This is a genomic window from Pseudomonas sp. (assembly GCF_048269965.1).
Lineage (GTDB): Bacteria > Pseudomonadota > Gammaproteobacteria > Pseudomonadales > Pseudomonadaceae > Aquipseudomonas.
The window spans coordinates 168,376-222,233 of record NZ_JBLWTV010000003.1; the positions used below are offsets into that span (position 1 = coordinate 168,376).

The window sequence follows — 53,858 nt, forward strand, 5'->3', positions numbered from 1 at the left end:
AAGCTGGCGACATTGCTCGACTGCCCATTCCTGGGCCCCTACCAGCCCGGTACCTCAGTCTCCGGCCGCCACTACTTCCTGCCCGAAGACACCTTGGTCGGTGATGTCGCGGCCCTGGGCATCGAGGGGCCGGAAGATTTCTTCGGCGGTCAGGTCGAGCACGCCTTTCTTGCCACCAAGGCGATCAGTCATCCCGCTCTCGATGCCCCGCGCCATGTGCCGACGGGATGGTCAGAGGGTTTCGCGCTGCAGACAGATAGCGTCACCCTGCAAGGTTTCAGTGTCTTTGACCTGGAAGATGCCGCCGAGGCTGGACAACGCTTGCTGCGCGACGGCCCGATACGCCTGAAGCCAGTGGATGGCACCGGCGGCCGAGGCCAGCAGGTGGTGCGCTCTCATCCTGAGCTGGAGCACGCGCTGGCGGCGTTCGATGAGCAAGGCGTTGGCCAGCAGGGCCTGGTGCTCGAGGAAGACCTGCAGCAGCCCAGCACTTACAGCGTCGGCCAGATACAGGTGGCTGGCGTCACGCTGAGTTACCACGGTACCCAACAGCTTACCGACGACAGCCACGGCCACCCGGTCTATGGCGGCTCGCGACTGACCCTGGTGCGCGGCGACTATCTGGCCTTGATGACCCTCGATCTGCCGCGCGCCGTGCGCCTGGCCGTACAGCAGGCGCGCATCTTCGAACTGGCGGCGCTGCACGTCTACCCCTCCATCCAGGCGTCGCGTCGCAACTACGACGTGGCGCAGGGCCTGAATGCGCGTGGGCAGTCATGCAGTGGCGTGCTGGAGCAATCCTGGCGCGTCGGCGGGGCCAGCGCGGCGGAAATCTTCGCCCTGGAAGCGTTCATCAAGAACCCGCAGCTGCAAACGCTGCAGGCCTCGACCCATGAATACTATCGGGATGTCCCCCCGCCACCTGACTCCATCTGTCTGTACCAGGGCCAGGACAGCGAAGACGGCCCACTGACCAAATACGTCAAGCTGGGGCCGTCATGAGCGCCAGCAGCCAGAGTCTGGATATTCTGGTGGGTGACCAGCACATCGCCGGCACTCTGCTGACCCCACCGCACAAAGTCCCCGGCGTACTTTTCGTGCACGGCTGGGGCGGCAGCCAGCAACGTGACCTGGCGCGGGCGCGTGGTATCGCCGGGCTGGGCTGCGTGTGCCTGACATTCGATCTGCGTGGGCACGAACGTAACGTCGAAGCGCAGGAACGCGTATCGCGCGAAGACAACCTGGCCGACATTCTGGTCGCCTACGACCTGCTGGCCGCGCACGAAGCGGTCGACCCCGAATGCATCGCGGTGATCGGCACCAGCTATGGCGGCTACCTCGCCACCCTGCTCAGCGTACGGCGCCCGGTACGCTGGCTGGCCCTGCGGGTACCGGCACTCTACTGGGACGAGCAATGGCAGTTGCCCAAGCGCCAGCTGGACGTTACACGCCTGCGTGCCTATCGCCGCACGCCATTGCGCGCGCAGGACAATCTGGCGCTGGGCGCCTGCGCCGAATTTCGCGGCGACGTGCTGCTGGTGGAATCCGAGCATGACGACTTCGTCCCGCACACCACGCTGATGAGCTACCGCAATGCCTTCGACAAGGCGCACTCACTGACCCATCGCACCATGGCCGGTGCCGACCACGGGCTCAGTGAGGACCGCCATCAGCAAGCCTATACGCGCATCCTGATCGATTGGGTCAGCGAGATGGTGGTGGGCGCACGGGTCGGCGACTACCCGCATCATCTGGTGCGCTATTCCTGAACCGCCGTGCTCTGCTCGCGGCGCGGTTCCCCCTGGGCATTCGCCCATTCACAACTGCAACAGGAGACATCGATGAAGATAAGCAAGCTTATGACCCGCAACGTCCGCACCCTCGAGCCCGAGCGCAGCATTCGCGAGGCCGCCACGCTGATGGCCGATATCGACAGCGGTGCGCTGCTGATCAACGAAGGCGACCGCCTGATCGGCATGATCACCGACCGCGACATTGCCCTGCGTGCCGTTGCCGCCGGCCTGGATGGCAGCACCCCGGTGCGTCAGGTGATGAGCAGCAACGTGCGCTATTGCTTCGACGACGAGGACGTCGAGCATGTGGCTGCCAACATGGCCGATATCCAGGTACGCCGGCTGCCGGTGCTCAACCGCGAGAAGCGCCTGGTGGGTGTGGTTTCGCTGGGCAATATCGCCTCCGGCCACAGCCGGATGGCCAACGACACCGTGCTGCGTGGGGTGACCTCCGCTCACTGATGAAAACCTTCCTGGGAGGGGCTTTGACCGCGACTGGCGGCCAAGACCCTCCCATCTCTTCCACTGGCGCTTCAGCGCCGACGCCTATTGCACAGGCCGCAGAATCAGCGTGCCCAACGGCGGCAACTGCAGATTCAGCGAAGCGCACTGGCCGTGAGCGGCCATCTGCTCGCTGTGCAACTCCCCCTGCGTGCCGGCGTCCGAGCCGCTCCAGCGGCTCTCATCGGTATTGAGCAGCACCTGCCACGCGCCCGCGTGCGGCACGCCGATCCGGTAGCCGTCGAGCACCTGCGGGGTGAAGTTGTGCACCACCAGCAACGGCGCACTGCCCTCGCCGCCCCTGCGCAGCCAGGCGAATACGCTGTTGCGCGCATCATCGCCTACCAACCACTGGAAACCGCTGTCCTGGTCATCGAGGCGGTGCAACGCCGGCTCTTCGCGGTACAGACGATTCAGCTCGCGTACCAGCGCCTGGGCAGCGGCATGCTCGGGGTACTGCAGCAGGTACCAGTCCAGTTGCTGGTCGTGGTTCCACTCGCGCCACTGGCCGAATTCACAGCCCATGAACAGCAGCTTCTTGCCCGGGTGACTCCACATCAGGGCGAGGAACAGGCGCAGGTTGGCGAATTGCTGCCAGCGATCGCCGGGCATGCGCCCGAGCAGCGAGCGTTTGCCGTGCACCACCTCGTCATGGGAGATCGGCAGGATGAAACGCTCGGAAAAGGCGTAATGCAGGCCGAAGGTGATCTGCTGGTGATGGTGCAGGCGGTACACAGGGTCCTGCTGGATGTAACTCAGGCTGTCGTTCATCCAGCCCATGTTCCACTTGTGGCTGAAGCCCAGGCCGCCCTGCTGCACCGGGCGACTGACGCCAGGCCAGGCAGTGGATTCCTCGGCGATCATCAGCGCGCCGGGCACTTCGCTGCGCACCACCTCGTTGAGGTGCTGGAGAAATTCGATGGCCTCCAGGTTCTCGCGCCCGCCGTGGCGGTTGGGGATCCACTGCCCGGCTTCGCGCGAGTAGTCGCGGTAGAGCATCGACGCCACTGCATCCACGCGCAGGCCATCGATATGGAACTCGCGCAGCCAGTACAGCGCGCTGGCCAGCATGAAGCCGTGCACTTCGGTGCGGCCGAGGTTGTAGATGCAGGTGTTCCAGTCCGGGTGGAAGCCCTCGAACGGGTGCGCATACTCGTACAGCGCGGTACCGTCGAACTCGGCCAGGCCGTGGGCATCGTTGGGGAAATGCCCCGGCACCCAGTCGAGGATCACGCCGATGCCTGCGCGGTGGCAGCGGTCGACGAAAGCAGCGAAGCGCTGCGGGCTGCCGAAGCGTGCGGTGGGCGCAAACATCGACAACGGCTGGTAGCCCCAGGAGCCGCCGAACGGATGCTCCATGATCGGCATCAGCTCGATATGGGTGAACCCGAGGTCCTGTACGTAGGGAATCAGCCTTTCGGCCAGTTCGTCCCAGTCAGATGCTCGATCGTCCTGCCATTGCCAGGAGCCGGCGTGCAGTTCGTAGATCGCCAGCGGCGCCTGCGATGCATGGCGTTGCGCGCGCGCGCTCAGCCACTGCTGGTCCTTCCAGGCGAATGCCTCGCCCTGCGGCACCTTTGAGGCGGTAGCCGGCGGCGTCTCGGTGGCTTGCGCCATGGGGTCTGCGCGCAGCGGCAACACGCCGTGCGGGCCGAGAAGCTCATACTTGTAGCATTCGCCCGAGCGCAGACGCGGGATGAACAGCTCCCACACGCCCGCCGGGTAGCGCAGGCGCATGGGGTGACGGCGGCCGTCCCAGCTGTTGAAGTTGCCCACCACCGAAACCCGCCGCGCATTGGGCGCCCATACGGCGAAACGCACGCCAGGCACGCCTTCATGTTCCACTGGTGCGGAGCCCAGGCAGCGCCACAGCTCGCGGTGGTTGCCTTCGGCGAACAGATAGAGGTCGGTGTCACCCAGCAGCGGGCCGAAGGCATAGGGATCTTCCATCTCCTGCACGCTGCCCGGCCAGTGGATACGCAGGCAGTAGCGCTGCGCCTGGGGCAGCTGCAGTTCGAACAGGCCGTCCGGGTCGCTGCAGCGCATGCGTCCCAGCGGCGTACCATCGCTGGCCAACAGGTCCACGGCATCGGCACCCGGCAGCCAGACCCGCACCAGCGTCTCGTCGCCCTGGGCATGCGGGCCGAGAAAACTGAACGGATCGCCATCCTCGGCACGGCGCAGGCGTTCCAATCGGGTCGGGTTCACGTTCGCACTCCTGGCAATCGATGAGCGAGATCCACCAGCCCCTGCAACGGGACATCGATCCAGTCAGGGCGGTGGCCGCTCTCGTAGACGATTTCATAGACAGCCTTTTCCAGGCAGAACAGGTCGACGGCTGCGCCCTCGCCGTCACGTTCGTGCCATTCGTGGGGCAAGCCGTTGGCGGCCAGACGATAAGCATCGAGAAAGGCACTGCACGATTGCTCGCGATAGCGCGACAGCACGCCGCGCACCACCTGCTGGGCATTCACCGCGCCTTCCACGCCGCCGGCATTGCGCTGCGCCACGGCGGCTGCGTAGTCGAAGGAGCGCAGCATGCCGGCGACGTCCTTGAGCGGGCTGTGGCGTTGACGGCGTTCCTGCAGCGAGCGGTTGGGCTCGCCTTCGAAGTCGATGATGTAGGCATCGCCCTGCACCACCAGCACCTGACCCAGGTGCAGGTCGCCATGCACGCGAATGCGCAGGCCACCTGCGGCCTGCGTTGCCAGGCGGGTGATGGCTTCCAGCAGGGATCCTTCCCTGGCCAGCAGCCAGTCGGCCTGTTCGGCAGTCGCCGGGCTCAGGGCGTCACGCTGGCGAGTCAGAGCCTGCAAGGCTTCGTGCAGCTGCGCAGTGATTGACTCGGCCCAACGGGCACTGTCGCGCTCGGCGCTGAGCTGATAGCCAAAGTCCGGATTCTCTACCGGCCGCGCCAGTACCGCGTGCATCTCGCCGATGCGTTTGCCGAGCACGCCAGCGAACTGTTGCAGTTCGCCCGTTGCATCGACATCAGGATCGGCGGTGCCACCGGCCAGTTCATCGCGGATGGCGCGGTCGAGGGTGTTGAGCGTCCACTGCCAGGCGTCGCCCTGGTTGTCCAGGTAACGCTGCACCACCATCAGGGTATGGGGCTGGCCCTGCTCATCGACCCGCACCACCTCGCCAAGAAACGGCGCCACGTTGGTGTAACCGTGATCGGTCAGGAAACGACCCATTTCCACCTCCGGGTGAATGCCGGGAAAACCGCGGCGCAACAGCTTGAGCAGCAGTTGCTCGCCGATCAGCGCCGAGCTGTTGGACTGCTCGGCCGAAAGCAGCTTGAAGTCGTTCTGATCGATAGCGTCGAGTGCCAGCAGCGCCGCCTCGGCGCGAAACTGCAACTCGCCGCCAGCGCTGCGCAGCAGCGCCTGCTCGCGCAGCAGGCGCACTACCTGCTGGCTGAACTGCGGCAGGCTGAAGGCATCGGTCAACAGCTCCACATGACGCCCCCGGCGCAGCCGGGCCAACGCCAGTTGTTGCGGCAGATCGTTGCCTTCGGCGCGCTCGGGCACCGCAGCCAGCGGCAGGCGGTAATGCTCGACGCCTGCCGCACTCCTCACCTCTACCTCGGCCAGCAGCGGCGCATTGGCACCATCGGCAAGCGGCACCACGTACAGCAGGCTGACGCTGCCGGCCGCTCGCTGTTCGCCCGCGAACCAGCGGCGCTTGGGCAGATAGAGCGGCAGCGACTCGCGCTCCAGGGTCTGCCGCGCGCGCCCGTCCATCACCTCGCCCAGGGCGCGGCTCAGCACCAGGGTCTGCAGCTCCGGCATGCGCTCCACCGGCTTGAGGTGCCAGCTGGGCATCTGCGAGGCGTCGGCCAAGTAGAACCAGTAGAAGCCGTAAGGCGGCAAGGTCAGCAGGTAAGTGAGCTGGCCAATGGGCGGGAACGAGGCACCACCGATCATCTCCACCGGCACCCGGTCGCGGTAGTCGGCCAGTTCCAGCTCGACGGCCTGGGCCGCGCTGGACAGGTTGGCCACGCAGAGGATCTGCTGCTCGGCGCCATCCTCGCTTCGATGCAGACGCAGGTAGGCCAGGATGCGCCGGTTGCTCGGCGTCAGCATCGTCAGCGCGCCACGGCCGAAGGCCTTGTGCTGGTTGCGGATGGCGAGCATGCGCCGCGTCCAGTTGAGCAGCGAATGCGGGTCGCGCGCCTGTGCCTCGACATTGATGCTCTGGTAGCCGTACAGCGAATCCATGATCGGCGGCAGCACCAGGCTGGCCGGGTCGGCACGGGAGAAGCCGCCGTTGCGGTCCACCGACCACTGCATCGGTGTGCGCACACCGTCGCGGTCGCCGAGGTAGATGTTGTCACCCATGCCGATCTCATCGCCGTAATACAGGGTCGGCGTGCCGGGCATCGACAGCAGCAGGCTGTTGAGCAGCTCGATACGTCGGCGGTCGCGCCCCACCAGGGGCGCCAGGCGCCGGCGGATGCCGAGGTTGATCCGAGCGCGGCTGTCGGCGGCGTAATAGTTCCACAGATAATCGCGCTCGTCGTCGGTGACCATTTCCAGGGTCAGCTCATCGTGGTTGCGCAGGAAGATCGCCCACTGGCAGTTGGGCGGAATCTCCGGCGTCTGGCGCAGGATGTCGGTAATCGGAAAGCGGTCTTCCTGGGCGATGGCCATGTACATGCGCGGCATCAGCGGGAAGTGGAAGGCCATGTGGCATTCGTCGTCTTCACCGAAGTACGGCCGGGTATCCTCCGGCCACTGGTTGGCCTCGGCCAGCAGCAGACGATCCGGGTAGCGCGCATCCAGTTCGGCGCGGATGCGCTTGAGCACGGCGTGGGTCTCTGGCAGGTTTTCGCTGTTGGTGCCGTCGCGCTCGATCAGATATGGGATCGCGTCCAGGCGCAGGCCGTCGACGCCCATGTCGAGCCAGAAGCGCATCACCCCGAGCACGGCGTCGAGCACCTTGGGGTTGTCGAAGTTGAGGTCCGGCTGGTGCGAGTAGAAGCGGTGCCAGAAGTACTGAGCGGCCACGGCGTCCCAGGTCCAGTTGGACTTCTCGCTGTCGATGAAGATGATCCGCGTGCCGGCGTACTTCTCGTCGCTGTCGGACCACACGTAATAGTCGCGCGCCCTGGAGCCCTTTTTCGCATGGCGCGCACGCTGGAACCAGGGGTGCTGATCGGAGGTGTGGTTGATCACCAGCTCGGTGATCACGCGCAGGCCACGCCGGTGCGCCTCGGCAATGAAGCGCCGGGCGTCGGCCAAGCTGCCGTAGTCGGGATGGACGTCGTTGTACTTGGCAATGTCATAGCCGTCGTCGCGCCGGGGCGACGGGTAGAACGGCAGCAGCCAGAGGGTGTTCACGCCGAGCTCGGCGATGTAGTCGAGCTTGTCGATCAGGCCCTGGAAGTCACCGATGCCGTCGTTGTTGGCGTCGAAGAACGACTTCACGTGGACCTGATAGATCACCGCGTCCTTGTACCACTGCGGGTCGTTGAGGAAGGTCTTGCCGGCGCTGCGCTTGGCCATGGTGCTACTCCGTTGTTCAGCGGACGGTCTGGATTCGCCAGATGCCGAATGGCAAGTGCCAGGGTTCGATGCGCATCCACTGCACCTTGCCGTGCCAGGTCCAGCGGTGGCCGGTCATCAGGTCTTCACCGGCCAGGTCGGCATCGTCGGGCAGGCCCAGCTCCCACAGCGGCAGCTCGAAGTGCGCTTCCTGGGCGTGGTGCGGATCGAGGCTGACGGCGACCAGGATGAAGTTGCTCAGATCCGCGGTGCGCTTGCCGAAGTAGAGGATGGTGTCGTTCCACGCCCTGTAGGCCTGGAAGCCCAGATGGCTCTGCAGTGCCGGGTTGTCGCGGCGAATCTGGTTGAGCCGGGTGATCTCGGCGTTGATATGGCCAGGCGCCTGGTAGTCGCGCGGGCGCAACTGGTACTTTTCCGAATCGAAATACTCCTCCTTGCCTGGCACCGGTTCGGCCTCACACAGCTCGAAGCCCGAATACATGCCCCAGAGCCCGGAGCCCATGGTCGCCAGCGCGGCGCGAATGAGAAAGCCGGGCCTGCCGCTGCGCTGCAGGAAGTAGGGGTTGATGTCCGGGGTGTTGACGAAGAAGTTCGGCCGGTAGCAGTCGCGCCAGGGCGCCTGGTTCAGTTCGGTCAGGTAGGCCTGCAACTCGGCCTTGGTATTGCGCCAGGTGAAGTAGGTGTAGCTCTGGCTGAAGCCGAGCTTGCCCAGACGCGCCATCATTGCCGGGCGGGTGAAGGCCTCGGCAAGGAAGATCACCTCGGGGTGGCGTTCACGTACATCGGCAATCAGCCATTCCCAGAAAGGCATCGGCTTGGTGTGCGGATTATCGACGCGAAACAGCGTCACGCCCTGCTCCACCCAGCCCAGCACCACGTCGCGCAACGCCAGCCAGAGGTCGGGCATGGCCGCTTCGGCATAGAACTCGAGGTTGACGATGTCCTCGTACTTCTTCGGCGGGTTCTCGGCGTGGCGGATGCTGCCGTCCGGGCGCCAGCTGAACCAGCCGGGGTGCTGCTTGAGCCAGGGGTGATCGGGCGAGCACTGCACGGCAAAATCCAGCGCCACTTCCAGGCCATGCTCGCGCGCGACGCGCACCAGTTGGCGAAAATCCTCGGGGCTGCCCAGCTGCGGGTGCACGGCGTCGTGGCCGCCCTCCTCGCTGCCGATCGCATAGGGGCTGCCGGGGTCGTCCGGGCCGGCCGTGAGGCTGTTGTTCGGCCCCTTGCGGTGAGCCCGGCCGATGGGATGTATGGGTGGGAAATACAGCACGTCGAAGCCCATCCGGGCGATCTCCGGGATGCGCGCATGCACGTCGGCGAAGGTGCCGTGGCGCTGCACGTCGCCCAGTGAGCGGGGAAACAGCTCGTACCAGCTGGCAAATTCGGCCAGGGCGCGCTCGACGTCCAACGGGTAGTTCGGCGTGCGCAGCAGATGCGGGCGATATTCGGCGCGGCGCATCAGTTCGTTGACGGAGGGGTCTATCAGCACGGCCTCGCGTTCGGCCTGCGATTGTGAAGCCTCCATGCGCTCGATCAGCGCTGTCAGCTCGGCGTGCAAATCCTCTGGCGCCTGCGCGGCAATGCGCCTGACCAGCTGCGCGCCTTCCTGCAGTTCAAGCCCAACCGCCATGCCCGCGCCGAGCTTCTTCACCAGCTCCTGGCGGAAACTGGCATAGAGGTCCAGCCAGGCTTCGATGGCGAATTCGCCGCGGCCCTCCTGGTCGATGCGCAACGTGGCGCTCCAGTGGTCATTGCCCAGCGCCTGCATGGGTGCGCGCTGCCAGGTGGCCTCGCCGTTGGCGCGCCACAACAGGTCGGCGGCCAGTTGCTCGTGACCATCGCTGAAGATCACGGCGCTGACCGACAACGGCCGGCCACACAGGCATTTGCTGGCGAAGCGACCGTTCTCGATGATCGGCTGTAGCGCTTCGATGGCAAGCCGAGGCTGGGCGATGGCGTGTCTCAGGGTCTGGTCGGCATGCTGCGGGGACGGCATCTTTCCTGGCTCCTCTACGCCTGGCAGACGTGTTCGAAGGGGTGGCGGGCAGACCGGCGACAACGCTCAAGACGCTGTGCCTGTCAGAAATTCCGAGGCTCAGGCGGCGGGAAAAGTTCAGGCAGTTTTTCCCGTTCAAGGGACTATCGATCGTCGTCCTTTTTTTCAGCGCTCTGGTCATCGGGCTTGGTTCTCGTACCTGGATCGACCAGCAGCGGCATCAGGTGCAGCACCACCAGCACTATCACCGTGGACAACACGGCGCTGGCCTCGCGACCGAGCCCGACCGCCACGCCGATGGCGGCCGAGGCCCACAGTCCGGCGGCGGTGGTCAGGCCCTTGACGTCGGAAATGTTCTGCCCCTTGAGGATGGTGCCGGCGCCAAGAAAACCGACACCCGCGGCGATGCCCTGGATTACCCGGCTCATGGCATCGGCTTCGGCGCCGTCCTGCTCCAGCGCCATGACGAAGATCGCGGCGCCGAGGCAGACCAGCATGTGCGTGCGCATCCCGGCGGCCTTGCCCATCACCTCGCGCTCGTAGCCAAGCAGGCCGCCGAGCAACATGGCCAGAACCAGGCGCAGCGTCGCGCGGGTGATGTGCTCCACCTGGCCAAGGTCGGAAAACTCCTGCACCAGGGTGGAGAGGATTCGCTCGAGTATGTCCATCTTCGTTCAATCTCCAGGGATGCTTTGCATCTGAGCGAAGCCGGCGCGCAGAGGTTCGGATCATCGTCGCCGCCGGTTATCCGAAACAGGGAACCTGTGCCCCGCCGTGCATTCACTCCCTTTAGGCATCACAACCAATCGGGAGAAGGCTCATGCCCCGTGGCAGCAAAGACAAATACAGCGCCAAGCAGAAGCGCAAGGCCGAGCACATCGAAGACAGCTACAGGGAGCGCGGCGTACCCCAGGACGAGGCCGAGGCGCGTGCCTGGGCCACCGTCAACAAGCAGTCCGGCGGCGGCGAGAAGGCCGGCGGCTCCGGGCAGAAGACCAGCGCGGCCAGCAAGCAGGCCGCACGCGAGTCCTCGGCGCGGCGTGCAGCCGCTACACGCGAAGGGACACCGCGGCCCGGTCAGCGCCTGGACGCGATGAACAAGACCGAGCTGATGGAGCTGGCGCGCAAGCGGGATATCGCTGGACGGTCGCGCATGCGCAAGGAGGAGTTACTGCAGGCGCTGCGCCAATCCTAAGTGGCCTGTTCGCGTTCACGTGCCGCGCGCTCGCCGCAATCGCAGCCGGCGCTCCGGCACTGGACCATGCCCTTGGGATGGCGCTGCATGCAGGCCTCGCAGCAATACAGCAGATCGTCGCCCGCGACTTCGTGCACCCACTCACGGGACTCGACCGGGCAATCGCAATGCGGGCAGGCGCAGGTTCTGGCGTTCATGGCTCGCGCTCCTCGTCGGTGGGTACGACCTCGTCGGTCCAGGGCTTGCCGTCGAGGGGGGCCGAGCGCGCCAGCTCCGCTTCGTCGAGGCCGAAGCCGCCACCGACCTGAGTTTCGTCGACCACGCTGAGTTCCTCGTCGTTGGCACCCTCGCCACCAGGTTCAAGCGGCGAGCGTGCACCACGGTCATCGATCAGGGTGTCCGGGCTCAGATCGTCGAGGCTGACGTTGTCCTCGTGCTCGCTTTCGCCAAGCGTCGCGGCGCCGGTCAGGCCGATCTCCTCCTCGGGGCTGGACGACGGCCGCGCGGCATGCTGCAACGAGGACTCGCCCGTACCAGGACGGTCGTCATTGCTGAAGTCCAGCGCCTGCTCATCGATTGGTTTCGGGGTGGGACCTGGAGTTGTGTCTTTCATGTTATGCCTCCTTCGAACGATATGGGCCACGCATGGCGACGGCGCACATGCGCCATCGCCCTTACGTTCGGCTCAAGGCGAGATCGGATCGCTGGCCGGGAAAGTTTCCTCGACGGCATGATCCAGCTTGTTCTCCTGGCGCCCTTTCAAGCTGTCCATTTCCTTCTGCAGGCGAGGCAGTGCGGCACGCAGTTCGGCCACGCGCTGGCGCAGGCACTCCAGTTCGGTCTTGGGGTCGCTGACCAGCCCCTTGAGCACGCAGTGCCCGCTCAGCCCGCGTTGCAGCAGCGCGGCGCCGCCAAGGGCCTTGAGCACACCCGAGGTGCCGCCCTGGCAGACGCCGGCGACGATGGCAGTGGCGCCCGTGGCGAGCGAGACAGCGCGTTCAACACGATGGACGTTCTGGGTCAGTGGCATGGCGTTTCCTCCTGATGGTTCATGACGAATGCCGATTGCGGCGCCCGTGAGATTTAGAAAGCCTCGCAGGCGCCAAAGGTTCAGAGAATCGGGCCAGCGGCATGCGATGACTGATGATGATTTGCGGGTTCAGGTCGCCGCGCTGGCTAGGTTCCAGCAGCCTGGCTAGCAGCGGATGGACGTGGGTCTGGCCCGTCCTGAAGGTCAGCCCCTTGTCGCCGGCACACACGCTCGGCGCGCCGCCGTGCAGGTAGCTGCCGTGATCGCTCAAGGCATGCATGAAGCTGCTCCGGGACAAGGCATGTCCCTGTTCCGAAATCGCAGCCAGGCAGATGTTCAGGCTATTTGCCGAACGTCCTGCAGGGCCGTCTGCTGCATCAGCGTATCGACCACTTCGCATACGGCGGCGCACTGCTTGGCGCCGCCGCTGCGGGCACGCCGATAGAGGCCAAGCTGCGCTTCGGCGCTGCCGCCGATGCGCGCCAGCTTGCGCGCGTGGGTCATGATCCAGCGGTCCTCGGGCGCAATCTGCTCGGCTATGCAGACCAGTACCTGGTCCAGCCACGCCGCGAACGGCAAGGTGCTCTGGCCGCGCGGTTCGATGAACAGCCCGCGCAGGCCGCGGCGCTTGGCGCGCCAGCGATTCTCCAGGGTGAGAATGCGGGTCAGCGGGTCGTCGAACCAGTCATGGTGCGGGGCATCCAGCGCGTGGCCGAGCATGGCGCGGAACAGCCCGGCGATGCACAGGGCATCGTCCAGGTGCGGGCATGCATCGGCGATACGTAGCTCCAGAGTGGGAAAGCGCAATGACGGGCGAATGTTCCACCACAGATTGACAGCCGAGCCGATGCAGTCGGTAGCGGTCATCACCTTGAGGTAACGCTGGTATTCGGCGTCATCGCGAAAGTGATCGGGAATGCCCATGCGCGGCCATTCATCACAGACGGCCTGGCGATAGCTCATCAGACCACTGGGCCGGCCGTCCCAGAATGGCGAGGACGCACTCAGCCCCAGCAACAGCGGCAGCCAGGGCGTCAGCCGGTTCATCAGGCGAATGCGGTCGATGCGTTCCGGCACCCCGACATGCACATGCAGGCCGGCCAGCACGCTGCGGCTGGCGACGATGCGGTAATCGTCGAAGATCGCCCGGTAGCGCGCCATGTCGGTCGCCTGCACGCTGCGCCATTGCCCCAGCGGATGGGTACCGGCGGCGAGGATGCCGCAGCCGAACTCGCTGGCCAGTTCGGCCATGGTGCGGCGCGCCTGCCCGAGAAAGTCGCGCGCCTCGTCGAGGCCGTGCAACACCGGGGTCACCACCTCGAACTGCGCGGCGAACATCTCGCGCGTCACCCGCTGGCCCAGTGCACGACGGCTGGATATGGCGAAGGCCTCGACCTCGTGCTGCGCCACGCAGCGGCTTGCCAGGTCAGTCAGAAAGTACTCTTCCTCGATGCCAAACGTGCTCGTGGCCATGACCCACCTACTCCCAGGACTCCTGCAATTGAGGGCGTGCCGGCGACTTGGGTTCAATCTGTTTGCGGCAGCGCCGGGCGCGGCGAATTTAGGTGGAATCTTTGTTCAGACGAGGCCCTCCTAAACAGAACACGGCCCCGTTCTCAAGGAGACTTGCCCCATGTCGATCGCCAGTTTCATCGACACGCCTGCCGCGCAATGCATTTCCTTCGCTCATGCCGCCGGCCCCTGGCAAAGCCTCTATCGCCAGTTGCTGGACGCCCCCGAACCGGGTCATCCGCAAGCACGGGAGTTCATCCAGCAGTGCCTGCAGGAGGTCGCGCAACTGCCCTGCGAACTGCCGGCCAGCCCCTATGAACTGGCAGCCTGGTCGCTGCGCCAGCATCAACGGGTGAGCGCCGATTACGCCAGCTATCTCGAAGGGCGCCGCTCGGGTCAGGGGCGCCGTTTCTTCCCGCGCAAGGCGCATGCGCTGTATTTTCTCCGCGCGCTAGCGCCAACCAAGCTGGTGGACGGCGCCTGGCTCTACGGCACCCTGCCCCACTGGCGTGATCACCGCGTGTATCCCCTGGTGCGGACCTACCTTGAAGAACTGGGCGACGGGGTGCCGGCGCAGAATCATGTGCTGCTGTATCGCCAACTGCTGGCCAGCCAGGGCTGTGACGACGCGCTGGAAGTGCAAGACGCGCTCTATCGCCAGGGCGCGATCCAGCTGGCCCTGGGCTTGCTGGTGGACGAGTTTCTGCCCGAAGTCATCGGTTACAACCTCGGCTACGAACAATTGCCGCTGCACCTGCTGATCAGCGCCTTCGAGCTCAATGAGCTGGACATCGACCCCTATTACTTCCAGCTGCACGTGACCATCGACAATGGCTCCAGCGGCCACGCCGCCAAGGCCGTACGAAGCGTGCTGGACAACCTGCCACGGGTCGGCGACGCGCAGGCCTTCTACGAGCGGGTGACGCGCGGTTATCTGCTCAACGAACTGGGTACCGGGTCCACCGCCGTGATCGACAGCTTCGAGCTGGAGCATCAGGTGCTGCAGATGCTCGAACGCAAGCGCAAGGTGGCCAGCCAGGTGCATTCGGATTACTGCCGCATCGAAGGGCGCACGGTGAACCAGTGGCTGGGCAGCGCCGGTGACGTGGCGGGCTTTCTCGAGGCGATGCAGCGCAACGGCTGGATAAGACGCGACAAAGACCCGGCCGACAGTCGTTTCTGGCGTCTGGTGCAAGGTCAGGGCGCGGCCATGTTCGGTGTCTTCAGCCCCTACGAGCGCCAGTTGCTGCACGACTGGATCGCCGGAGACTGGCAACAGCCCGAGCAGCGCTCGCCATTTCGCGTGCGTCGCATGAGCCAGGCCGCCATGCCGTCCTGCGCTAGTACGCAACCTGGCGAGCTGGACCGCGAGCGCCGCCACATGCTCCGCCAGCTGCAGGGCATGGATGCCTACCGGCGCGAGTGCCGCCTGATCGAACTGCAATCGCCGGCGCACCACTGGAGCAGTGCCGGCCTGGCCGCTACCCGCACCTTCACGGCGCTGATGCGACAGCCGCGCTGACCCTGGAGCCCGCATATGTTCGAACAAACCTTCGATGCCCCACAAACCCTTGCGCTGATGCGCCTGGGCACCTTGCTACGGGCGCGTGGCTACCATTTCGTCACCCCCACTCCACTCACCCACCAGCGGGTCAATCAGCGCCCGGGCCATGCGCAAGCGAAGGACTTGCGTGACGTGTTCGGCTGGAGCCAGCCCTTCGCCGACGGGACGCTGGATGAGGAAATCATCGCGGCTATGCGTGAAGCACAGGTGCTGCAGCCCCATGCTCGAGGCTGGATCAGCCGGGTGCGTTTCTCCAGCCTGGGCGACGAACTCTACGTGCACTCGCGCTTTCCTACCGAGGAAAGCGACGCAGTGTTCTTCGGTCCCGATACCTATCGCTTCACCCGTCTGCTGCGCGATTACCTGGCGCACGCCACTCAACCGTTGCGGCGCATCGCCGATATCGGTTGCGGTGCCGGCCCAGGTGCGATCAGCGCAGCGCAGCAGCGCCCAGGGGCCGAGGTGATGGCGCTGGACATCAATCCCAACGCCTTGGCCCTGACTGCAGTGAATGCGCGCCTGGCGGGCATCTACAACCTGCGCGTGCAGAGCAGCGACCTGCTGCGGGACGTGCCTGGCCAGTTCGATCTGATCATCGCCAACCCGCCCTATATGCTCGATCCGCAACAACGCACCTATCGCCATGGCGGCGGCAAGAACGGCGCCGGATTGTCCCTGGCGATCTTCGATACGGCAATGGAGCGACTGGCGCCTGGCGGCACCCTGCTGCTTTATACAGGCGTGGCGATCTTCAACGGCGAAGACCCCTTGCTCAATGCCATTCGCCTGTCGCTGCGCGACGTCGGCTGGGACTGGAACTACCAGGAGATCGATCCGGATGTGTTCGGCGAGGAGTTGCAGAAACCCGAATACGCGAACGCCGAGCGTATCGCTTGCGTGGCGTTGCGCCTGACCTATCTGCCCAATCTGCGCCAGCGCTAGACCGGTGCCCGCCTCGCGCAAGCACCGGCCCGGCGATGCTCAGGCCGCCTTGGCATGGGCATCGCTCTTGAGCGACTTGCGCAGCACTTCCATCGACTCCCCCAGTTGCTCCAGTTGCTGTCTGCTCAGCAGCTTGCGGGCCTGCGGGAACATATCGCGCTCCTCTTCCTCGATATGGTGTTCGAGCAGTTCCTTGAGCACCTTGACCCGGCCGGCGAACTCGACCGTCGACGGCGGTGTTTGCTTGATGTCGGGCAGCACCAGCGCTTCTACGGCACGGTGCTCTTCCTTGGCCTCGACCGCCAGCACGGACTCGTCCTTGCTGCCGGCACGCCTGAAGGCCGGATAAAAGATCTGTTCTTCGAGCTCGGTGTGAATTTTCAGTTCCTGCTCGATCTTGAGCAGCAGCTTCTTGCGCGTCTGCACCGCTCGCTCGGTGGTGTCCTCGAGCTTGCTCAGCAGGTCTTTGACGGTTTCGTGATCCTTCTTCAGCAGTTCGATGGCATTCATCCTGTTGCTCTCCTCAGGTCTACCGATCTCATCATCAACGAGACCTGGGCCCTGCTAGCAGCGAGCCCAGGCCTGAGCATCACGAGTCGCGGGCGCCGTGGCTTTTCTGGCCGCCCTTGCGCCCGGCCTCGATTGCTCTCTGGCGGTCATTGGCGAAGTTGCCGCCGCTGTTCTTGCCACCTTTGCGGCCGGCTTCGGATGCCTTTTCACGATCGTTTGCGAAGTTACCCGGATTTTTGTTGGTCGCCATTGCTGGTACCTCCTGATAGTTATTCGCGAGGCGTTATTGCCTCTGCATAATTTCAGGCAGGCGCTTCGCCGACTCGTTCAGGCTTTTTTGATCAGTCACTGACCAGGCAACCGCCGTTTACAGGCAGCATCGGGTCGCCCTTCCAGAGCGTGACCGAGGGGGGATCCTGCTCGCCTGCGGCTGCAGGTGCGCCGATGTGGCGTTGGTCAGATGGCAGCGGGGAAATATGGGGGCGGAAGGTCTGCTGCTGCCGAGCCTCGTCGAGTGCCTCGAGGTTATGCTCGGGATGCTGTTCGCCGGCGTTGTCGGCCAGCACTACACGTGCATATCAGGCGACGGCCGTTTCGTTGCTCAAGAAAGAAAGGAGGCCCATGGCGGGCCTCCCCCAGGCTACGCGGTCAATCAAGCACGGCCTCCACCGTGGCTGTTCTGGCCACCTTTACGGCCGGCCTCGGAAGCTTTCTCACGGTCATTGGCGAAATTACCACCGCTGTTCTGACCGCCTTTCTTGCCCGCTTCGGAAGCTTTCTCACGATCGTTGGCGAAGTTACCGGGGTTCTTGTTGCTCATGTCGTTTCTCCTCAGTGATGGGCAGAATTGCCCTTGCCCTGTTTTGGAGAAAACACCCTGCTCGGACGTTCAGCCTTTTTCTCCGCCTCGCTCGGCAATCGCTGACGAGCGGTCATGCTCCTTTCTCATCAGGTCTCTGGATAATGGAGATCTTGCCATTGCGTTCGATGATCGCGTAGCGAATCTGATCCAGTCGCTCCAGCCCACTCGCGCGCGCCGACTCCATGACGTCATCGAGCGTCAGACGTGCCTTAGAAAAAAATCCCACGCCGTTCAGTACGGGCGCCTGGCGCCCTCCGTCCGTCGGGTTGGGCGACCGGCCGTGGCAGTCCCTGTTTGCACAGAGCTGCCCGGCCGTTCAGGCACATGGACGTTCGGCTCATCGGCGGCGGCATCATGAGCTCCACCCTGGCGGTATGGCTCAAGGAACTGGAACCGCAGTGGTCGATGGAGATCGATCGCGCGCCTGAACGCGGTCGCCGAAGAACGCAGCAACGGCTGGAAAAACGCCGGAGGGCGATCGCCGTACGTCGGTTCTGAGGCCAGGACTGCACTTTATTTGCTGTGCTCCGGCGAGGACGGTGGATGAGCCATGCCGCGCGGCCCGAACACGCCCCACAGGCCCAGGCCGAGCACTGGCAACAGGACGATGAGCAACGACCACAGAGCCTTGGAATCTACGCCCTTGTCGCTGCGGTACAGGCTGACGATGGCCCAGAGGTCGAGAAGGATGATGATGGCGCCAAGCGCAATAAACAGAAAAGTGAATTCGCCGAGCATGTCGGGGTTCCTCCACATTGGATGTTTCTGTTGTGGCCACGTCCCTGGCCCATGGTTCAGGCGAGATTCACTCGAATCGCAGATGCCAGCGCCTCGAATACCAGATACCCGCGCATAGCGCCTCGTAGCTGCCCACAGGCACTACCACTGCTCTGAAGATGTGAACTTCACAGCAAGATCGGTCTTCCTAACCAGTGACTCAAGTCGATCCCGTTGCCAGAGCGCAGTGCCTTGTTGGTGCGTGCGGGGTTCAAGACATTCACAGAGGAGAATCAGCATGACTCGTAATACGGGCAATCAGTACAGCATGCAGAACCCGCTGACGCAGTATCCGCAGCCTGAATTCCCAGGCCAGCACCAACCTGAACCGGGTCTGGATCGTAAAATGATGCCAGAGCCTGACCATGGCGAGACGAGCTACGTCGGCTTTGGCCGGCTCGAGGGACGCAAGGCTTTGATCACCGGCGCCGACTCCGGTATTGGCCGGGCCGCAGCCATTGCCTTTGCCCGCGAAGGCGCCGATATCGTGCTCAATTACCTGCCCGAGGAAGAAGCCGATGCCCAGGAGGTCGTGGCGCTGATCACCGCCGAGGGCCGTCGTGCTATCGCCCTGCCCGGCGACATCAAGGACGAGGCGTTCTGCGTTTCCTTGGTCAAGGATGCAGTACAGGCGCTGGATGGGCTGGACATCCTGGTCAACGTGGCAGGCAAGCAGATTGCCCAACAGCACATCAGTGAGCTGAGCAGCGAGCAGTTCGACCACACATTCAAGACCAACGTCTACGCGCTGTTCTGGCTGTGCAAGGCGGCCGTACCGCATATGCCGCCAGGCGCGACGATCATCAACACCGCGTCGATCCAGTCCTATGATCCGTCTGCAACGCTGCTTGATTATGCGTCGACCAAGGCGGCCATCGTGGCCTTCACCAAAGCGCTGTCCTCCCAGGTCATCAAGCATGGGAATCCGGGTTAACGCCGTCGCGCCAGGACCGATCTGGACGGTGCTGCAACCCACTGACGGGCAACCGGCCGAGAAGATCCCAAGCTTCGGCTCCCAGGTGCCGATGAAGCGGCCGGGACAACCTGCCGAGTCTGCACCGCTGTATGTGCTTCTGGCTTCTCAGGAGTCGAGTTTCATCACCGGTGAAGTATTCGGCGTGACCGGCGGAAACCCTTTGCCGTGAAGCGTTGCCACACCCCCGTCTGAAACGGACTAATCCATTCATGGCGTCCCGCTTCGGCGCTGTAGGTCGGGCGAGCCTTCCTGAGCAGGACAGTTGCAGATTCTATCGTTGAGCGTCTCGACCCGTGGGGCGTTCGACGCATCCAGGGCTATTCCGGAGATGGGATCAACGGCGTGTTCGGCATGCCGAATGCCTGCCCAGGGAAGGTCAGGCACGCGCCGTGCAAATCGGTATCCAGGCCGAGCCAAGCACCCTGCTGACGGGCAAGACAGCTCGTTGACCGCTGGTGGAGGGGCCGTTGCAGCAGAGACAAAAGGAGCGATGTAACGCGATCAGTTTACTCACCGAGCCGAACGGCAGAACGCCCCGGCGATCATTCCCCCGAGCCATCGATAATTGATCCACCATGAAAACCTCACGAATCATCAGCCCCGAAGCTTATGCGCAACGGAGCGATCATTGCGAGTCACTGCTGTTCGGCAGTCCCAAGGAACGGCTCGATTTCTATCGACGGGAAATCCAGTTCGAGAAGAGCCTGCTGGCAGGGCGCACCAATGCCTATCTGTCGGCTCAGTCGTTTCTGGTCATCGCCTACGCATCGTCCATGGCCAACGCGAACGAGCACTGGGGTGCATTGTTTACTCTGGTGGTGCCTGCTCTTCTCGCCCTGCTGGGGGTCATGAGCTCACTGCATGCCTGGCCAGGCATCAAGGCATCGGCAATGATAGTCGGGCATTGGCAGTACAAGCAGGAACAGCTATTGCGCAGTGATCCCGAGTTCGGCCCGGCCTATGACGACTCGCCGCTATTCAGCGAACAGGAGGCAAGCAGAAACAGCAACCGCAAATCCCTGCTGTTTTCCCTTCGCTCGCCCTGGCTGTTCATTATTTTCTGGGTCGTGCTGGGGGGCTTCTCGGTCTGGCTACAACTGCCGTCGGCGAGGATATGAGACGGACCACCCGCCAAGCGTTGCGGCTCAAACATGTGAAGGCCGGCCACTGACTCACGCTCCATTGAACGACAGTGCAATCGCTGCCAGCGGCATTGACCTGCCATCGATACCGGGACAACCAACGTCATGGAAGCCCGCGCGGCCTTCACCCACCGGGGGCTGGTACCTCCTGACAGTTCTCGCGAGGCGTTGTTGCCCCTACCTGAAGTCAGGCAGGCCCGGCCCCGAGCCGTTGAGTTGGCGACAGCGCTGCGGGCGGCGTCCTCGGCACGCAATCTCTGATCACTGAGCACCTTCGGCGTCTGGCCAAGCGCTCAGACAGCCTTGAGTCGCGGGTTGGCAGTAACCGGATGGGTCTTGTGGCGATTCTCGAAGCAGAAGTTGGTGGCCTGCACGTAGCCTTCAGCCGAGCCACAATCGAAGCGGCGACCCTTGAACTTGTAGGCCAGCACGCAGCCCTGCTGGGCCTGCTTCATCAGGGCATCGGTGATCTGGATTTCGCCGCTCTTGCCCGGCTCGGTCTGTTCGATCAGCGAGAAGATGTCGGGCGTGAGGATGTAGCGGCCGATGATCGCCAGGTTCGAGGGTGCGTCTTCCGGGTTGGGTTTCTCCACCATGCTGTCGATGCGGAAGATATCGTCGCGCAGCGCCTCACCGGCGATCACGCCATAGCGTGACACCTCCTCCATCGGCACTTCCTGGATGGCGACGATGGAGCAGCGGAACTGTTCGTAGAGTTTGACCATCTGGCTCAGCACGCCGTCGCCGTCGAGGTTCAGGCACAGGTCGTCGGCCAGCACCACGGCGAAGGCCTCATCGCCGATCAGGGAGCGCCCGGTCAGAATGGCGTGGCCAAGGCCCTTCATCTCCACCTGGCGGGTGTAGGAAAAGGTGCATTGATCGATCAGGTGACGAACGCCACTCAGGGATTTTTCCTTGCCGGTGTTGGAGATCTCGTGCTCCAGCTCGTAGCTGATGTCGAAGTGATCCTCCAGCGAGCGCTTGCCGCGACCGGTGACGATGGCGATTTCATTGAGCCCGGCCTGGAGGGCTTCTTCGACACCGTACTGGATCAACGGGGTGTCGACCACCGGCAACATTTCCTTGGGCATCGACTTGGTCGCGGGAAGAAAGCGGGTGCCGTAACCGGCGGCGGGAAACAAACATTTCTTGATCATGGGTTCTGTACCAATTGAGTGACTCGGTAATAGAACCTGACCCGCTCAGAACCGTTGCGGTTCAAGATATTTCAGCAGGCGGCGTTTCGCTGCTGCACTTCTTGTGCAGTTCGGCACCTCAGCACGCAGATGCCGAGGTGCCGCTGCAAGCAAGAAGCCATCCCTAGGCGGGATAACGACTCACTTCGATCAGATTGCCGTCCGGGTCGCGAAAATACACCGACTCGATGGGCCCGACGGCGCCGGTACGCGCCACCGGCCCCTCTTCCACCGTCACGCCCTGCTCGGCCAGATGAGCCATGACTCGCTCCAGCGGCCACAGGGTGATCAGGCACAGATCGATGGCGCCCGGGGTCGGCTTGATCGCCTTGGGCTCGAACTCACGCCCGGCCTGATGCAGATTGAATTTCTGCTGGCCGAATACCAAGGCGCTGCGCCCGGCGCCGAAGCGCTCGTGGCGCATGCCCAGCACGCGCTCATAGAAATCGACGGTGATGTCGATGTCCGCCACCGTCAGCACCAGATGGTCCAGTCTCTCGATCATGTTCAATGCCTGTCCAGCAGATGAAAACGTGGCAAGCCGAGATGCCAGTGGATCGCCGCCAGACGTGCGGCCAGCACCACGAACATCGCCGCGGCGGTATCGAGCCAGTGCGGCGTGCCCAGGGCGCGCAGGCCGATAAAGGTGAGCGCGCCGGCGATGCAAGCCGTGGCATAGATTTCCTTCTGGAAGATCAGCGGGATCTCGTTGCACAGCACATCGCGAATCACCCCGCCGACCACGCCGGTCATCACGCCCATGATCACCGCCGTGCTGATCGGCGTACCACTCTGCAGCGCCAGCTCGGTGCCATACACGGTGAACACGGCCAGGCCGAAGGCATCGGCGATCAGCAGACCTTTCTCGTGAATCGGCCGGGTCATGCGCACCCAGGCCACGGTGCCCAGCGCCGCCAGTGAGGCGACCAGGATGTAGGTGTCGTCACGAATCCAGCTGACCGGATGGTTGTCCAGAATCAGGTCACGCAGCGTACCGCCCCCCAGCGCGGTGACGATGGCCATCACCAGCACGCCGAACAGGTCCATGGACTTGCGCCCTGCCATCAGCGCACCGGTGATGGCGAACACCGCAACGCCGAACAGGTCGGCGACATAGAAAAGCGTTTCCATGCTGCCCTCAGCGGCTGACCGGCGTACGCAGGGTGACGAACTCCTCGGCGGCGCTCGGATGCACGCCGATGGTCTCGTCGAAGATCTGCTTGGTCGCGCCTGCTTTCAGGGCGACAGCCAGGCCCTGAACGATCTCACCCGCCTCCGGCCCGACCATATGGCAACCGAGCACGCGGTCGCTGTCGGCATCGACCACCAGCTTCATCAGCGTGCGCTCCGGGTTTTCGGTCAGCGTCAGCTTCATCGGCCGGAAGCGGCTCTCGAAGACCTTCACCTGGTGCCCGGCTTCGATGGCCTGCTCTTCACTCAGGCCAACGGTGCCAATATTCGGCAGGCTGAATACGGCGGTGGGGATCATGCTGTAATCCAGCCGCCGGTATTCCTCGGGCTTGAACAACCGGCGCGCCACGGCCATGCCCTCGGCCAGCGCCACCGGCGTCAGCTGCACGCGGCCAATCACGTCACCCAGGGCGAGAATCGACGGCGTGGAGGTCTGGAACAGATCGTCCACCTCGATGTAGCCGCGCTTGTCCAACTTCACCTCGACGTTTTCCAGGCCCAGGTTGTCGAGCATCGGCCGGCGACCGGTGGCATAGAACACACAATCGGCCTCCAGCACGCGGCCGTCCTTGAGCGTCGCGGCCAGGCTGCCATCGGCCTGGCGCTCGATGCTGGCGATATCGGCGTTGAACTGCAGGTCCAGGCCCTTCTTGCTCAGTTCCTCGCGCAGGTGCTGGCGCACCGCACCGTCGAAGCCACGCAGGAACAGCTCGCCGCGATAGAGCAGCGAAGTCTGCGCGCCCAGGCCATGGAAGATCGAGGCGAACTCCACGGCGATATAGCCGCCGCCCACCACCAGTACGCGCTTGGGCAGTTGCTTGAGGAAGAAGGCTTCGTTGGAGCTGATGGCGTGTTCGCGGCCAGGAATATCGGGAATCTGCGGCCAGCCGCCGGTGGCGATCAGGATGCGCTCGGCGCTGTGACGCTGGCCGTTCACTTCGACGGTATGAGCGTCGACGATGCGCGCGTGGCCTTCGAACAGACTGACGCCGCTGTTGGTCAACAGATTGCGGTAGATGCCATTGAGGCGCTCGATCTCGCGGTTCTTGTTGGCGATCAGCGTCGTCCAGTCGAAGTTCGCCTCACCCAGCGACCAGCCGAAACCCGAGGCCTGCTCGAAGTCTTCGGCGAAATGCGCGCCGTACACCAGCAGCTTTTTCGGTACGCAGCCGACGTTGACGCAGGTACCGCCCAGATAGCGGCTCTCGGCGACCGCGACGCGGGCACCGAAACCTGCGGCGAAGCGCGCCGCACGCACACCGCCGGAACCGGCGCCGATAACGAACAGGTCGAAGTCGTGACTCATGGGGTATCTCCTTGGCAGACGAGGAGCATACCGTAAAGGCCCGCGCTAAGCTGAACGTCGGAGGTGAAGAACATGCGCCCTACCCTGACCCATCTTGCCCTGCACGTCCCCGATCTCGACGCCTGCATCGCCTTCTACCAGCGTTTCTGCGCCATGCAGGTGATCCACGAGCGCCCCGGCAAGGGCACACGCATCGTCTGGATGGCCGAGCCGGGCAAGGAACACCAGTTCATCTTCGTGATCATGCCCGGCGGCCAGGACAGGAACCTGGCGGCCAACGACTACAGCCACTTCGGCTTTGCCCTGAGCAGCCGCGAGGACGTCGACCGCATCGCCGCCCTGGCCGAAAGCGACGGCTGCCTGATCTGGCCGCCACGCGACGAACCCTACCCGGTCGGTTACTACTGCGGCCTGCGCGACCCGGCCGGCAACTACGTGGAGTTCAGCTACGGCCAGCCGCTCGGCCCCGGATCGGAGAAAATGCCCATTCCCTGAAATGCAAAACGCCACCCGAAGGCGGCGTTTCGTTGACCTACGGGCGTATCAGAACGCCTTGCCGGTCTTGTACAGGTGCTCGAAGCAGAAATTGGTCGCGTCGATGTAACCCTCGGCGCTACCGCAGTCGAAACGCTGGCCCTTGAACTTGTACGCCATCACGCAGCCCTGCTGGGCCTGGCGCATCAGCGCGTCGGTGATCTGGATCTCGCCACCCTTGCCCGGCGGCGTGCTGCGGATCAGGTCGAAGATGTCCGGGGTGAGGATGTAGCGGCCGATGATCGCCAGGTTCGACGGCGCGTCTTCGGGCTTGGGTTTCTCCACCATGTTGCTGACGCGGTAGATGTCATCGCGGATCATCTCGCCAGCGATCACGCCGTATTTGTATGTTTCGTCCTTCGGCACTTCCTGAATCGCCACGATGGAGCAGCGGAACTGGTTGTACAGCTTGACCATCTGCGCCAGCACGCTATCGCCTTCCAGGTTCAGGCACAGGTCGTCGGCCAGTACCACGGCGAACGGCTCGTCACCGATCAGCGGCTGACCGCAGAGGATGGCGTGGCCCAGGCCTTTCATCTCGACCTGACGGGTGTAGGAGAAGCTGCACTCGTCGATCAGACGACGAATGCCAACCAGGTACTTCTCCTTATCGGTGCCCTTGATCTGGTGTTCGAGCTCGTAGCTCACGTCAAAGTGGTCTTCCAGCGCGCGCTTGCCGCGCCCCGTGACGATGGAGATCTGGTTGAGGCCAGCCTCGAGTGCCTCTTCAACCCCGTATTGAATCAGTGGCTTGTTCACCACCGGCAACATTTCCTTGGGCATAGCCTTGGTAGCAGGCAGGAAGCGCGTGCCGTAGCCGGCAGCGGGGAACAGGCATTTCTTGATCATGGGACTCCCTAGTGGGGACGGTTGGAATGCGCGCCCAGTCTATCAAGCCGCGCTGGCCTTACAACTGCCGCTTGCAGGTCGTCCGATGCCGCGATAGAGAAAACCCAGCTCCGCCAGCTGATCGGCGTCATAGATATTACGTCCGTCGAACAGCACCGGCATGCGCATCGCACCGCGAATACGCGGGAAGTCCGGCTGACGGAACTGCTTCCACTCCGTCACCAGCACCAGCGCATCGGCACCCTGGGCGACGGCATAGGGGGATTCACTCAGCACCAGTTGCCCCGCCGCGATGGCCGATGGATAACGTGCAGCCACAGCGGCCGTGGCGGCCGGATCGCAAGCCTGCACCTTGGCGCCGGCGGTCAGCAGTGCGTCGAGCAGCACCAAGCTGGGCGCTTCACGCAGATCGTCAGTACCAGGCTTGAATGCCAGCCCCCAGAGCGCGACGACCCGCCCCTGCAAGTGGCCATTGAAATGCTCGCGCAAGGCCTGGAACAGCAGAGTCTTCTGCAGCGCATTGCGCGCCTCGACTGCACGCAGGATTCCAGGTTCGATGCCCTCGTGCTCGGCCGTACGGATCAGCGCCTTAACGTCCTTGGGAAAGCACGAGCCGCCATAACCGCAGCCGGCATAGATGAAGTGCGTACCGATACGCCGGTCGCTGCCGATGCCACGCCGCACCTCCTCGATATCCACACCCAGCCGCGCGCAGATACCCGCCATCTCGTTGATGAAGGAAATCTTGGTCGCCAGAAAGGCATTGGCCGCGTACTTGCTGAACTCCGCGGCGCGCACGCCCATGCACAACAGGCGGTCGTGATTGCGCAGAAAGGGCGCATACAGCCGGCGCAGCAGCTCGCGCCCACGTTCCTCGTCACAGCCGACGATGACCCGGTCGGGGCGCATGAAGTCCTCGACCGCCGAACCTTCCTTGAGAAACTCCGGATTGCTCGCCACGGTCACCCGAGCCCGCTGTTCCCGACGCGCCAGGCCGGCGTTGATGCGCTGCGCCACACGCTCGGCGGTGCCCACCGGCACCGTGGATTTGTCCACGACCAGACAGGCATGATCGAGTCGTTCACCCAGCTCGTCGGCAACCGCCAGGACATGACTCAGGTCGGCCGAACCGTCCTCGCCACTGGGCGTGCCCACCGCGATGAAGATGACCTCGGCACGGCGAATGCCGGCCTTCAGCTGCGAGGTGAAACTGAGCTGCCCGCCGGCCAGCTGCGCCTTGAGCATCGCTTCCAGGCCAGGTTCATAGATCGGCACTTCTCCTCGCGAAAGCATCGCGACGCGCTGCGGATCTCGCTCGACGCAGACCACCTGATTGCCCATCTCGGCAAAACAGGTCGCCGTCACCAAACCTACGTATCCTGCTCCAATCACGCATATCTGCATCGCAGCATCCTCTCGGCCTTTGCTGCGATTGCAACCAATCGCGGTGGCAGCGATATGACGGAACGACGAAACAATGATGACAAGCGCCCCACCGTTTCGGCAGGTATTGGCCAATGTGGCTGTAGCTTCGCCGCCATGGCCAAGGGCAGCACCGGCACGTCAGCCGTTTTCGTGCCCCTCGCGGGCTGCTGGCTACAGCCCACTTCAGCACCCCGGCTTGAAACGGGGCCGTGTCAGACAGCCAACCGTTCAGGCTAACGACGAAAAAGCCACTTATCGTCACGCCCGCGAAGGCGGGAGCCTAGAAAACGAGCACCCGCCTGCGCGGGAATGACGGCTTCTTCAGATTTCCCTGAAGGAAACGGCTTGCCGCTGCCGAATCCAGGCCAGTGCAGCCCGCCAACCAGCGATGCTTCGCCAGCCTGCGCGAGCGTGGGTGTACGGGGCTGGGTTGCAAAAAAACTGGCAAAAAAAAGACCAACCATGGAGGTTGGCCTTGCCTAATAGAAGTATGAGCTGCACCAACTTTCGTGGAGTGCAGGCTTACTATCGCTCTGCTGCATTGCAGGTTCATGACGGCAGCCAGGTTTCCCGGCATCCATCCGTCCGCTCGCTGATGCATTGCAATATTTCAGAAACACTCGCCAGTTACCTTGCAGCCCTCTAAAACGAGGGTTTCACCTTGATTCGCAATGTACGCAAGACGCTGGACTCCATCGCAGCCAACAACGAGGACGCCGCCTTCGCCTTGATGCGCGCCGCTGAGAACACCCGAGACGAGGTCCTACGCCAGCACATGCTTCGACTGATTCACCGCCTGAATCAGGACGCTGTAGACCTTCGTATTCTGCGCGACGAAGTCTTCAACCCCGCCACCAAGCGTGCCCTGTCAGTCAACATTCAGTGACCCTTTGTCCAACCTCTCCCCTATCGCTGGAACACATGCTTTTAGTGATATTGGCGAGCTGACTCCAGACGTATCAACATTCAGCATCGCCTGGTCCTTCAGGTGCTGCAGGATGAACAGACCGTCAAAGTGCCCCGCATCTGGTCGCGTTAGGAGTTAACCGGACTTTCGACACCTGTCGACAGCCAGAAAGCAAAAAAGCCCTGCAGGTTTCCCAGCAGGGCTTTGCGAAAGTGGCGGTGAATGTGCCAAACCCGCTCAATACAGGCTTTACGCTCCCCTCGCCTGATCGATTAGTTGCTATTCGGCTCTATGATTTCGACACCTGAGCGCCCTAGCCTGCATCGACCTGCAGCCGTAAACGCTTCATTGCAGCCATCACCCTTTCGCTCTGCTCCGGGCCAGTCAATGCCTCTCCGCAAGCGTTGCACCAGTCAGCCTCGACCTCGGTGATAACCGTTGCCTGCTCCCGATACGTATAGGGCATGTCTCGCTTTTCCCGCACCAGATCCGCGCTACCGCAAACAGGACACTTCATAGGCACCTCCGCACGTGAGCGGCCATCATTCCATGAAGCACGCCAACGGGTGTAGACTTTGGCAAAATTTGGCAAGAGGCATGCCCAATGAGCACCATGAACATCTCCCTGCCGGACGCCCTCAAAAGCTTCGTTGATGAGCAAGTAAACCAGCGCGGATACGGCACCAGCAGCGAATACGTCCGCGAATTGATTCGCAAGGATCAAGACCGCCAACACCTTCGTGGCCTGCTGCTTGCCGGTGCTGCATCTGCTCCCGCCGCCCCTGCTGACGCGGACTACTTCGAATCGCTCCGTGCCCGCGTGCGGAACGCTCAAGGATGAAGCAAAAGCCCATCATCCCGCGTGAGCTAGCAAATAGAGACGTAGACAGCGCCCTTGCCTACTACCTCGATGAACAAGCCGAGAAAGCAGCACTAGGCTTTATTGATGCCCTGGAGCGAGCGTATAAGCAGATCAGCCGCCACCCTGCTTCCGGCTCCGCTCGCTACGCCCATGAACTGGATCTGCCCGGCCTACGCTCCTGGCCACTCCAGCGCTATCCCTACCTTGTGTTCTATGTCGAGCAAGACACCCATATCGACGTTTGGCGCGTGCTGCATGATGCCAAGGACATACCAGCTTGGCTACGGTCACAATAAACACAGCGCATCAACTGTTTTCAATGACAGCCTTAATAAACTTGTGCGAGTCGATTAACTTATGACTCGCCCAAACTAAGCCAGCCGCATACCCCAAAAGCAAAACGAAAAACCCCGCCACTCCTCTCAAGTAGAGCCCTATTCCCAAGCTCATGACGACGACAGCAAATCCCATATAAACCTTTATCAAAAGCTCAACCAGTTTAATCCAGTCGTCGAAATTCTTATCAGTCTGCGGACACTCAATCATAAGTGAAATCATATGATATGCAGCTCCACCAGCAAATAACACCACTCCGAAGCTCACCATACTAAAGAACAAATTTGTTTCTTTTGCATTGATCGGCATTGACATCACGTACAAAACAACTGATACAGCAACTCCCCAGAACATTATCACGCTACGCTTTGTGACGCCGTGCTTGATCTCGATAGCTCCAAAAATCTTTTTCGCCACAAATTCCTCCAGCCCTGTATTTAGTCAACCCATACTCAATCGAGCGGAATATAAAATTTGTTATTGGCCACACACCCACCTTCAGGCGGATTCAGTTTCTTGTCTTCGGCCATTTCTTTTACTGCATCAATCACTCCTGCTGTAGCCTCAAACCGACTGAGCGGCCCCGGTACAAAATACTGACCACCTGCAGTCCGACAGAAGCTTACGACATAAGGTTCTTGCTTCAGCTCCATCGGCTTCGACTTCAGAGCAATTGTTATAAGATCGAAATTATCAGGCACCTGCCCATCAATCGCTTGAACCAATTCCACGGTCAATCGATACGGTTTGAAAGCATAGCGATCCATCGATCCTTCACTTACAGGTCTATAATCAGTCACTTCCACGCTTGAAACGTCTTTGACTACCGCCGTGTACTCTGAGCCATAAACAGCCAGCGAAATCACGCCATACATATCATCTGAAATTTCATCAGCCATAACCGCCCCACCCCATACCAGCATCAATACTGAAGAGAAAATCTTAATAGCGTTCAATTCTGCTACCCCATCGGATTAAAACTGCTCGCCGCAGAGCAATAGCGTGTCTTCATGCGATCACTGTTTTTCTTGCGGTCACTGTCATAGCGGGCACGCCAGGTTCTGCACTGTTCGTGAAAGTGCTGCTTGGCTGCCTTGCGGCATTCGCGGTAGTCGATAGATCCGCGTCGGTGGTTGGCGCAGACGCTCGTGCCGTCGATGTAGTTGTTCACCGATAGCCATTCCGCCAGGTAGTTCGTGCCGCCGTTCCAGCTCTTGATCCATCTAGCTGTACGCTCGCGGCTTACCTGTTGGGCTTGGCGCTGCTGCGTCTGCTGAGGTGCCTGGGCTATGCGATGGGTTGCGGGCGGTGTGTAGGTGCTGGCCGGCTGCTTGGGCGTGTAGTTCTTGTCAATGAACACGTTCTGAGAGCTGGCAATCGCCCTCGCCTTTTCTTCCTCCGTCCACTGGATCGACGCATGTTGCTGAGGCTGGCTTGCCGGCTCGTATGCAACCCGTTGCGCGGGTGGATCGATGGGAATGGATGGCAGCCTTATAGGCTCTTCCGGCTCGCTATAGGGCTGTGGCGCCGGTTGCTGGCTGAACAGGGGTTTGCCGTCTATGTGGATCGCCTGCTTGAGCTGATCCACATTGATCACGATTGGCTTGGCAAACAGCGCGATCATGCCCCAGGTAATCGCGGAGCCCACGCCCAGGATGGCCACCATTCGCCATGGACCGGGCTTTTTCTTGCTACGGAGATAGTCTGGTGCGTCTTCCCAGTCGCCTTTCATAGTGCCTCCATGCAAACCACCAAATTCACGAGTCTTTTTTATCAATTATTATTTGATACGTCCTCTCCAAACGCGCTTGATTTCTCGCATCATTCAACAAGAAATCGCTATACTCACCTTTAGAAAGAAAATCTTTTGCCACATCTTGATCAAAAACAAACTCATGATGCAGCCCATTAAGCAAAGGCCGAGCCTTTTTTAAACAACTCATAAGCAGATGGTAGTTTTTTGGAATGGTGAACCATCGCAGAAACCAATCTTATCCCAGCCGCAGTCTGCATCAGCTTGAAATGGATCTGATTATTATCCAGCCTACTGGCAAGAGAGACCATGGACAGAAACTTATCAATTACTATATACCTAAACTGCCCAAGCGACACACCATCAACGCAACTACCAAATACTTCAACCCCCTTTGGAGAGTCAACAACTTCATCCTTTATTTTATAAACGCCGCAGTATATATTTATATTCTGACCAGGCTCCCTGCATTTTACTACAAAAGGATCCTTATCAAAGTCTTCCAGCAACTTGAAGAACGTGTTTTCCAGCGCCTGCAACTCCACAAACTTCAGCTGACCTTTGATAAGTCTATTATTGATTTTTAGTGCCTTTTTCGTGTCTCTCAACTCCCTCCTCTGCGTTTTCAGAGTGCTTACCAATATTATAACTGTCAAAAAGCCTAGCATGGGGTTAAGGCTGCCCCCCAAAAAATCGCCAAACTGACCCCAAACCTCTTGCTTATCACTTAACCCGCCGTTAAATCTGTACAAGTAAAGCAGTGCAATAGCAATAAACGCCAAAAAAGCAACGCCCACTATCAACATATAAGCGTCTTGGGCAAAAAACTTCTTACTCGACTTTTCTTTACCTTTACCCACATTCACGACCTTAATAGAATTCTTTCTCTTATCATCTTTTGACGTCGGCATGTTAGAGCCTTATAACACCTATCACCTCCCTCCTCGCCTTATTTTTCCCTACGTTTTACAGGTGATTTATTTTTTACGCCTTATGAAATCATCAATCATTGCATTAAAATCCGCGCCAACCCCCATGATATTAGGCTTAATTGTTATATATCTATTAATTTTCTCTATAAGCGACTCAGCCACAGCACTGCCCTTCCCTGACTTGAGCTCATACAACTGAACAAGTAAATCTTTCTGCATGTCTGCAAACAATGGCTCACTATTTCTCACAGCCTTAATAGCTGCCAATGCCACATCTAAATCATTTTCATCGCAACTGGCGATAGCAAACTCACACAGAGATATTGCCAAGTCGAAATTATTTGCATCCGAAAATTTTGACGAATCAATTTCCGAAAGCAACTTTCTTGCATCAACAATCCTTTTTTTCGCAACAAGAACTCTTACTAAAAAACTCTGGTCAAAGGCTCGTCATGCAATTCCAAAGACTTACGATAGCTATATTCAGACGAATCAAAATCTTTTAAGTGACGCTGGCAATCGCCAATTTCCCCCCACACATCTGCAAGGCCCGAAGAATTTAACTCACTTCTTTCGATAAGACCTCTGTATTCTTTGATAGCTTGAAGTATCAATTCATCATCCGCAACCAGCTCCCCAAGCGTTTTGTATGCACCAGCAAGACGGACTCTACCGTATATTGTCTTACTGCTTTCTGGAACTTTTTCATACTCTTTTATTGCAAGCAAAGCTCTTTTTTTTCCTTCAGCCATGTCTCGCAACAAAAAGTATTGCATCGCCGAAAGGAAACGATATTGCAGGCGACTCGAATCACTTTCAGATAAATCTGCCACCCTATCAGAAAGAGCAACTATTTCGATACTATTCAGCTCATCTGAATAAACATCCAAATACAGCTCAATGAGTTCAGGATTTTTCACCTGCTTCGGATTGTACTTAGATATAATTTTCTTGGCACGCGACCTAGTCCCCTCTCTGCAGTAGACATGCAGAGCTCTTATCATGTCTATTTCTAACTGCCAGCGCTCATCATCTATCGCCTGAGACAGCTCATCCAGGGCAAACTCAAATTTACTTTCTATTTGATTAGCTTGGTAGCACCTCTCTAGGTGCCATACAAAATCCTTTAATGCGACGATATCAATACTCAGAAGTCTATTAGCGCCCTCTGAATTTGACCTCAACATTTTTACCGTGTGAGCCTTATGGCATATTCGGTACCAACATATATGCGCTCTTAAATGCTTTAGCTGCTGTTTTGCCGGCGCATTCAAATCCTGCACATACTTAAAATTATCTTTCTTGCGATATTCTTCTTTGCAGCAGTTTTTGAAACGCTCCCCAGACCCGCAAAGGCATGCTGATCTTCCTGAAGGCTCATACTCTTCTAGGTGATGACTCCACATAGCCATTATCCCTTGCTGTGATTACGGGTATACCATCGTCTAGCCACTTCCGCTGTAATTGCTATCCCGCGTTTTGATTGGGCAAGTTTGAATCGGCCTGATCGTATTCTGGGCTTGTCTGCCCTGCTTCTGGCGCTACCTCGCCACTGACCACCCACAAAGCATATTGAGGAAAGAGCTTAACGATAGCTTCGATCTCCTCTGCCTTGATTTCGCGCTTTCTGGCGGTGTTCTTCAGGTTGTTCCAAGTGTAGCGACTGATGCCAGTACGCTCCTCCAGCTCGGGAAGCCGAATCCCCGAGCTTTTCAAAATAGTTATAACGCGCTCTTTAATCATAGCCGCTTGATCTATAGTTGATATATCCAATATGGATCAACAATGGCATTATCCGTTTCGACAAGATCCGTTTTGGATAACGCAGTGCTGAATAACTGGCATTGAAACGAATAGTGACGGAACGAGCATGGAACTGGAAGAGCTGGAACCTTCGAAGCTCATAGGCCCGCAACAGGACGTGGAAACCGTCGAGTCCTGGGCCGACCGTAACGGCCTGACCTACGGCACCGCGCGTGCCTGGGCCATGAAAGGCGTTCTGCCCACCGTCAAGCTGGGCAAGCGCCGCATGGTCAACAGCGCCCTGTTCCGCTCCTGGCTGCTGCAGCAGAAGTGGACGGCATGAAGCCTCTTTTCCATGCGCAGGCCGCCTTCGCCGCCCTGTCCGGTGTTCCCGTTGAGCGGGTCGTGCAGTGGGTCAGCAACGGCATCGTCGACTGCATGAAGCCAGGCAAAACCTGCGTGGCGCGGCTGGCGGGGGTGAGCCCGTGAAACGCAATCATCAGTCGGTCCATGAGCGCATGGAGCGTGACCTTGCTCACCCCAAGGCTTGCGGGCCTGGCGCTTGTGAATACCTGCGGTTCTACCTGCGGGGCTACATCGAAGGCTTTCATGAGGCTGGATGCATTTCCGGCAACGAATGTAGGCGCCTTATCCAGCTTGACCGCGCTGCGTCTATGGCCACCCCGCACCCCGAGGTGTCGGCCAAAGAAAAGCCTGAACCAGTATCCGCGCCAAGCGCACGCCGAGAACTGCGACTGCTCTGTGTGCTGGCTGAACCGCGGCTGGATACCGCCCAAGGCGCCTTCCTGCCCATACACACCCAGCACCCCACGCCGCCCCGTACGATGGTCCGGGGTAAATGGTCAGCCCCAGGTTACGCCGGCCTATACCTGCGAGAAACACAAGCCCGGCCGCCGTCCGCCGCAGTGCTGGCACGTTGTGAGCGACACCGGCAAACCAACGCCCTTCGTGCCCCCGCGCGAACCGTTCGAACTGGTGGGCTTATTGAATGACGACTTCATTGCGCGTACGCCGCTATCTGGCCGCCCTGCTCTGGTCGTGGTCTCTGCCCTTCCTGATCGGCGCTTCGCTCGGCGGCTTCTATATCAGCCACGCACACATAGAGATTCTTGAAGCGAACGACGATCTGTTTCTTCGTTCATTCGAGGCCGTGATTGACCGCTGCACTGCCGCCCCGGTCGCAGCTCCCAACGATACCGCCGCCGAACAGGCCAAGCCTGCTCACGCCGACAAGCCATTGCCTCAACCTGGCCGGTTGACGCTCCCAGGTCTGATCGGAGGAAGCCGCCGTGCTGATCGTTGATCGCGTGCTGTGTGACTGCTGCGGGCAACCCATGGGTCAGCTCTACAACCAGCCGGCTCCCCAACCCGACCTGCAGCCCGATCTGACCAGGGCGCCCCACGTAACCCTGTGCCCGGACTGCCAGGACATGGCCGAAGTCCTCCTCGACCCCAGCCCGGACGATTAACAGGGTGCGCCATGAATGTCATGGTGTGCGACGGTGTATGGGAGAGCGCAGGCCAGGCCCTGGTTTTTGTCCGCACCCTCTGCACCGCCGCGCTCAGTGAGACAAGCCCGGCCGGGCTAACCGTTGAGGATCATGCACCGACCCGCGAACACCGCCACCTTCGCCAGTCGCTTCGTCATACGGGGCGGGAACATCCCTATGCCACAGAAAATCTCGGGGCATAGCATGCGTTATGCGCGCCTGTCGCCGGACCATCTGCGCGATGCATTACGGCTCAACCCACTACCGAGCAGGGGCAATAACCTATCGCCCGCTTGCGACATGACTCAGGAGAACGGCTTCATGCGCACCCTTACAGCACGCGAAGCACGCACTCACCTCTATCGGCTGATGGATCGATTAGCCGAATCTCACCAGCCCATTCTGATCACTGGCAAACGGACGAATGCCGTCCTGCTCTCGGCAGAGGATTGGGACGCCATTCAGGAAACCCTGTGCCTGCTCTCGATTCCTGGCATGCGCGAATCCATCAAGGAAGGCATGGCCGAACCTGTAGCCGAGTGCGCCAAGGAACTGGACGGGTGATCTCGCAGGTAAGGGCTTTCGAAAGCTGTCGAAAGCCACAAAGCAAAAAGCCCTGCAGGTTTCCCTGCAGGGCTTTTGCGAAAGTGGCGGTGAAGAAGAGATTCGAACTCTTGATACGGTTTCCCGTATACACACTTTCCAGGCGTGCTCCTTCAACCGCTCGGACACTTCACCGGATCTCGATTGGCTGTGCAGCCCGTCGAGGTGCGCTAATGTAGTCGAATGTTTTCCCGATGGCAAATTTTTTTTAAAGGATTCATGCGCTTAAGAGCGCAGCGAGTTTTCGTCGTGCTCCTCGCCGGGTTGCTCGTCGAAGCGAATGTGGCCGAACAGCAGAAAACCCAGGGACATGAACAGGCCCAAGCCGAATAGCAGCAGCACGCCGGATGGGCTGCGCAGGTAGAGGGTTTCGCTGAGCACGACCGATGCCAGTAGCAGGCCGATCACGGTGACCATATAAAGGATGGAACAAAGGGTATTCATGGGCAGCTCCTGCGGTTCGCTGCTCACCTTAAAGGCCTGGCTTTGCGCGCGACCAATTGCCATCCGCCATCGTCGCGATAGGCAAAAACACTGACCAGCCAGTCAGCCACGGCGCTTTACCAGAGCGCTGCGGCTGAGTACCTTCTGCCCACATTCGCCCCCAAGGCTCTAACAAGGAAAACCGCCATGAGCGACCTGATCAGCTATCAACTCGAAGACGGCATCGCCACCCTCACCCTGAGCAATGGCAAGGTCAATGCCATCTCGCCCGATGTGATCGCTGCGTTCAATGCTGCCCTCGACCGCGCCGAGCAGGATCGCGCCATTGTCGTCATCACCGGCCAACCGGGTATTCTTTCCGGCGGCTATGACCTGAAGGTGATGACCTCCGGCCCGCAGAATGCAATCAACCTGGTAGCGGCTGGCTCTACGCTGGCGCGGCGCATGCTCGCGCACCCCTACCCGATCATCGTCGCCTGTCCGGGTCATGCCGTGGCCAAGGGTGCTTTCATCCTGCTGTCGGCCGATTACCGTATCGGCGTGGAAGGTCCGTTCAATATCGGCCTGAACGAAGTGCAAATCGGCATGACCATGCACCATGTCGGCATCGAGTTGGCCCGTGATCGCCTGCGCAAGTCGGCGTTCCACCGTTCGGTGATCAATGGCGAGATGTTCGACCCGGCTGGCGCGGTGGATGCCGGCTTCCTGGACAAGGTGGTGCCGGCCGAACAACTGCTGGCCACCACTCAGGCAGTGGCGCAGCAGATGAAGAAGATCAACATGACGGCGCACAGGAACACCAAGCTGAAGGTGCGCAAGGCGCTGCTGGAAACCCTTGATGCCGCCATCGAGATGGACAAGCAGCACCTGCTGTAAGCACGCGCTAACGCATGAATGAAAAGCGCCGCTTCCGTTGAGGTTGCGGCGCTTTTTCTTTACGCGTCTCACCAGTTAACCCGCCAGTGAATATCGGTGCGCGCGGCGCACCCTACGGTCAACCGGAATAATCCAGGGCCGTCCAGGCTCGGCTCAGGCCCTGCGCGAGCACGCAGCCGGGCTGGCTCAGTTGCTCGTTGAAGGCGGCCGGCAACAGCGTGGTTTCACCCTCTGCAGCGCCATGGCGTTCGGTCAGCCACTGCAGCTTGCCGCAGTTGGGCGTTTCGATCACGTAGCTGGCGGCAATGTTGGAGTGATGGCTGGGCAGTCGAATCACGTCGAGCACCCTGCCCGCCTCCTCGACGCGCTGACCATCGGAAACCAGTACGGCCCAGGCCTGTTCGCCCTCGATCACCAGGTACGCACCGTTGGCCTGTGGCCGATCTATCTGCGGTTGCGCGCAGCCGCTGAGCAGGGCCAATAGCACAATCGTCATCAGCATCTGTTGCATTGCCAATACCCCCTTGCAAGGCGCCCACCTTCAGGCAGTGGACGGGTTGTTGTCACCTAAGTGAGGCCAATATCACTCAATACTGTTTATTTGTACAGTACTTTTCGATTAGGCTAGATCACAGGCAAATGATCGATTGCACAGGAGCGCCATCATGCTGGACGTACTGCAGCTGAAACACCGAGTGAACCGCATGCCGCTGGAGCGGGTGCGCGAGATGGTCGAGGAACTGCAACTCGAAGGCATCGTCACCGAGAGCCGCACCCCCTTCAATCGCCAGCACTTCAATACCTGCTTCGCCGAGATCGAGGCGCTGCTGCAGCGTGCTGGCTACCACCGCCAGCTGGATGTGGTCGGCTATCAGGGGCTGGCCTATGCACTGTTCGACCCGGCTCGCTGGGAAGCCGTCGAAGTGCTGCGCTGGCTGCGCGACTTCGTCGAGGAGGCTCGCGTTCAACCGGCTTCCTGAGCCGGTGAGACGAACCAAAAAGGCTCAACAGCGTCCGCTCATGCACGGCATTGGCTCAGTCGCGTGCAGAGCGAGCCCCGCGTGCGCTGACTCCGCTCGCTGCTAAATCACCTCATAAAACATCTGCAACTCTTTGATTATCAAAACCAACCATTGATCGAGCGGCATTCGGTTTGCGCCTGCCAGGCGCCGTATGCCGTTGCTCGGGCGTTGGCCATGAAAGCTGGCAAGCCCCTTGCTAAGTCCCTGTCAACCATCCTGCGTAGCACGCCAACGGCGGCGGGCCGAGGATCACGGACAACGGCGTCCGTCAGGTCACCTTCATTTCATGGAGGTGGCCTGGCGTACGCCGTTTTTGTTTATGCGCCTGACAAGGACTAGACCCATGACCGATCGTGATTCGAACAAGCCCCTGGCCACCAGCCGCCGTCACTTCCTCAAGCAATCCATCGCCCTGGCCGGTGCCGTGAGCGGCATCGCCGCACTCGGCCTGTCAGCGCCGGCTTCGCTGCGCAGCGCGGCCTGGGCGGCCGGCTCCGATGCGCCGGAAAAGGCCGCGCTGACCGTCGGCTTCATTCCCCTGACCGATTGCGCCTCGGTGGTGGTCGCCGCCACCCAGGGTTTCGGCGAGAAGTACGGCCTGACCATCAATCCAAGCAAGGAAGCCTCCTGGGCTGGCGTGCGCGACAAGCTCAACACTGGCGAACTGGATGCCGCCCATGTGCTCTACGGCATGATGTATGGCGCCCAGCTCGGCCTGGCGGGACCACAGCGGGACATGGCGGTGCTGATGGGGCTGAACCAGAATGGCCAGGGCATCACCCTGTCCAAGCAACTGCGCGAGGCTGGCGTGAGCAACGGCGCGCAACTGGCCGAGCATGTGAAGAAAGGCGGCACGCCGCTGACCTTCGCCCAGACCTTCCCCACCGGCACCCACGCCATGTGGCTGTACTACTGGCTCGGCAGCCTGGGCATCAACCCGATGAGCGACGTGAAGACCATCGTCGTGCCGCCGCCGCAGATGGTCGCCAACATGCGCGTCGGAAACATGGATGGCTTCTGCGTCGGTGAACCCTGGGGCGCGCGGGCGATCTTCGACAAGATCGGCTTCACCGCCACTACCACGCAGCAGATCTGGCCGGACCACCCGGAGAAGGTGCTCGGCACCACCCGCGCCTTCATCGAGCAGTACCCCAATGCCGCCCGCGCACTGATCATGGCGATTCTCGACGCCAGCCGCTTCATCGAGGCCAGCGAGGAGAACCGCAAGAGCACCGCCAAGCTGATTTCCGGCAAGGCCTACGTCAACGCGCCGGTGCAGGTGATCGAGCCGCGCTTTCTCGCTCAGTACGAGGACGGCCTCGGCAACAGCTGGAAGGACGAACACGCCATGGCCTTCTGCAAGAACGGCAGCGTCAACTTCCCCTATCACTCCGATGGCATGTGGTTTCTCACCCAGTTCAAGCGCTGGGGCCTGCTCAAGGACGCGCCGGATTACGCTGCCGTGGCCGCGCAGATCAACCAGACCGCGCTTTACGCCGAGGCCGCTGGCGCCCTCAAGCTGGCGCTGCCGGGCAGCCCGCTGCGCAGCAGCACGTTGATCGACGGCGTGGTCTGGGACGGCAGCAATCCAGCCGCCTACGCCGACTCCTTCACCATCAAAGCCTGACCGGAGGTGAGCATGAATGCGCCCCTGAAAACACCGCTGCTGCCAATCGCCAAGCCGCGCCTCTCTGCGCGGGCCATGCTGCCCAGCGCCGCTGCACTGGGCAGCCTGCTCAAGGCCGGCATCGCCCCGCTGCTGGGCATCATCGCCTTCATCGGTTTCTGGTCGCTGCTGGCGCAGTACAGCGAGGGCCTGCCGGGCCCCTTTAGCACCTGGCAGGCCGCCCTGGTGCTGTTCGCCGACCCTTTCTACGACAACGGCCCCAACGACATGGGCATCGGCTGGAACATCCTCAACTCGCTCGGCCGAGTTGGAGTCGGCTTCGGCCTGGCGGCGCTGGTGGGTATTCCCCTGGGGTTCGCCATCGGCCGCTTCGCCTTTCTCGCCGGCATGCTGGCGCCGATCATCAGCCTGCTGCGCCCGGTATCGCCGCTGGCCTGGCTGCCGATCGGCCTGCTGGTATTCGAGGCCGCCGGCCCGGCATCGATCTGGGTGATCTTCATCAGTTCGATCTGGCCGATCATCCTCAACACCGCCGCCGGTGTGGCCAGCGTGCCACAGGACTACCTCAACGTGGCCCGCGTGCTCAAGCTGTCTGAATTCAAGGTGCTGACGCGCATCCTGTTTCCCGCCGTACTGCCGCACCTGATGACCGGCATCCGCCTGGCCATCGGCGTGGCCTGGCTGGTGATCGTCGCCGCCGAGATGCTCACCGGCGGCATCGGCCTGGGCTTCTGGGTGTGGGACGAGTGGAACAACCTCAACGTCGAGCACATTCTCATCGCCATCATCATCGTCGGCCTGGTGGGCCTGGCGCTGGAGCAGATGCTGCTGTTGATCGCCAAACGCTTCGACTACGCAAGCTGAAGAGGCGCGTTCGGCCAACTCGTAGCCCGCATGCAATCCGCGAATGCGATCTCCGTTTCCCCGGATTGCATCCGGGCTACGCAACCTACAAGTCAATTCAACAATAGACGCCAAGTCTTTGTTTTAAATGAACGTGTCTCTGATTCAATCCGGGGCACTGCGCCAGAACGGGAGAACTCCGATGGACAAATTCGTGGAGCTGACCGCTGTCAGCAAGCACTTCGACACCAAGAAAGGCCGCTTCCAGGCACTGGCAGACGTCAACCTGAGCATCGCCCGCGGCGAGTTCGTGGCGCTGATCGGCCACTCCGGCTGCGGCAAATCCACCGTGCTCAACCTGATCGCCGGTTTGCTCGACGCCAACGAAGGTGGACTGATCTGCAATGGCCGCGAGATCGACGGCCCCGGCCCTGAGCGCGCCGTGGTGTTCCAGAATCACAGCCTGCTGCCCTGGATGACCTGCTTCGGCAACGTCCACCTCGCCGTTGAGAAAGTCTTCGGCGCACGGGAAAGCAAGGCCCAGCTCAAGGCCCGCACCGAGCAGGCGCTGAACATGGTCGGCCTCGGCCATGCCATGCACAAACACCCCAACGAGATCTCCGGCGGCATGAAGCAGCGCGTCGGCATCGCCCGCGCCCTGGCCATGGAGCCCAAGGTGCTGCTGATGGACGAGCCGTTCGGCGCCCTCGATGCCCTGACCCGCGCGCACCTGCAGGACGAGCTGCTGCGCATCGTCGGGCAGACCCAGAGCACCGTGGTGATGGTCACTCATGACGTCGACGAGGCCGTGCTGCTGTCCGATCGCATCGTGATGATGACCAACGGCCCGGCCGCCACCGTCGGCGAAATCCTCGCCGTCGATCTGCCGCGCCCGCGTGATCGTCTGGCGCTGGCCAACGACCAGCAGTACCACGCCTACCGCAGCGCCGTGCTGGAGTTTCTCTACCAGCGCCAGCAACGCCCGGCCGCCTGAGAATCAAACCGCTCTGGCTCAAGGGCTGGGGCGGTTGAACCTCTGGCCCGGTGCAGGGACGAACAAGGGCCCTAAACCGACAAGCAGAGAATCCCGTGCTCGACCTCACCACCTGGAATCTGTCGATTCCCACCGAACCGGCGCCGACCACCATCACCACCGAACGGCTGAATAATGGCTATGAAAGTCGCTACTTTCGGCGCAATGCCGACGGCAGCGTGACCTTCTGGGTGCCGGTCACCGGCTCGACCACCGCCGACGCCCGCTATCCACGCAGCGAGCTGCGCGGAACCCAGCACGACGGCAGACTCGACAACTGGCTCCATGCCAGTTCGGACAGCTATCTCAGTGCCGTGCTGCAGGTCGACCAGGTGCCCAGCCGCAACAAGGTGGTGATCGGCCAGATCCACAGTACCGACGTGCCGGGCAGCCAGAACGACCCGCTGCTCAAGCTGCAATATCACTATCGACGTGGCGTTGGCCGCGTGGAGCTGCTGCTGCGCGCTCGCCCAGGCGACAGCGACGTGCAAAACATCCTGCTGGCCGAGAACATCCAGCTTGGCGAACGCTTCGGCTACGACCTGCGTGTCACGCCCAGCGGACGCATCGGCATCAGCGTGGCCAGCACCGATGGCGACAAGGGCTCGCTCTACCGCCAGTTGAGCAGCAGCTGGAGCAAGCAGTACCTGTACTTCAAGGCGGGCGCCTACATCCAGGACAATTCCGGACCGGATAGCGAAGGTGGCCGGGTCACGTTCTATCACCTCAACAGCCTGCACCGCTGAGGAACGCGGCGGTTTACAATCGCCGCCCTCTTAGACGAAGGCTCGACCATGGCACGCCTGACCCTCGATTTTCCCGAAGACCAGTACTGCTACAGCACCCACCTGACCGTGCGCGTTACCGACATCAACGGTGCCAACCATCTGGGCAATGACTCGATGATCTCGATGATTTCCGAGGCACGCGCACGTTTTCTCTTCGAGTTCGGCATCCGTGAAACCGATGGCAGCGGCACCGGTATCATCGTCACCGACCTGGCCACCACCTACCGCGCAGAAGCTCATGCGCGCGACCAATTGCTGTTCGAAGTCGGCGTGATGGATTTCAACCGATATGGCGGTGACATCACCTTCCGCATCACCCGTCCGGCCGACGGCACCCTGGTGGCCATGGCCAAGTCCGGCTTCGTGTTCTTCGATTATCGTCAGTCGAAGGTGGTGCCAATGCCGGAAGCCTTCAGCGCCAAGTTCCCCAAGGTCAATCGGCTCGACTGAGTCAGCGATTGCAATGCTTCAGGGCTCCGGGCAAACAGGCGTCTGGCAAAACTTGCACAGTTATTGCTGCTAATAACGTGACACATTGTCATTCGTCTGCTACGCCTAGGTCAGATCAGAAAAAAAAGGGGGGATCGAGGATGACCGACACCTACCGCCGTGCCCGTCAGGCGGGGCTGCTCAGCAATCTGCTGGCACTCGCCCTGCTGACCGCGCCGCTACCCACTCACGCAACCAGCGTTGCCCAGCTTTCCAGCGTGCACTCACAGGCCACGCTCAGCACGCCGCAGCGCTCGCCCCATTCGGGAGCATAGAACGCGCAAACGCCTCGTTTTACGGCAGAACTGCGTGCGCTGAAGCGGTGTAACGCCTGATCCCAGGGCCTCTGCTCGGTTGGCTCGGCTCTTGCTTATTCCCCCGCACCAGGTAGCCAACGGCGGCCACCTCCCTCACGACAAAGACGTCGCCTCACCTCGCCTTCATGGCCTGTGGTGAAGCGGCGTTTTTTTTTCGTGTTCGCCCCAGTGACCGGGGCCGGCGCAGGCATCGCGATCCGAGCCTGCACTGCAATCGCGCAAACCTGCTGTGGCTTCGGCCGCAGGGCTCTGCACCACAAGTGCACGGCCTTCCCGGCAGGCGCGGCCGCCGTGTCCACGACCACGGTTCGCCGCGCCTGGCCGGGCTCCTTCTCGCTGATGAGGTGATCGATGAATACAAGTTTCTGGAAAGCCGGCCACGCCCCCACCCTGTTTGCCGCCTTCCTCTATTTCGACCTGAGCTTCATGGTCTGGTACCTGCTCGGCCCACTGGCGGTGCAGATCGCTACCGACCTCGACCTCAACGCCCAGCAACGCGGCCTGATGGTGGCCACGCCGATTCTCGCCGGCGCCGTGCTGCGTCTGCTGATGGGCTTTCTCGCCGACCGCCTGTCGCCGAAAACCGCCGGCCTGCTCGGCCAGGTGGTGGTGATCGTCGCGCTGTTCTGCGCCTGGCAGATCGGCATCGGCAGCTACGAGCAGGCGCTGCTACTCGGCCTGTTCCTCGGCTTCGCCGGCGCGGCGTTCGCCGTCGCCCTGCCGCTGGCCTCGCAGTGGTACCCGCCGCAGCACCAGGGCAAGGCCATGGGCATCGCCGGCGCTGGTAACTCCGGCACCGTGCTTGCGGCGTTGTTCGCCCCTGGCCTGGCGGCGCTGTCCGGCTGGCAGAACGTCTTCGGCTGGGCGCTGATCCCGCTGCTGGCAACCCTGGTGATCTTCGCCCTGCTGGCCCAAAACGCACCGGAGCGGCCCAAGCCCAAGGCCGTAGGCGACTACCTCAAGGCCCTCGGCGACCGTGACAGCTGGTGGTTCATGTTCTTCTACAGCGTCACCTTCGGCGGCTTCATCGGCCTGGCCAGCGCCCTGCCCGGCTACTTCAGCGATCAGTACGGACTGAGCCCGGTGACCGCCGGTTACTACACCGCCGCCTGCGTCTGCGCCGGCAGCCTGCTGCGCCCGCTGGGCGGCGCTCTGGCCGACCGCATCGGCGGCATTCGTACATTGCTGATGATGTACAGCATCGCCTCGCTGTGCATTGCCGCGGTGGGCTTCAACCTGCCCAGCGCGGCCGCCGCCCTGGCCTTTTTCGTCGCCGCCATGCTCGGCCTTGGCGCCGGCAATGGCGCGGTGTTCCAGCTGGTACCGCAGCGTTTTCGCAGGGAAATCGGCGTGATGACCGGGTTGATCGGCATGGCCGGCGGCATCGGTGGCTTCTTCCTTGCTGCCGGCCTGGGCACCATCAAGCAGCACACAGGCGACTACCAGCTGGGTCTTTGGCTGTTCGCCAGCCTCGGTGTACTGGCCTGGATCGGCCTGCATGGAGTCAAGCAACGCTGGCGCACCACCTGGGGTAGCGCTGCGGTCACAGCCGCACGGGTGTGATTCGAACCTCGACGCTGCGCCGTATCCGTAGGGTGCGCCGGTTTGCGTCGAGCCTGGTGCGCACGGCGCACGACGTACCCTACGCTCCAACGATCTACGGAAACCGCATCATGGCCCTGCAACTGAGCATCGGCGAAACCAGCGCCACCGGCCCGCGCAGCGAGAACCAGGACGCTCTGCGTGTGGTCACCCCTGCGCCAGGCCTGGCCGCCAGCAAAGGCTATCTGCTGGGCCTGGCCGATGGCGTCAGCCAATGCGCCGACGGCGGCCTCGCCGCGCGCGCGACCCTGCAGGCGCTGGCGCTGGACTACTACTCAACGCCGGAAACCTGGCCGGTACAGCACAGCCTGGACCGCCTGCTGATCGCACATAACCGCTGGTTGCAGGCCAATGGTGGCGGCCAGCCGCTGCTGACCACCCTCACCGCTCTGGTGCTGCGCGGCCGTCGCTACACCCTGGCGCATATTGGCGACAGTCGCGCCTACCTGTGGCGCGACGGCCAACTGCTGCGCCTGACCGAGGACCACGTCTGGGAACAGCCGGGCATGCAGCACGTGCTCAAGCGTGCCATGGGCCTGGATCAGCACCTGGTGGTGGACTACCGCGACGGCGAGTTGCAGGTCGGCGACCGCTTCCTGCTGGTCAGCGACGGCGTCTGGGCCTGCCTCAGCGACAAGCGCATCGGCGAGTTGCTGCAACGAGACGATGACGCTGAAGCGATCTGCCAGACGCTGGTCGACGAGGCGCACCGCGCCGGCAGCCAGGACAACGCCAGTGCCCTGCTGGTGCACATCGACCGGTTGCCAGAGGCGGCGCTGGCCGACACCCTGGCCCAGCTCGAGCACTGGCCGCTACCGCCACGTCTGCGCAACGGCCAGGAGTTCGAGGGTTGGCAGGTCGAGCGAATGCTCGGTGAATCGCGCCAGTCGCTGATCTACCGAGTGCACGACGCGGACAACCAGCCCTGGCTGCTCAAGACCCTCCCGCCCAGCCGCGCCGGCGATGAGCAGGCCGGCCCGGGGCTGCTGCAGGAGGAATGGTTCCTGCGCCGCGTCGCCGGTCGCCACTTCCCCGAGTTGCATGCCCTGCCGCAGCGCCAGCACCTGTATTACGTGCAACGTGAATACGCCGGCCAGACCCTCGCCGCGCGCGTGCAGCAGCACGGCCCACTGAGCCTGGCGGACTGGCTGGACCTGGCGCCGCGCCTGATCAAGGCCCTCGGCCTGCTGCACCGACGCAATATCCTCCACCGCGACATCAAGCCGGAGAACCTGTTGCTCGGCGACGACGGCGAGTTGCGCGTGCTCGACTTCGGCCTGGCGTACTGCCCCGGCCTGACCCGCGACGAGGCCCACAGCCTGCCCGGCACGCCCAGCTATATTGCCCCCGAAGCCTTCGCCGGCAGCCCGCCCAATGCGCAGCAGGATCTCTACGCCGCGGGCGTGACGCTGTATCACCTGCTCACCGGCCACTATCCCCACGGCGAAGTCGAGGCCTTTCAGCACCCGCGCTTCGGTCAGCCGGTGCCGGCCAGCCGCTACCGCCCGGACTTGCCTGCCTGGCTCGACGAGGTCTTGAACCGCGCGGTAGCCGCCACCCCAGCGCAGCGCTTCGAGACTGCCGAAGAATGGCTGCTGGCCCTGGAAAGTGGCGAACGTCAGTCTCTGAACAACCGCCCGCGACCGCTGCTGGAGCGCGAGCCGCTGCTGGTGTGGCGCAGCGTGGCGCTAGTGTCGCTGCTGCTCAACCTGCTGCTGACGTTCCTGCTGCTCAAATAGCCGGCTGCGCACCAAAGCGGCGCCAACCGCCTCGCAAAGGTGCAAAAAACCACTCCACAGATCCAGCCAAATGGCTGAAAAGCCTGAAAAACCCTGATCTGATCGAGTTGGCACAAGGTCTGCATTCGCACTGCCACAAACTACATAAAGTGCGACCTTCAACGAAGAAGGCTGCACTTCCCGATAGAACGGGACCTGGACAAAGGCGTCCTCGCTAGGTGACTAGCGGGACGCCTTTTTTGTTTTTTATGGCCTGCCATTTTTGGCAGCCACTCTTCGAGCCGTCGCGGAGCGACGTTAAAAATTGCTCCCGACAATTTTTTCGACCGTGATTTTTCTTCAGGAGATGGCCGGCATGCAAAAACTCAAGCTGGTGATGATCGGCAACGGCATGGCGGGTGTGCGCACCCTCGAAGAGCTGCTCAAGCTTGCCCCCGACCTCTATGACATCACCGTGTTCGGCGCCGAGCCGCACCCCAACTACAACCGCATTCTGCTCTCGCCGGTGCTGGCCGGTGAGCAGACCTTCGAGGAGATCGTGCTCAACGATCTCAACTGGTATGCCGATAACGACATCAAGCTGCTACTGGGGCGCAAGGTAGTCAGGATCGACCGCAAGAAGCGCCTGGTCATCGCCGACGATGGCAGCGAGGCCGAGTACGACCGCCTGCTCATCGCCACCGGCTCCAACCCCTTTATCCTGCCGATTCCGGGCAAGGACCTGGCCGGCGTGATCGGCTACCGCGACATCGCCGACACCCAGATGATGATGGACACCGCCAAGACCCATAAGCACGCGGTGGTCATCGGCGGCGGCCTGCTCGGCCTGGAAGCGGCCAACGGCCTCAAGCTGCGCGGCATGGACGTCACCGTGGTGCATATCGGCGACTGGCTGCTGGAACGCCAGCTCGACCGCACCGCCGGCGAGCTACTGCAAAAATCCCTGGAAGACCGTGGCCTGAAGTTCCTCCTGCCCAAGCACACCGCCGAGCTGCTGGACAACGGCGAAGGCCGCGTCTGTGCGGTGAAATTCAAGGATGGCGAAGTGATTCCCGCCGACCTGGTGGTGATGGCCGCCGGCATTCGCCCCAACAGCGAGCTGGCCGAGAGCGCCGGCATCGCCTGCAACCGCGGCATCCTGGTGAACGACACCCTGCAGACCTTTGACCCACGCGTCTACGCCATCGGCGAATGCGCCAGCCATCGCGGCATCGCCTACGGCCTGGTGGCGCCGCTGTTCGAGCAGGCCAAGGTCTGCGCCAACCACCTGGCCCAGCTCGGCTATTCGCGCTACCAGGGCTCGGTGACTTCGACCAAGCTCAAGGTCACCGGCATCGACCTGTTCTCCGCCGGTGAATTCATGGGCGGTGAAGGCACCGAGACCATCACCCTCTCCGATCCCATTGGCGGTGTGTACAAGAAGCTGGTGATCAAGGACGACGTGCTGGTCGGCGCCTGCCTGTACGGCGACACCGCCGATGGCGGCTGGTACTTCCGCCAGATCCGCGAAAATCACAACGTCAGCGAGATCCGCGACCACCTGATGTTCGGAGAAGGCGCCATCGGCGACGTCGGCCACCAGGGCGCAGGCAAAACCGCCAACATGCCCGACAGCATGGAAATCTGCGGCTGCAACGGCGTGTGCAAGGGCACCATAGTCCGGGCCATCCAGGAAAACGGCCTGTTCTCGGTCGACGAGGTGAAGAAGCACACCAAGGCCGCCAGCTCCTGCGGCTCCTGCGCCGGTCTGGTCGAACAGATCCTGATCAGCACCGTCGGTGGCGCCGCCGACGTCAAGCCCAAGAGCGAGAAGGCCATCTGCGGCTGCAGCGACCTCAATCACGGGCAGATTCGCAAGGCGATACGCGAACAACACCTGACGTCCATGGCGCAGACCATGGAATTCCTCAACTGGAGCACGCCCAACGGCTGCGCCACCTGCCGCCCGGCACTGAACTACTACCTGATCTCCACCTGGCCGGGCGAGGCCAAGGACGACCCGCAGTCGCGCCTGATCAACGAGCGCGCCCACGCCAATATCCAGAAGGACGGCACCTACTCCGTGGTGCCACGCATGTGGGGCGGCGTGACCAATCCGTCCGAGCTGCGCCGCATCGCCGATGTGGCCGACAAGTACAACGTGCCCATGGTCAAGGTCACCGGCGGCCAGCGTATCGACCTGCTGGGCATCAAGAAGGACGACCTGCCGGCCGTGTGGAAGGACCTGGACATGCCCTCCGGCCACGCCTACGGCAAGTCCATCCGCACGGTGAAGACCTGCGTCGGCAGCGAGTTCTGCCGCTTCGGCACGCAGAACTCCACCCAGCTCGGCATCGACCTGGAGCACGACCTGTTCAACATGTGGTCGCCGCACAAGGTCAAGCTGGCGGTCTCCGGCTGTCCGCGCAACTGCGCCGAGGCCGGCATCAAGGACGTCGGCATCATCGGTGTGGATTCGGGCTTCGAGATCTACATCGGCGGCAACGGCGGGATCAAGACCGAGGTGGCCGAGTTCTTCGTCAAGGTGAAAACCGCCGAAGAAGTGCGCGAGTACAACGCCGCCTTCCTCCAGCTGTACCGCGAGGAGGCCTTCTACCTCGAACGCACCGTGCACTACATGCAGCGCGTCGGCATGGAGCACATCAAGAAGGCGGTGCTTGAAGACGAAGCCAATCGCAAGGCCCTCGCCGCGCGCATGCACTACGCCCTGTCGTTCGAGCAGGACCCGTGGAAGGAGCGCATCGAGACGCCGCAACTGAAGAAAGAGTTCGACACCATCAAGGTCGTGCAACTCGAGGAGGCCACCGTATGAACTGGCTGGATATCTGCGCCCTGGAAGAGATCAACGTGCTCGGCTCGCGCATCATCACTGGTCCCAAGGGCGATATCGCCATTTTTCGTACCGCCGGCGACGAGGTCTTCGCTCTCGACGACCGCTGCCCGCACAAGGGCGGCCCGCTGTCTCAGGGTCTGATCTACGGCAAGCGCGTGGCCTGCCCGCTGCACAACTGGCAGATCGAGCTGGAGTCGGGCGAGGCCGTGGCGCCGGACGTGGGCTGCGCCCATCGGCACGCGGCCAAGGTCGAAAACGGCCGCGTGTTGCTGGCCCTGAACACCGCTGCGAAGTGCGCGTAGGGTGCAAAACCGCGAAGCGTTCTCCACCGGTAAACCCTTGTATTGGTGGACAAACACAGCGTTGTCCACCCTACGCCCGTAGGAGCCCGAAATGGCCAGCCCCACTCAAATCACCGCCTCCACCTGCTGCTACTGCGGCGTGGGCTGCGGTGTGCTGATCGAGCACGACGGCGAGAAGATCCTCGGCGTCACCGGCGATCCCAGTCACCCGGCCAACTTCGGCAAGCTGTGCAGCAAGGGTTCGACCCTGCACCTGACCGGCGACCTCGACGCCCGCGCCCTCCATCCCGAACTGCGCCTGGGCAAAGGCCTGGCTCGCACCCGCACGGACTGGGACAGCGCCCTGGACCACGCCGCGGCGGTGTTCGCCGAGACCATCCGCGAGCACGGCCCGGACAGCGTGGCCTTCTATATCTCCGGCCAGCTGCTGACCGAGGATTACTACGCCTTCAACAAGCTGGCCCGTGCCCTGGTCGGCACCCACAACATCGACTCCAACTCGCGACTGTGCATGTCCAGCGCCGTGGTCGGCTACAAGCGCAGCCTCGGCGCCGACGCCCCGCCCTGCAGTTACGAGGACATCGAGCAGAGTGACTGCGTGCTGATCGCCGGCTCCAACATGGCCCATGCCCATCCGGTGCTGTTCCGCCGCCTGGAAGAAGCCAAGGCCCGTCGCCCGGAGATGCGGATCATCGTCGTCGACCCGCGGCGCACCGACACCTGCGAGCTGGCCGACCTGCACCTGGCGATTCTGCCCGGCACCGACGTCGCGCTGTTTCACGGCATTCTGCATATCCTGCTGTGGGAAGGCTGGGTCGACCGCCGCTATATCGACGCCCATACCGAGGGCTTCGAGGCGCTGAAGAACCTGGTGCGCGACTACAGCCCGGCGGCTACCGCCGATATCTGCGGCATCAGCCTCGACGCCCTGCAGCGCTGCGCCGAACTGATCGGCCGCGCGCCCTCCTTCCTCTCGCTGTGGTGCATGGGGCTCAATCAGTCCAGCGCAGGCAGCGCCAAGAACAGCGCGCTGATCAACCTGCACCTGGCCACCGGGCAGATCGGCAAGCCCGGCGCCGGCCCCTTCTCGCTGACCGGCCAACCCAACGCCATGGGCGGCCGCGAGACCGGCAGCCTGAGCAACCTGCTGCCGGGCCACCGCGAGGCCGGCAATGCCGAACACCGCGCCGAAGTTGCCGCCTACTGGGGCGTCGACGCCCTGCCGGAGACGCCCGGGCTGTCCGCCATCGAGCTGTTCGATGCGGTGCACGACGGGCGCATCAAGGCGCTGTGGATCGCCTGCACCAACCCGGCGCAGTCGCTGCCGAACCAGAACAAGGTGCACGAGGCCCTGGCCGCCTGCCCCTTCGTCGTGGTGCAGGAAGCCTTCTTCACCACCGAGACCTGCCGCTACGCCGACCTGCTGCTGCCCGCTGCCAGTTGGGGCGAGAAGGAAGGCACGGTAACCAACTCCGAGCGTCGCGTCAGCCATGTACGCCGCGCCGTGCCAGCGCCCGTGGAGGCGCGGCCCGATTGGTCGATCACCTGCGACTTCGCCCGGCGCCTGGAACAACTGCTGCGCCCCGGCCTGCCCAGCCTGTTCGACTTCGCCAGCAGCGAGGCGCTGTTCGAGGAATACAAGCACCTGACTGCCCAGCGTGACCTCGACCTCTCGGGGCTGAGCTACGCGCTGCTCGATGACCAGGGCCCCCAGCAATGGCCGTTCCCCACCGGCGCCAACCAGGGCACCGCGCGACTCTATGCCGACGGCCGCTTCCCCACCGCCAGCGGACGCGCGCAATTCCACGCCGACCCGTACCGCGCGCCGAAGGAAAAGCGCGAGGCGCGCTACTCGCTGACGCTCAATACCGGCCGCCTGCGCGACCAGTGGCACGGCATGAGCCGCACCGGCACCGCCGCGCGCCTGTTCGGTCATGTCGAGGCCGCCGTGCTCGGCCTGCACCCGGACGAGTTGCGCCGCCGTCGCCTGCAGGACGGCAACCTTGTCAAGCTGCGCAGTCGCCGCGGCAGCCTGATCCTGCCGGTACAGGCCGACGAGTCGGTGCGCCCAGGCCAGGCCTGGCTGCCGATGCACTGGGGCGACCGCTTCCTCAAGGGCCTGGGCACCAACGTGCTGACCCAGCCGGCCTTCGACCCGCTGTCCAAGCAGCCGGAGCTCAAGCACGCGGGGGTCGAGGTGGACAAGGTCGAGCTGCCCTGGCAACTGTTCGCCCTGGTCGAAGGCGAGGTGCAGAGCCGCTTCGAGGCCCTGCGCCCGTTGTTCGAGGAATTCGCCTATGCCAGCCTCACACCCACCGGCCGCGAACGTCCCGCCCTGCTGATTCGCGCTGCCAGCGCCGTGCCCCCCCAACCCGAGCTGCTGGCGCAGATCGACCGCCTGTTGCGCCTGAACGACGGCCCGGTGCTGGCCTATGACGACCCACGTCGCGCGGTGGGCAAGCGCGTGCGCATCGAGGATGGTCGCATCGTCAGCATCCGCCTGGCCGGCGAAACCGCCGCCAGCCAATGGCTCAGAAACCTGTGGCTGGAGGGCCAGGCCGACGCCGATCTGCGCCGCTGGCTGCTCGCCCCGGTCTCGGCACCGCCAGGCAACGCCGGTGTCACCACGCTCGGCAAAACCCTGTGCAACTGCCTGAACGTCAGCGAAAGCGCGGTGTGCGCCGGCATTGCACGCGGCCTGGATCTGAAGAGCCTCATGCAGGAGCTCAAGTGCGGCACCAGCTGTGGCTCCTGTGTCCCTGAAATCAAACGCCTGCTGGCCCAACAGCCCACTGCAGTGAACGCATGAATTGATCGTACCCACGCTCTGCGTGGGTATGCAGGCCGAGACGCTCCGCGTCTCATGGGACGCAGAGCGTCCCCGAATCCGTTCCCACGCCGGAGCGTGGGAACCAGCAAACGACTTGGTGCGCACGACGCACCCCACGAGGAACCCGATATGAACGCAAAAGTCTGGCTGGTAGGCGCGGGCCCTGGTGATCCCGAGCTGCTCACGCTCAAGGCGGTCAAGGCGTTGAACCAGGCCGAAATCGTGATGATCGACGATCTGGTCAACCCGGCCGTGCTCGAGCACTGCCGCGACGCTCGTGTCGTCTCGGTGGGCAAGCGCGGCGGCTGCCGCTCCACGCCGCAGGCCTTCATCCACCGCCTGATGCTGCGCTATGCACGCCAGGGCAAGTCCGTGGTGCGCCTGAAAGGCGGCGACCCGTGCATCTTCGGCCGTGGCAGCGAGGAGGCCGACTGGCTCGGCGCACATGGCATCGAGGTGGAGCTGGTCAACGGCATTACCGCCGGGCTGGCCGGCGCCACCCACTGCGGTATCCCACTGACCCTGCGCGGCGTGGCCCGTGGCGTGACTCTGGTCACCGCCCATACTCAGGATGACAGCTCACTGAACTGGCACGCGCTGGCGCAAAGCGGCACGACATTGGTCGTCTATATGGGCGTAGCCAAGCTGGCGGACATTCGCGACGGCCTGCTCGCTGGCGGCATGAGCGGCGAGATGCCGGTAGCGATGATCGAGAACGCCTCGCTGCCCGAGCAGCGCGAATGCCGCAGCCACCTCGCGACGATGCAGGACGACGCCATGGCCTTCGCTCTGAAGAGCCCGGCCATTCTGGTGATCGGCGAAGTCGCCCGTACCAGCACACAGATCGGCATGCCTCAGCGCCTGCATGCCTGACCACTTCGCGCTCCTGCGAAGTCGTTGCTTGCCCGCCGCCCCATGGCGGGCTTTTTTATTCCGGAAAAGAAAAACCCGGCCGAGGCCGGGTTTTTCTTGGAGCACCAGAAGCGTTACTGCTGGATCTGGGCTTCTACTTCAGCTTCAACGCGACGGTTGATAGCGCGACCGGAGTCGGTGGCGTTGTCAGCAACCGGACGGGTTTCACCGTAACCGGCAGTGTTCACGCGGCTACCGTCAACACCGTACTGGTTGACCAGAACTTCACGAACAGCGTTGGCACGACGCTCGGACAGTTTCTGGTTGTAAGCGTCGCTACCAACGGAGTCGGTGTGACCTTCAACGGTGGTGGTGGTCTGCGGGTACTGGTTCATGAAGTCAGCCAGGTTCTTGATGTCGCCATAGCTTTCTTCTTTGACGCGGTCTTTGTCGAAGTCGAACTTGACGTCCAACTCAACGCGAACAGCTTCCATCACCGGCTCCGGAGCGGGCTCAGGCATCGGCTCGGGCGCAGCAGCTACGACCGGGGCCGGAGCAGGCTTGCTGCCGCCACCGAAGTTCAGACCAACACCCACGCCAGCTTGCCACTCGGTGTCGCCCTGGTCGATGTTGTACAGAGCGTCGACGCCAGCACGGGCGTAGAACATTTCGGTGAAGTAGTACTTGGCACCAGCGCCAGCGATGGCCAGGGTGGAGTGGTCACGACCACCGCTGTTGGCGTCGCCGATGCTCTGGTGGCCGAAACCGGCAGAGACGTACGGACGCAGACCGACACCCGG

60 protein-coding genes, 1 tRNA gene and 6 pseudogenes (2 of these 67 only partly in view) are annotated in these 53,858 nt (G+C 62.2%); 34 read left to right on the top strand and 33 right to left on the bottom strand.

Annotated features, from left to right (window positions below; genetic code table 11):
* The 3 genes from ACN0X6_RS04925 to ACN0X6_RS04935 form a co-directional block, all read left to right on the top strand.
* A protein-coding gene (locus ACN0X6_RS04925; RefSeq protein WP_417702563.1) for a DUF3182 family protein crosses the window boundary here: on the top strand, nucleotides 1–1,002 show its 3' portion. Its footprint begins 87 nt before the window's first position; the window shows 1,002 of its 1,089 coding nt (coding positions 88–1,089); its start codon lies beyond the left edge, outside the window; it ends in the stop codon at nucleotides 1,000–1,002.
* Nucleotides 999–1,769 (top strand): alpha/beta hydrolase family protein, encoded by a 771-nt coding sequence (locus ACN0X6_RS04930; RefSeq protein WP_417702564.1) that lies wholly within the window; start codon nucleotides 999–1,001, stop codon nucleotides 1,767–1,769. Before ACN0X6_RS04925 ends, ACN0X6_RS04930 begins: the two co-directional genes overlap by 4 nt.
* 72 nt (nucleotides 1,770–1,841) lie before the next feature.
* Entirely contained in the window at nucleotides 1,842–2,255 is a 414-nt protein-coding gene (locus tag ACN0X6_RS04935; RefSeq protein WP_417702565.1) for a CBS domain-containing protein, read from the top strand.
* A gap of 84 nt (nucleotides 2,256–2,339) precedes the next feature.
* Here ACN0X6_RS04935 and glgB read toward each other — a convergent pair whose 3' ends face one another.
* The 4 genes from glgB to ACN0X6_RS04955 form a co-directional block, all read right to left on the bottom strand.
* A complete protein-coding gene (gene glgB, locus ACN0X6_RS04940) occupies nucleotides 2,340–4,502 on the bottom strand; it encodes a 1,4-alpha-glucan branching protein GlgB (protein ID WP_417702566.1) in 2,163 nt (720 codons plus the stop codon).
* Nucleotides 4,499–7,804 (bottom strand): maltose alpha-D-glucosyltransferase, encoded by a 3,306-nt coding sequence (gene treS / locus ACN0X6_RS04945; protein ID WP_417702567.1) that lies wholly within the window; start codon nucleotides 7,802–7,804, stop codon nucleotides 4,499–4,501. The genes glgB and treS overlap by 4 nt, the downstream gene beginning before the upstream one ends.
* A gap of 16 nt (nucleotides 7,805–7,820) precedes the next feature.
* Nucleotides 7,821–9,803 carry an alpha-1,4-glucan--maltose-1-phosphate maltosyltransferase gene (locus ACN0X6_RS04950; RefSeq protein WP_417702568.1) on the bottom strand — a complete coding sequence of 661 codons (1,983 nt, stop codon included), beginning with the start codon at nucleotides 9,801–9,803 and terminating at the stop codon, nucleotides 7,821–7,823.
* Between the two features lie 143 nt (nucleotides 9,804–9,946).
* Entirely contained in the window at nucleotides 9,947–10,471 is a 525-nt protein-coding gene (locus tag ACN0X6_RS04955) for an MgtC/SapB family protein (RefSeq protein WP_417702569.1), read from the bottom strand.
* A 152-nt stretch (nucleotides 10,472–10,623) separates the two neighbouring features.
* On the opposite strand from ACN0X6_RS04955, the gene ACN0X6_RS04960 reads away from it, so the two are divergent.
* The gene (locus ACN0X6_RS04960) at nucleotides 10,624–10,998 is read left to right on the top strand and encodes a Rho termination factor N-terminal domain-containing protein (RefSeq protein WP_417702570.1); all 375 of its coding nucleotides are present in this window, start codon (nucleotides 10,624–10,626) and stop codon (nucleotides 10,996–10,998) included.
* Here ACN0X6_RS04960 and ACN0X6_RS04965 read toward each other — a convergent pair.
* From ACN0X6_RS04965 to ACN0X6_RS04985, 5 genes are all read right to left on the bottom strand, one after another.
* Entirely contained in the window at nucleotides 10,995–11,195 is a 201-nt protein-coding gene (locus ACN0X6_RS04965) for a metallothionein (RefSeq protein ID WP_417702571.1), read from the bottom strand. The genes ACN0X6_RS04960 and ACN0X6_RS04965 overlap by 4 nt on opposite strands.
* A complete protein-coding gene (locus ACN0X6_RS04970; RefSeq protein WP_417702572.1) occupies nucleotides 11,192–11,611 on the bottom strand; it encodes a hypothetical protein in 420 nt (139 codons plus the stop codon). The genes ACN0X6_RS04965 and ACN0X6_RS04970 overlap by 4 nt, the downstream gene beginning before the upstream one ends.
* A 72-nt stretch (nucleotides 11,612–11,683) precedes the next feature.
* Nucleotides 11,684–12,028 (bottom strand): DUF2892 domain-containing protein, encoded by a 345-nt coding sequence (locus ACN0X6_RS04975; protein ID WP_417702573.1) that lies wholly within the window; start codon nucleotides 12,026–12,028, stop codon nucleotides 11,684–11,686.
* Nucleotides 12,029–12,047: 19 nt separating this feature from the next.
* Nucleotides 12,048–12,308, bottom strand: coding sequence for a hypothetical protein (locus ACN0X6_RS04980; RefSeq protein WP_417702574.1), 261 nt, complete (start codon nucleotides 12,306–12,308; stop codon nucleotides 12,048–12,050).
* A 56-nt stretch (nucleotides 12,309–12,364) separates the two neighbouring features.
* A complete protein-coding gene (locus tag ACN0X6_RS04985; protein ID WP_417702575.1) occupies nucleotides 12,365–13,501 on the bottom strand; it encodes a carboxylate-amine ligase in 1,137 nt (378 codons plus the stop codon).
* A 160-nt stretch (nucleotides 13,502–13,661) separates the two neighbouring features.
* On the opposite strand from ACN0X6_RS04985, the gene ACN0X6_RS04990 reads away from it, so the two are divergent.
* The gene (locus tag ACN0X6_RS04990; protein WP_417702576.1) at nucleotides 13,662–15,062 is read left to right on the top strand and encodes an iron-containing redox enzyme family protein; all 1,401 of its coding nucleotides are present in this window, start codon (nucleotides 13,662–13,664) and stop codon (nucleotides 15,060–15,062) included.
* Nucleotides 15,063–15,077: 15 nt separating this feature from the next.
* The gene (locus ACN0X6_RS04995) at nucleotides 15,078–16,046 is read left to right on the top strand and encodes a class I SAM-dependent methyltransferase (protein ID WP_417702577.1); all 969 of its coding nucleotides are present in this window, start codon (nucleotides 15,078–15,080) and stop codon (nucleotides 16,044–16,046) included.
* A 39-nt stretch (nucleotides 16,047–16,085) separates the two neighbouring features.
* Here the strand turns inward: ACN0X6_RS04995 and ACN0X6_RS05000 are convergent, their stop codons facing one another.
* The 5 genes and pseudogenes from ACN0X6_RS05000 to ACN0X6_RS05020 all read right to left on the bottom strand — a co-directional run.
* Entirely contained in the window at nucleotides 16,086–16,556 is a 471-nt protein-coding gene (locus ACN0X6_RS05000) for a hemerythrin domain-containing protein (RefSeq protein ID WP_417702578.1), read from the bottom strand.
* 79 nt (nucleotides 16,557–16,635) lie between these two features.
* Nucleotides 16,636–16,785: pseudogene (locus ACN0X6_RS05005) on the bottom strand (general stress protein); the annotation flags it as partial.
* 112 nt (nucleotides 16,786–16,897) lie between these two features.
* A complete protein-coding gene (locus ACN0X6_RS05010) occupies nucleotides 16,898–17,122 on the bottom strand; it encodes a hypothetical protein (protein WP_417702579.1) in 225 nt (74 codons plus the stop codon).
* A gap of 86 nt (nucleotides 17,123–17,208) precedes the next feature.
* Nucleotides 17,209–17,376, bottom strand: coding sequence for a general stress protein (locus ACN0X6_RS05015; protein ID WP_064494824.1), 168 nt, complete (start codon nucleotides 17,374–17,376; stop codon nucleotides 17,209–17,211).
* 112 nt (nucleotides 17,377–17,488) lie between these two features.
* Nucleotides 17,489–17,629, bottom strand: a pseudogene (locus ACN0X6_RS05020) (YetF domain-containing protein); the annotation flags it as partial.
* An 83-nt stretch (nucleotides 17,630–17,712) separates the two neighbouring features.
* Here ACN0X6_RS05020 and ACN0X6_RS05025 point away from each other — a divergent pair.
* Nucleotides 17,713–17,890, top strand: a pseudogene (locus ACN0X6_RS05025) (malate:quinone oxidoreductase); the annotation flags it as partial.
* Nucleotides 17,891–17,931: 41 nt separating this feature from the next.
* Here the strand turns inward: ACN0X6_RS05025 and ACN0X6_RS05030 are convergent.
* Nucleotides 17,932–18,156, bottom strand: coding sequence for a PLDc N-terminal domain-containing protein (locus ACN0X6_RS05030; protein ID WP_417702580.1), 225 nt, complete (start codon nucleotides 18,154–18,156; stop codon nucleotides 17,932–17,934).
* A gap of 277 nt (nucleotides 18,157–18,433) precedes the next feature.
* Between ACN0X6_RS05030 and ACN0X6_RS05035 the strand changes: the two are divergent.
* Both ACN0X6_RS05035 and ACN0X6_RS05040 read left to right on the top strand, forming a co-directional pair.
* Nucleotides 18,434–19,340, top strand: a pseudogene (locus ACN0X6_RS05035) (SDR family oxidoreductase).
* 406 nt (nucleotides 19,341–19,746) lie between these two features.
* Entirely contained in the window at nucleotides 19,747–20,289 is a 543-nt protein-coding gene (locus ACN0X6_RS05040) for a hypothetical protein (protein ID WP_417702581.1), read from the top strand.
* Between the two features lie 317 nt (nucleotides 20,290–20,606).
* Here ACN0X6_RS05040 and galU (ACN0X6_RS05045) read toward each other — a convergent pair whose 3' ends face one another.
* From galU (ACN0X6_RS05045) to gorA, 4 genes are all read right to left on the bottom strand, one after another.
* Complete coding sequence (gene galU / locus ACN0X6_RS05045) at nucleotides 20,607–21,470, bottom strand: UTP--glucose-1-phosphate uridylyltransferase GalU (protein WP_417702582.1); 864 nt, start codon at nucleotides 21,468–21,470, stop codon at nucleotides 20,607–20,609.
* A gap of 163 nt (nucleotides 21,471–21,633) precedes the next feature.
* Nucleotides 21,634–22,014 (bottom strand): VOC family protein, encoded by a 381-nt coding sequence (locus tag ACN0X6_RS05050; protein WP_417702583.1) that lies wholly within the window; start codon nucleotides 22,012–22,014, stop codon nucleotides 21,634–21,636.
* Nucleotides 22,015–22,016: 2 nt separating this feature from the next.
* A complete protein-coding gene (locus tag ACN0X6_RS05055) occupies nucleotides 22,017–22,640 on the bottom strand; it encodes a trimeric intracellular cation channel family protein (protein ID WP_192980813.1) in 624 nt (207 codons plus the stop codon).
* A gap of 7 nt (nucleotides 22,641–22,647) precedes the next feature.
* Nucleotides 22,648–24,006, bottom strand: coding sequence for a glutathione-disulfide reductase (gene gorA, locus ACN0X6_RS05060; protein ID WP_417702584.1), 1,359 nt, complete (start codon nucleotides 24,004–24,006; stop codon nucleotides 22,648–22,650).
* A 72-nt stretch (nucleotides 24,007–24,078) separates the two neighbouring features.
* On the opposite strand from gorA, the gene ACN0X6_RS05065 reads away from it, so the two are divergent.
* On the top strand, nucleotides 24,079–24,501 hold the full coding sequence (locus ACN0X6_RS05065; RefSeq protein ID WP_192980815.1) for a VOC family protein: 423 nt from the start codon (nucleotides 24,079–24,081) through the stop codon (nucleotides 24,499–24,501).
* A 48-nt stretch (nucleotides 24,502–24,549) separates the two neighbouring features.
* Here ACN0X6_RS05065 and galU (ACN0X6_RS05070) read toward each other — a convergent pair whose 3' ends face one another.
* Together galU (ACN0X6_RS05070) and ACN0X6_RS05075 are read right to left on the bottom strand one after the other, a co-directional pair.
* Nucleotides 24,550–25,389 carry a UTP--glucose-1-phosphate uridylyltransferase GalU gene (galU, locus tag ACN0X6_RS05070; protein ID WP_192980816.1) on the bottom strand — a complete coding sequence of 280 codons (840 nt, stop codon included), beginning with the start codon at nucleotides 25,387–25,389 and terminating at the stop codon, nucleotides 24,550–24,552.
* A gap of 42 nt (nucleotides 25,390–25,431) precedes the next feature.
* Nucleotides 25,432–26,793: a UDP-glucose dehydrogenase family protein gene (locus ACN0X6_RS05075; protein WP_417702585.1), complete on the bottom strand. Its 1,362-nt coding sequence runs from the start codon at nucleotides 26,791–26,793 to the stop codon at nucleotides 25,432–25,434.
* A 682-nt stretch (nucleotides 26,794–27,475) separates the two neighbouring features.
* Between ACN0X6_RS05075 and ACN0X6_RS05080 the strand changes: the two genes are divergently transcribed.
* Nucleotides 27,476–27,700, top strand: a complete 225-nt coding sequence (locus tag ACN0X6_RS05080) for a hypothetical protein (RefSeq protein WP_417702586.1) — start codon at nucleotides 27,476–27,478, stop codon at nucleotides 27,698–27,700.
* A gap of 57 nt (nucleotides 27,701–27,757) precedes the next feature.
* Nucleotides 27,758–27,853: pseudogene (locus ACN0X6_RS05085) on the top strand (type II toxin-antitoxin system mRNA interferase toxin, RelE/StbE family); the annotation flags it as partial.
* A 181-nt stretch (nucleotides 27,854–28,034) separates the two neighbouring features.
* On the opposite strand, the gene ACN0X6_RS05090 reads toward ACN0X6_RS05085, so the two are convergent.
* Nucleotides 28,035–28,238 (bottom strand): type II toxin-antitoxin system MqsA family antitoxin, encoded by a 204-nt coding sequence (locus ACN0X6_RS05090; RefSeq protein ID WP_417702587.1) that lies wholly within the window; start codon nucleotides 28,236–28,238, stop codon nucleotides 28,035–28,037.
* An 87-nt stretch (nucleotides 28,239–28,325) separates the two neighbouring features.
* On the opposite strand from ACN0X6_RS05090, the gene ACN0X6_RS05095 reads away from it, so the two are divergent.
* On the top strand, nucleotides 28,326–28,562 hold the full coding sequence (locus tag ACN0X6_RS05095) for a type II toxin-antitoxin system ParD family antitoxin (protein WP_012018538.1): 237 nt from the start codon (nucleotides 28,326–28,328) through the stop codon (nucleotides 28,560–28,562).
* Nucleotides 28,559–28,879: a type II toxin-antitoxin system RelE/ParE family toxin gene (locus ACN0X6_RS05100; RefSeq protein ID WP_417702588.1), complete on the top strand. Its 321-nt coding sequence runs from the start codon at nucleotides 28,559–28,561 to the stop codon at nucleotides 28,877–28,879. The genes ACN0X6_RS05095 and ACN0X6_RS05100 overlap by 4 nt, the downstream gene beginning before the upstream one ends.
* 10 nt (nucleotides 28,880–28,889) lie before the next feature.
* On the opposite strand, the gene ACN0X6_RS05105 is transcribed toward ACN0X6_RS05100, so the two are convergent.
* From ACN0X6_RS05105 to ACN0X6_RS05135, 7 genes are all read right to left on the bottom strand, one after another.
* Nucleotides 28,890–29,336 carry a hypothetical protein gene (locus tag ACN0X6_RS05105; RefSeq protein WP_417702589.1) on the bottom strand — a complete coding sequence of 149 codons (447 nt, stop codon included), beginning with the start codon at nucleotides 29,334–29,336 and terminating at the stop codon, nucleotides 28,890–28,892.
* A gap of 35 nt (nucleotides 29,337–29,371) precedes the next feature.
* Nucleotides 29,372–29,875 carry a hypothetical protein gene (locus tag ACN0X6_RS05110; protein ID WP_417702590.1) on the bottom strand — a complete coding sequence of 168 codons (504 nt, stop codon included), beginning with the start codon at nucleotides 29,873–29,875 and terminating at the stop codon, nucleotides 29,372–29,374.
* 5 nt (nucleotides 29,876–29,880) lie between these two features.
* Nucleotides 29,881–30,651, bottom strand: coding sequence for a hypothetical protein (locus ACN0X6_RS05115; protein ID WP_417702591.1), 771 nt, complete (start codon nucleotides 30,649–30,651; stop codon nucleotides 29,881–29,883).
* Between the two features lie 176 nt (nucleotides 30,652–30,827).
* Nucleotides 30,828–31,583: a hypothetical protein gene (locus ACN0X6_RS05120; protein WP_417702592.1), complete on the bottom strand. Its 756-nt coding sequence runs from the start codon at nucleotides 31,581–31,583 to the stop codon at nucleotides 30,828–30,830.
* 66 nt (nucleotides 31,584–31,649) lie between these two features.
* The gene (locus ACN0X6_RS05125) at nucleotides 31,650–31,985 is read right to left on the bottom strand and encodes a hypothetical protein (protein WP_417702593.1); all 336 of its coding nucleotides are present in this window, start codon (nucleotides 31,983–31,985) and stop codon (nucleotides 31,650–31,652) included.
* 44 nt (nucleotides 31,986–32,029) lie between these two features.
* Nucleotides 32,030–33,010 (bottom strand): hypothetical protein, encoded by a 981-nt coding sequence (locus ACN0X6_RS05130; RefSeq protein ID WP_417702594.1) that lies wholly within the window; start codon nucleotides 33,008–33,010, stop codon nucleotides 32,030–32,032.
* 61 nt (nucleotides 33,011–33,071) lie between these two features.
* Complete coding sequence (locus ACN0X6_RS05135; RefSeq protein WP_417702595.1) at nucleotides 33,072–33,347, bottom strand: helix-turn-helix domain-containing protein; 276 nt, start codon at nucleotides 33,345–33,347, stop codon at nucleotides 33,072–33,074.
* Between the two features lie 127 nt (nucleotides 33,348–33,474).
* On the opposite strand from ACN0X6_RS05135, the gene ACN0X6_RS05140 reads away from it, so the two are divergent.
* The 6 genes and pseudogenes from ACN0X6_RS05140 (at nucleotide 33,475) to ACN0X6_RS05165 (ending at nucleotide 35,422) form a co-directional block, all read left to right on the top strand.
* On the top strand, nucleotides 33,475–33,690 hold the full coding sequence (locus ACN0X6_RS05140; RefSeq protein ID WP_192980826.1) for a DNA-binding protein: 216 nt from the start codon (nucleotides 33,475–33,477) through the stop codon (nucleotides 33,688–33,690).
* Nucleotides 33,687–33,836, top strand: coding sequence for a hypothetical protein (locus ACN0X6_RS05145; protein ID WP_417702596.1), 150 nt, complete (start codon nucleotides 33,687–33,689; stop codon nucleotides 33,834–33,836). The genes ACN0X6_RS05140 and ACN0X6_RS05145 overlap by 4 nt, the downstream gene beginning before the upstream one ends.
* A gap of 177 nt (nucleotides 33,837–34,013) precedes the next feature.
* A pseudogene (pflM, locus tag ACN0X6_RS05150) lies at nucleotides 34,014–34,349 on the top strand (lysogeny maintenance protein PflM); the annotation flags it as partial.
* Between the two features lie 7 nt (nucleotides 34,350–34,356).
* Entirely contained in the window at nucleotides 34,357–34,671 is a 315-nt protein-coding gene (locus ACN0X6_RS05155) for a hypothetical protein (protein ID WP_417702597.1), read from the top strand.
* The gene (locus ACN0X6_RS05160; RefSeq protein ID WP_417702598.1) at nucleotides 34,658–34,837 is read left to right on the top strand and encodes a hypothetical protein; all 180 of its coding nucleotides are present in this window, start codon (nucleotides 34,658–34,660) and stop codon (nucleotides 34,835–34,837) included. The genes ACN0X6_RS05155 and ACN0X6_RS05160 overlap by 14 nt, the downstream gene beginning before the upstream one ends.
* 342 nt (nucleotides 34,838–35,179) lie before the next feature.
* Entirely contained in the window at nucleotides 35,180–35,422 is a 243-nt protein-coding gene (locus tag ACN0X6_RS05165; protein ID WP_417702729.1) for a type II toxin-antitoxin system Phd/YefM family antitoxin, read from the top strand.
* An 84-nt stretch (nucleotides 35,423–35,506) separates the two neighbouring features.
* On the opposite strand, the gene ACN0X6_RS05170 is transcribed toward ACN0X6_RS05165, so the two are convergent.
* Nucleotides 35,507–35,596, bottom strand: a tRNA-Ser gene (locus tag ACN0X6_RS05170).
* 90 nt (nucleotides 35,597–35,686) lie between these two features.
* The gene (locus ACN0X6_RS05175; protein WP_417702599.1) at nucleotides 35,687–35,905 is read right to left on the bottom strand and encodes a hypothetical protein; all 219 of its coding nucleotides are present in this window, start codon (nucleotides 35,903–35,905) and stop codon (nucleotides 35,687–35,689) included.
* 186 nt (nucleotides 35,906–36,091) lie between these two features.
* Between ACN0X6_RS05175 and ACN0X6_RS05180 the strand changes: the two genes are divergently transcribed.
* Nucleotides 36,092–36,781, top strand: a complete 690-nt coding sequence (locus ACN0X6_RS05180; protein ID WP_417702600.1) for a crotonase/enoyl-CoA hydratase family protein — start codon at nucleotides 36,092–36,094, stop codon at nucleotides 36,779–36,781.
* 118 nt (nucleotides 36,782–36,899) lie between these two features.
* Here the strand turns inward: ACN0X6_RS05180 and ACN0X6_RS05185 are convergent, their stop codons facing one another.
* A complete protein-coding gene (locus ACN0X6_RS05185) occupies nucleotides 36,900–37,292 on the bottom strand; it encodes a hypothetical protein (RefSeq protein WP_160018006.1) in 393 nt (130 codons plus the stop codon).
* Nucleotides 37,293–37,446: 154 nt separating this feature from the next.
* Between ACN0X6_RS05185 and ACN0X6_RS05190 the strand changes: the two genes are divergently transcribed.
* The 13 genes from ACN0X6_RS05190 (at nucleotide 37,447) to cobA (ending at nucleotide 53,079) form a co-directional block, all read left to right on the top strand.
* Nucleotides 37,447–37,761, top strand: a complete 315-nt coding sequence (locus tag ACN0X6_RS05190; protein WP_012018520.1) for a hypothetical protein — start codon at nucleotides 37,447–37,449, stop codon at nucleotides 37,759–37,761.
* A gap of 385 nt (nucleotides 37,762–38,146) precedes the next feature.
* Nucleotides 38,147–39,430: a CmpA/NrtA family ABC transporter substrate-binding protein gene (locus ACN0X6_RS05195; RefSeq protein WP_417702601.1), complete on the top strand. Its 1,284-nt coding sequence runs from the start codon at nucleotides 38,147–38,149 to the stop codon at nucleotides 39,428–39,430.
* Nucleotides 39,431–39,442: 12 nt separating this feature from the next.
* Entirely contained in the window at nucleotides 39,443–40,294 is an 852-nt protein-coding gene (gene ntrB / locus ACN0X6_RS05200; protein ID WP_417702602.1) for a nitrate ABC transporter permease, read from the top strand.
* 181 nt (nucleotides 40,295–40,475) lie between these two features.
* Nucleotides 40,476–41,267, top strand: a complete 792-nt coding sequence (locus ACN0X6_RS05205) for an ABC transporter ATP-binding protein (protein ID WP_417702603.1) — start codon at nucleotides 40,476–40,478, stop codon at nucleotides 41,265–41,267.
* Between the two features lie 95 nt (nucleotides 41,268–41,362).
* Nucleotides 41,363–42,052 (top strand): polysaccharide lyase family 7 protein, encoded by a 690-nt coding sequence (locus tag ACN0X6_RS05210; RefSeq protein ID WP_417702604.1) that lies wholly within the window; start codon nucleotides 41,363–41,365, stop codon nucleotides 42,050–42,052.
* A 48-nt stretch (nucleotides 42,053–42,100) separates the two neighbouring features.
* Nucleotides 42,101–42,544, top strand: coding sequence for a thioesterase family protein (locus ACN0X6_RS05215; RefSeq protein ID WP_417702605.1), 444 nt, complete (start codon nucleotides 42,101–42,103; stop codon nucleotides 42,542–42,544).
* 140 nt (nucleotides 42,545–42,684) lie between these two features.
* Nucleotides 42,685–42,858: a hypothetical protein gene (locus ACN0X6_RS05220; RefSeq protein WP_417702606.1), complete on the top strand. Its 174-nt coding sequence runs from the start codon at nucleotides 42,685–42,687 to the stop codon at nucleotides 42,856–42,858.
* A gap of 393 nt (nucleotides 42,859–43,251) precedes the next feature.
* On the top strand, nucleotides 43,252–44,463 hold the full coding sequence (locus ACN0X6_RS05225) for a nitrate/nitrite transporter (RefSeq protein ID WP_417702607.1): 1,212 nt from the start codon (nucleotides 43,252–43,254) through the stop codon (nucleotides 44,461–44,463).
* Nucleotides 44,464–44,573: 110 nt separating this feature from the next.
* Nucleotides 44,574–46,241, top strand: coding sequence for a protein kinase domain-containing protein (locus ACN0X6_RS05230; protein ID WP_417702608.1), 1,668 nt, complete (start codon nucleotides 44,574–44,576; stop codon nucleotides 46,239–46,241).
* A gap of 355 nt (nucleotides 46,242–46,596) precedes the next feature.
* Nucleotides 46,597–49,053, top strand: a complete 2,457-nt coding sequence (gene nirB / locus ACN0X6_RS05235; protein WP_417702609.1) for a nitrite reductase large subunit NirB — start codon at nucleotides 46,597–46,599, stop codon at nucleotides 49,051–49,053.
* Nucleotides 49,050–49,376 (top strand): nitrite reductase small subunit NirD, encoded by a 327-nt coding sequence (gene nirD / locus ACN0X6_RS05240; protein ID WP_417702610.1) that lies wholly within the window; start codon nucleotides 49,050–49,052, stop codon nucleotides 49,374–49,376. Before nirB ends, nirD begins: the two co-directional genes overlap by 4 nt.
* Nucleotides 49,377–49,467: 91 nt before the next feature.
* Nucleotides 49,468–52,185, top strand: coding sequence for a molybdopterin-dependent oxidoreductase (locus tag ACN0X6_RS05245; protein WP_417702611.1), 2,718 nt, complete (start codon nucleotides 49,468–49,470; stop codon nucleotides 52,183–52,185).
* Between the two features lie 150 nt (nucleotides 52,186–52,335).
* The gene (cobA, locus tag ACN0X6_RS05250) at nucleotides 52,336–53,079 is read left to right on the top strand and encodes a uroporphyrinogen-III C-methyltransferase (protein WP_417702612.1); all 744 of its coding nucleotides are present in this window, start codon (nucleotides 52,336–52,338) and stop codon (nucleotides 53,077–53,079) included.
* A gap of 113 nt (nucleotides 53,080–53,192) precedes the next feature.
* Here the strand turns inward: cobA and ACN0X6_RS05255 are convergent, their stop codons facing one another.
* Nucleotides 53,193–53,858: the 3' portion of an OmpA family protein gene (locus tag ACN0X6_RS05255; protein WP_160017994.1), read on the bottom strand. It continues 315 nt past the right edge of the window; 666 of the gene's 981 nt are visible here — the last part of the coding sequence; its start codon lies beyond the right edge, outside the window — the gene reads right to left on this strand; the stop codon is at nucleotides 53,193–53,195.

Bases quoted from the DNA above. Each gene is read 5' to 3' on its own strand.
- ACN0X6_RS04930 (WP_417702564.1), top strand. From the start codon at position 999: ATGAGCGCCAGCAGCCAGAGTCTGGATATTCTGGTGGGTGACCAGCAC.
- ACN0X6_RS04935 (WP_417702565.1), top strand. From the start codon at position 1,842: ATGAAGATAAGCAAGCTTATGACCCGCAACGTCCGCACCCTCGAGCCC.
- treS (WP_417702567.1), bottom strand. From the start codon at position 7,804: ATGGCCAAGCGCAGCGCCGGCAAGACCTTCCTCAACGACCCGCAGTGG.
- ACN0X6_RS04950 (WP_417702568.1), bottom strand. From the start codon at position 9,803: ATGCCGTCCCCGCAGCATGCCGACCAGACCCTGAGACACGCCATCGCC.
- ACN0X6_RS04955 (WP_417702569.1), bottom strand. From the start codon at position 10,471: ATGGACATACTCGAGCGAATCCTCTCCACCCTGGTGCAGGAGTTTTCC.
- ACN0X6_RS04960 (WP_417702570.1), top strand. From the start codon at position 10,624: ATGCCCCGTGGCAGCAAAGACAAATACAGCGCCAAGCAGAAGCGCAAG.
- ACN0X6_RS04965 (WP_417702571.1), bottom strand. From the start codon at position 11,195: ATGAACGCCAGAACCTGCGCCTGCCCGCATTGCGATTGCCCGGTCGAG.
- ACN0X6_RS04970 (WP_417702572.1), bottom strand. From the start codon at position 11,611: ATGAAAGACACAACTCCAGGTCCCACCCCGAAACCAATCGATGAGCAG.
- ACN0X6_RS04975 (WP_417702573.1), bottom strand. From the start codon at position 12,028: ATGCCACTGACCCAGAACGTCCATCGTGTTGAACGCGCTGTCTCGCTC.
- ACN0X6_RS04980 (WP_417702574.1), bottom strand. From the start codon at position 12,308: ATGCATGCCTTGAGCGATCACGGCAGCTACCTGCACGGCGGCGCGCCG.
- ACN0X6_RS04985 (WP_417702575.1), bottom strand. From the start codon at position 13,501: ATGGCCACGAGCACGTTTGGCATCGAGGAAGAGTACTTTCTGACTGAC.
- ACN0X6_RS04990 (WP_417702576.1), top strand. From the start codon at position 13,662: ATGTCGATCGCCAGTTTCATCGACACGCCTGCCGCGCAATGCATTTCC.
- ACN0X6_RS04995 (WP_417702577.1), top strand. From the start codon at position 15,078: ATGTTCGAACAAACCTTCGATGCCCCACAAACCCTTGCGCTGATGCGC.
- ACN0X6_RS05000 (WP_417702578.1), bottom strand. From the start codon at position 16,556: ATGAATGCCATCGAACTGCTGAAGAAGGATCACGAAACCGTCAAAGAC.
- ACN0X6_RS05015 (WP_064494824.1), bottom strand. From the start codon at position 17,376: ATGAGCAACAAGAACCCCGGTAACTTCGCCAACGATCGTGAGAAAGCT.
- ACN0X6_RS05030 (WP_417702580.1), bottom strand. From the start codon at position 18,156: ATGCTCGGCGAATTCACTTTTCTGTTTATTGCGCTTGGCGCCATCATC.
- ACN0X6_RS05040 (WP_417702581.1), top strand. From the start codon at position 19,747: ATGAAAACCTCACGAATCATCAGCCCCGAAGCTTATGCGCAACGGAGC.
- galU (WP_417702582.1), bottom strand. From the start codon at position 21,470: ATGATCAAGAAATGTTTGTTTCCCGCCGCCGGTTACGGCACCCGCTTT.
- ACN0X6_RS05050 (WP_417702583.1), bottom strand. From the start codon at position 22,014: ATGATCGAGAGACTGGACCATCTGGTGCTGACGGTGGCGGACATCGAC.
- ACN0X6_RS05055 (WP_192980813.1), bottom strand. From the start codon at position 22,640: ATGGAAACGCTTTTCTATGTCGCCGACCTGTTCGGCGTTGCGGTGTTC.
- gorA (WP_417702584.1), bottom strand. From the start codon at position 24,006: ATGAGTCACGACTTCGACCTGTTCGTTATCGGCGCCGGTTCCGGCGGT.
- ACN0X6_RS05065 (WP_192980815.1), top strand. From the start codon at position 24,079: ATGCGCCCTACCCTGACCCATCTTGCCCTGCACGTCCCCGATCTCGAC.
- galU (WP_192980816.1), bottom strand. From the start codon at position 25,389: ATGATCAAGAAATGCCTGTTCCCCGCTGCCGGCTACGGCACGCGCTTC.
- ACN0X6_RS05075 (WP_417702585.1), bottom strand. From the start codon at position 26,793: ATGCAGATATGCGTGATTGGAGCAGGATACGTAGGTTTGGTGACGGCG.
- ACN0X6_RS05090 (WP_417702587.1), bottom strand. From the start codon at position 28,238: ATGAAGTGTCCTGTTTGCGGTAGCGCGGATCTGGTGCGGGAAAAGCGA.
- ACN0X6_RS05095 (WP_012018538.1), top strand. From the start codon at position 28,326: ATGAGCACCATGAACATCTCCCTGCCGGACGCCCTCAAAAGCTTCGTT.
- ACN0X6_RS05100 (WP_417702588.1), top strand. From the start codon at position 28,559: ATGAAGCAAAAGCCCATCATCCCGCGTGAGCTAGCAAATAGAGACGTA.
- ACN0X6_RS05115 (WP_417702591.1), bottom strand. From the start codon at position 30,651: ATGAAAGGCGACTGGGAAGACGCACCAGACTATCTCCGTAGCAAGAAA.
- ACN0X6_RS05120 (WP_417702592.1), bottom strand. From the start codon at position 31,583: ATGCCGACGTCAAAAGATGATAAGAGAAAGAATTCTATTAAGGTCGTG.
- ACN0X6_RS05130 (WP_417702594.1), bottom strand. From the start codon at position 33,010: ATGTGGAGTCATCACCTAGAAGAGTATGAGCCTTCAGGAAGATCAGCA.
- ACN0X6_RS05135 (WP_417702595.1), bottom strand. From the start codon at position 33,347: ATGATTAAAGAGCGCGTTATAACTATTTTGAAAAGCTCGGGGATTCGG.
- ACN0X6_RS05140 (WP_192980826.1), top strand. From the start codon at position 33,475: ATGGAACTGGAAGAGCTGGAACCTTCGAAGCTCATAGGCCCGCAACAG.
- ACN0X6_RS05145 (WP_417702596.1), top strand. From the start codon at position 33,687: ATGAAGCCTCTTTTCCATGCGCAGGCCGCCTTCGCCGCCCTGTCCGGT.
- ACN0X6_RS05155 (WP_417702597.1), top strand. From the start codon at position 34,357: ATGACGACTTCATTGCGCGTACGCCGCTATCTGGCCGCCCTGCTCTGG.
- ACN0X6_RS05165 (WP_417702729.1), top strand. From the start codon at position 35,180: ATGCGCACCCTTACAGCACGCGAAGCACGCACTCACCTCTATCGGCTG.
- ACN0X6_RS05175 (WP_417702599.1), bottom strand. From the start codon at position 35,905: ATGAATACCCTTTGTTCCATCCTTTATATGGTCACCGTGATCGGCCTG.
- ACN0X6_RS05180 (WP_417702600.1), top strand. From the start codon at position 36,092: ATGAGCGACCTGATCAGCTATCAACTCGAAGACGGCATCGCCACCCTC.
- ACN0X6_RS05185 (WP_160018006.1), bottom strand. From the start codon at position 37,292: ATGCAACAGATGCTGATGACGATTGTGCTATTGGCCCTGCTCAGCGGC.
- ACN0X6_RS05190 (WP_012018520.1), top strand. From the start codon at position 37,447: ATGCTGGACGTACTGCAGCTGAAACACCGAGTGAACCGCATGCCGCTG.
- ACN0X6_RS05195 (WP_417702601.1), top strand. From the start codon at position 38,147: ATGACCGATCGTGATTCGAACAAGCCCCTGGCCACCAGCCGCCGTCAC.
- ntrB (WP_417702602.1), top strand. From the start codon at position 39,443: ATGAATGCGCCCCTGAAAACACCGCTGCTGCCAATCGCCAAGCCGCGC.
- ACN0X6_RS05205 (WP_417702603.1), top strand. From the start codon at position 40,476: ATGGACAAATTCGTGGAGCTGACCGCTGTCAGCAAGCACTTCGACACC.
- ACN0X6_RS05215 (WP_417702605.1), top strand. From the start codon at position 42,101: ATGGCACGCCTGACCCTCGATTTTCCCGAAGACCAGTACTGCTACAGC.
- ACN0X6_RS05220 (WP_417702606.1), top strand. From the start codon at position 42,685: ATGACCGACACCTACCGCCGTGCCCGTCAGGCGGGGCTGCTCAGCAAT.
- ACN0X6_RS05225 (WP_417702607.1), top strand. From the start codon at position 43,252: ATGAATACAAGTTTCTGGAAAGCCGGCCACGCCCCCACCCTGTTTGCC.
- ACN0X6_RS05230 (WP_417702608.1), top strand. From the start codon at position 44,574: ATGGCCCTGCAACTGAGCATCGGCGAAACCAGCGCCACCGGCCCGCGC.
- nirB (WP_417702609.1), top strand. From the start codon at position 46,597: ATGCAAAAACTCAAGCTGGTGATGATCGGCAACGGCATGGCGGGTGTG.
- nirD (WP_417702610.1), top strand. From the start codon at position 49,050: ATGAACTGGCTGGATATCTGCGCCCTGGAAGAGATCAACGTGCTCGGC.
- ACN0X6_RS05245 (WP_417702611.1), top strand. From the start codon at position 49,468: ATGGCCAGCCCCACTCAAATCACCGCCTCCACCTGCTGCTACTGCGGC.
- cobA (WP_417702612.1), top strand. From the start codon at position 52,336: ATGAACGCAAAAGTCTGGCTGGTAGGCGCGGGCCCTGGTGATCCCGAG.